A 57,671-nucleotide genomic window follows, 5' to 3' on the forward strand; every position below is an offset into this window, starting at 1 on the left:
TTCACCGCTTAGAGCAGGAACTCGATGTGGCCGCGCTCCACCTGGGCGTTGGAGAGCGACGTCCCGGCAGAACCCACAGGTGAGCAAGGTCTGTTTGGATGACTTCCTCTTGATCAGGAACACCGCGGGCGTAAAGGCGTGACAACCGGCCGCAACTCCTCTTCCCTCGTCGACTTCGCCACCTCGTTCCCTCGTTCATAGACCGGTGGTTGCGCGACTGCCACTTTCGTTCCCCCCTTCGCAGTAACACTTCAGAGGACTTTGCTCCCTTCCGGCGACTAATGGATAGTGCGCCCTCGGCAATAGGCAGGGGGTTCACTGAACACATGTGCTCGTGCCCGCTTCATGAGCCCGGGCACGGCGAGTAAGGAGTGTGAGGATGGCTGGCGCAAGGCGTTCGAAGGTCGTGATTGTTTTGTTCCTGGTTGGAGTGTTGTGTGGCATGGGGTGGGGACCCGCCCATGCTGAGGAAAGCGGTGCGAATCCAGACGCGAAAACGGAAGAGCCGCATTGGGTGATCTCTATTCGAGGAGGCGTGGCTCAGACGACTCAGGAGCATGTCTCCAATGCGGTCGCATCGTTGGGCGGCGCGGGCAGCCTCCAATTCCTCTATCAATTTTCTCCGTATTTTCGTTTTGGTCTGACCGTTGATGGCCAGCAGCAAGCAGTCGATGTGAAGAATGGCGCGGGCACGTTCGGTGATCTGTTGACCGTCGCCGTCATGCCGACGATCGAAATGTGTCCGTTTCAAACCACCACCGCGATTCCCTACCTCTCAGTCGGCCTTGGCATGAATTTCAACATGTTCTCTACGGCCACGCGGGTGCTTCCGCTGGATTACGGCAATACGTTTGCGGCGCGAATCGCAGGCGGACTCGACATTCCGTTGACGCCTCACTGGAGCCTCAATACGGAACTGGCGTGGCGGCTCAATAAGGGAGACTGGACGCAAATGGGTATGACCGGCCGGTTCGATGCCACGTCTGTCCTTGGCTTGGTCGGTATTCGATATATGTTCTGACGCTCGCTCCGGCGATCGTTCCGCAGGAATGCCGGATGTGCTTATCCCGCCTTGTTCTGCTGTCCTTCATCCGATTCTCTTTCGGCGACCTCCGCTGTCGGTGAGTCCACCGTACCGACAGCGGAAGCCACCCCGCTTGACGCGCGCGCCTGCTGCGGGTAGGTTCGCCCCATGTCGATTCGTATTACTCAGGCACAACCGTCCGATGCGCCGCTCATTGCCGGACTGGTCGGAGACTTGTTGCGGGAGATCATGGCGGCCATTGAGACGAGGGCGTTTGAGTTTTCTTTGACCGATACGGAGATTCGGGCTCGTGGCTGGGTGACTGATGGGAGCTATACCGTGCTCCTGGCCCATGAGGACGAGACAGCAGCGGGATTTCTGGCCTTATCCGAGTGTCGAGCGCTTTATGCAGAGGGGGAATTCGGGATCATCCCGGAATTGTATGTGCGTCCGGCATTCCGTTCCCGCAAGTTGGGCACCATGCTCGTGGCAGAGGCGAAGCAGGTTGCCCGGTCGAAAGGATGGACCAGGCTGGAGGTGACGACACCTCCACTCCCGCAGTTCGACCGGACCCTGGCGTTTTATGAACGACAGGGATTCAGCATTTCCGGCGGACGGAAAATGAAACTGTCTCTGTGATCCGGCCCGTTGTTCAAGAAGAGCGAACCGGCTGTGGCATTGCGGCAGCGGCCGCGTTGGCAGGTGTGTCCTATGCGCGCGCGAAGGCCGTCGCCGCTTCGTTGGGCATCTCTGCTCAAGATCCGAAGCTGTGGTCCGAAACGGCATCGGTGCGGCGGCTGCTGACACAATTCGGTCTGCGTCCCTCGCGGGCGACCAAACCGTTTCGCTCCTGGACCGGTTTGCCGGATTGCGCGTTGCTGGCCATCAAGTGGCATCTGGAGCAGGGACGACCGTTCTGGCACTGGGTCCTGTTCGTGCGAGAGAACGACCGGTCGTACGTGGTAGATTCCAACCCGACATTGAAGGATTCCCTTCGGACCGACTTCGGGCGTATGAGGCCGGTGTGGTTTCTGACTGTGACGATGAAGAGGTAACAGGTGAAGATCGCGATTATCGGTGGCGGGCCGGCCGGGCTCATGGCCGCTGAGGCGGCATTGGCCGGCGGGGCGCAGGTCGCGCTGTACGATTCGATGGCGTCCGTGGGGCGCAAGTTTCTGTTGGCCGGAAAAGGCGGGCTGAACCTGACTCACTCCGATCCGCCCGATCTTTTCCTCAGCCGGTATGGCGAGCGCCGCGCGCAGGTCGCGCCCTGGTTGGCCGAGTTCGGGGCCGACGCGATTCGCACGTGGGCGCGCGGGCTTGGTGTCGAGACGTATGTCGGCTCCTCCGGTCGTGTGTTTCCGACGGATATGAAGGCTGCACCGCTGCTGCGCGCCTGGTTACGGCGGTTGCGTCAGGCGGGAATGATGATTCATGTGCGGCATCGTTGGCATGGCTGGGATGAAAAGAAGGCCCTCTGTTTCGAAACGCCGCAAGGTACGACCTCCGTACGGGCGGATGCGGTCATCCTGGCGTTGGGTGGAGGCAGCTGGCCCAAACTCGGCTCGAATGGCGCATGGGTGCCGTTGCTCGCGGGGCGTTCCATTTCGATCGCTCCGTTGCGACCGGCGAATTGCGGGTTTGATGTGGGGTGGACCGAACACTTCCGGACCAAGTTCGCGGGGCATCCGGTGAAAACGGTGGGCGTGGTGGCGAAATCACCGACCGGCGCCGTGATGCGCCGCATGGGGGAGTTCGTGATCACTGAGACCGGTGTTGAAGGTGGTGTGATTTATGCCGTGGCCTCTTGCCTCCGCGATGAAATTGAAGCCACCGGCCGTGGCACGCTGCGGTTGGATCTGGCGCCGGACCGTGAACTGCCGCGTTTGATCAAGGATCTCTCTCAGCCGCGCGGAAAAAAGACGATAGCCACGCATTTGCAGCGGCGCGCCCATATCGACGGGGTGAAGGCCGGGCTGCTTCGTGAGATTGTTCCCAAGGAAGATTTTGCAGACCCGACCCGTCTGGCGGCCGCGATCAAAGCCTTGCCGCTTACACTGACGGCGCCTCGCCCCTTGGAGGAGGCGATCAGCACGGCAGGCGGTGTGACCTGTGAGGCGCTCGACAAGCGGTTGATGCTTAAAGCGTTGCCTGGAGTGTTCTGCGCAGGAGAAATGGTGGATTGGGAGGCGCCGACGGGCGGGTATCTGCTCACGGCCTGTTTCGCCAGCGGGCGCACAGCCGGTGTTGGTGCGGTCGCCTGGCTCACGGAGCGTGCAGGGCGTGCTAAGGCATAACACGACCAACGACGGGGTTGTGGCCCTGATCGTCCCTGGCATCGGCAATTCGGGACCCGGCCATTGGCAAACCTTGTGGGAGGAGCGGCACCCTGGCTGGCAGCGAGTGCAGCAGCGTGACTGGGATCGTCCGGTCTGTGCGGAATGGCTGCGCGGGCTTGATGCCGCCATGGCTCGTCTTTCTGCTCCGCCTGTGCTGATCGCGCATAGCATGGGTTGTCTGTTGGTCGCGCACTGGGCGAAACGTTCCTCGCTTCGTGTTCGTGCTGCGTTTCTGGTCGCAGTCCCGGATCCTGCCGGCCCCATGTTTCCGCCTGCTGCGCAGGGTTTTCAGCCGGTCCCTTCGGAGAAACTTCGGTTTCCCAGTCTGGTGGTGGCGAGCAGCAACGATCCGTTCGGTTCCGTCGCCTATGCGCGGCGTTGTGCTGCTGATTGGGGCAGTGACTTTGTGGAGGTTGGTGCCGTCGGCCACATCAACGCGGACAGCGGTCTCAGTGACTGGCCGGCCGGGCTTGCGTTATTCGATGGCTTCTTGAAGTCGTTGTGACCCCTCGCCGTCTGCGTTCGTATCTCGTGAAACGTGAAGCGTATCTCGTCAGGACGAGATACGAGCGACGGGATACGGTCTGCGTTCGATGCGCTTCACCGCGCATGTCGCTAGAGCAGGATCTGTCGATATTCCGGCGAGGCGAGTGTTCCTGCTTTCAGATCCCAGTCGATGAGGAAAATGGCAGACCGTTCCGAGGACATCGAGAGGAGTCGCCGCCCGTCCTGAGCCACCACACTGTCCGCCTTCCTGAAATCGAGGGTGCGATCGGCTCCGGTGCGGTTGCACACGAAGAGGGGCAGTCCGGTGTCTTTTGTGCAACGTTCCCACTCGCCGTTCGGGCCGTGCAGTCCAGGAGCCCAGGCCGCCGACGAGACCAGGATCTGCGCGCCTTTCGCTTTCAAGCTATTGGCAATGCCTGGGGAGAAGGCGTCGGCGCAGATGAGCATCCCGACGTTCCCGAGTGGCTCCATCGGAAAGACCGTCGTTTCCGTGCCGGGAGTCGACCAGGCTTCGGACCCGACGCGCAGCGCATTGATCTTGCGATGTGATCCTGCCAGGCGTCCGTCGGGGGCGATGGCGAAGACGGTGTTGTAGAGTCGGCCGGATTGCGGGTCCCGCTCAGGATGTGAGAGGAAGATGGCGACGCGCTTCCTGGCGGCAAATAGGCGGACCTTCTCCATCCAGGGATCCGGCTGCGGGGCGATCCAGTCCGTGCCGAGTGTATCGGCGAAGGTGTAGCCGCCGACCGCGAGTTCCGGCGTGATGATCCAGGCGGCTCCGAGGCACGCGGCTTTCGTGATCGCGTGCGCGATCAGGTGACGATTTTTCGCCAGAGCGCCGGGTATCGGAGCCAGATGCAGGAACGCGATTCGTAATCGGATGTCGGCCATCGGTCACCTGTACGGCATACGCGTGCCTGATTGTTCTGATCAGGCCGGACTGTAGCATAGCAAGCCGTTGATATCGACTAAGCATGGCCGGCTCGATGGACAGGGCATTCTCATCATACGTAGAGGCTCGTCACGATCGGCTCATCTCCGCGGCTTGTGCCTGCCGCTTCTGTTGCGTACAGTGAACCAGAGGCCAATTGCGCGATGGACCAATCCACAACAATTCCTTCCGCCAGGAAAAGAGGACGCACCGCGCTTGTCCTTTTGTTGCTGGTGATGCTGTGTATCGGTGGGTTGCTGGCGTTACCCTGGATGCTCAATCGTCCGTCAATCGGGGCGGCGTTGCTGCAGCAGTTTGAACGGCGCACGGGCCACGCATTGTCGGTCAAGGCCTGGCATGTTCGAATCCTTCCGTCCATTCGGGTTGAATTGCTGCAGACGCAGCTCCACGCACCCGGTTCCACCAGGCCGTTATTGAGTGCCGATCGCCTGGAGATTACGCTCCAATGGCTGCCGCTATTGGAGGGACGAGTCGTCGCCCATGATCTGGTCATCGATCGGCCTCGCCTCACGGTCAGCCGGGCGACCGACGGCACCTGGTCTCTGGGCGGAACCGCTCCTGCGGCATCACCCGGCGAGTCGGATTCGCTCACTCCGATGGTACAGATGGTCAGGAATCTCCTCGTAATCGATGGCGCGATCACGGTCGTCGACGAGTCGAACTCCGCTCCTCGCGTTCCCGTTCACATTGTGGTGAGCCAGGGAACTCTGTCGAATGAGATGATGGGGCGTCACGCGAAGGTGCAGTTATCCGGCGAGATTCCGCAAGCGGCGGACAGAGCGGCCTTTACCTTCGGTGGATTCCTGATCGGAAATCATGAAAGCGGCGGGATGCAGGCGGAGGGAGATCTCCGATTGCACCACATCCATGTACGACAGGCCCTATCGGTATGGGGAGGTCAGGACTCGATTTTCGATGGTCTGACGGGCGCGGCGCAACTCGATGCCCACGTGCGAGTGACCGCCGGAACCGATGGCTATGAGATGGCCGCGGACAACTGGAAAGCCCAGCTCGCGGACCTGTCGATACAGGGGACCGCGACAGTATCCGGCCGGGGAGCCGATCGGCCTCGCTATTCGGCAACCCTGTCCGCCGCGCCGGTCATGGTCACTCGGTTGATGAGTCATCTCCCCTCTGCCTGGATTCCTGCACAGATTCGAGACCGGCTTGTGGAGTACGGTGTGGATGGGCTGGTGACATTGCAGACCCTGTCTGTTTCCGGCGAAGTCGGATCCGGTGCGCGACCGGATCTCAGTGGAAGCATCGGTCTACGAAACGGCCGTATGACGCTCCATTCCCGGTATCCTTCCATTGAAGACTTGTCAGCCGGTCTTGTATTCGATAGCTCACAGGTCCGCGTCACGGCTCTTCGTGCGACTGTGGGCCCGTTGCGCCTGACGGGGGACGATTTGCTCATCAGGCAGTGGCACGGCGATCCGCAGGTCGACCTTAAGATTTCCGGAGCCGGTTCCCTGGCAGGATTGGTGGAGGTCGCACGGCAAATCGAAGACGTGCCGATTCTGCACGCCCTATTGTCCCGGGTGCAGGGGGCGACAGGCGATGTTGAAGGAGTCGCCCACGTGGTCGGGAATCCGGATGAGAAGACAGGCCTTTCGCTGGTCGACGTCGATCTCAGACTCCGCCACGCCGGTTTTCGCAGCGCCCTGCTTCCGCTCGATGTCCGGGAGGTTCAGGCGCACATCCATGTGTCGCCGACGGTGGTGCGCATCGAACGCCTGGAAGGCCAAGTGGGGCCTGCCGCGTTCGATGCCGGAGGGGAGCTGACCTGGACAGGAAGCGAATTTTCTTCCGATGTGACAATAAGCATGGTTGCAGACGCCGCTAACGCCTGGTCGTGGATCGCGAATGCTGTCGAAGTCGGCCCCAGGCCGGATGTGGAGGGGGTCGTCCGCATGCAGGCTACCGTAACCGGCAGGGTCGATGAACCGCGTTTCGCGGGTCAGATTCAACTCAAGTCCGTCGGAATGCGCATTCCCACCATCCTCACCAAGCCGCTGCACGCACCCGCCTCCATCGATTTTGATACCCGCCTGTCCGGCGGCAGCCTCTTGGCGATCCGGCACGTCGGACTCGTATTGCCGCCGGTGCAAATCATCGGCGACGGAACCCTCAGCCTCTCGGAGGGCATGGCCTTTGCTGGGAATGTCTCGTCCGGTGCGATCGCGCTGAATAAATTGCCGGCCGGCATTACGCTTGGGCCGATGAAGGCCGGGACGATCAGCACGAAACTCCATATGGAAGGACAGATACGGGACCGGGCGTCCTGGCGGACGTCGGGAGAAATTCGGTTCGATCGCGGCACGATCGTTCTGGACGCGTTGCGTGATCCGATTCACGAAGCCTTTGTGACGCTCCGGTTCGATCAAGACAAGATTCTGATCCCGCGTTTGGCGTTTCATGTGGGTGAGAGCGACCTCCGGATCTCCGGTTCCATTGCGCAATGGGCGGAATCGCCGAAGGCCCGTCTGGTGATTGAATCATCTCAAGTCGACATCGCCGCGTTCCTTCCCTCACCTCAGCCATCATCCGAATCACGTAGGGGCCGATTTGACGGGAAGTCCTGGTGGTCTGAGGGCAGGGTTGACGCGTTCTTCTTCGCCGATCATCTCTATTACAAAAAATTTCTAGTCACGGACTTGTCCGGCCGGGTCGTGTGGGACCATGGTCTGTTGACGGTCGAGCGGATCAGCGGCGATACCAACGAGGGGCATGTCGGCGGTCAGATCAAGGTCCGGTCGACAGGACGGAGGGTTGAGCAGGCCAGGAGCACGTTTCATGCGAGCGGCATTCCGATCGAGCGCGTCTTATCTCTCGTCCGGGAGGAACCTGCACTGTCGGGGTGGCTCACGACGTCGGGCAAACTGCAGGCGGAATTCGAGCGCACGGGCTTCACTCTGGATGCCTTGACCAGCCGTCAGCCGATTCAGATTCTGATCGAGGACGGACGACTGTATCAGGTGCCCGTGATTTCCGCATTGCTCTCGGTCATGAACCTGCCGGCGGTACTGCAGGGGCAAGTGAATCTCGCTAAGGACGGGTTGCCGCTTGATCGGCTCAAGATGGTGCTGTCCATCAGCAACGGCGTCGTCCAGGCCAAAGAATTCCTGCTCGACAGTCCCGTCCTCAAGATCAGCGGGACAGGGCGGTACGACATCCAGGCGGACCGGTTCGATATGGTGCTGGCTACCAGCCCGCTCGGGTCCTATTCCGCGGTGCTCAAACGCATTCCATTGTTCGGCCACCTCCTGGCCGGGGATCGACAGGGATTCGATACGGCAATCTTTGAACTGAAGGGCTCGGCGAACAATCCGGACTTGCGGTATCTGCCCACGGAATCACTAATGACGGGGCTAAAGGGGACGGCTCAATTGGCCTTTGACATTCTCGTCAATGCGGTGACCCTGCCGCAAAAGGCCTACTCGATGATCGAAGAGGGAATCACTGGAGACGAAGACGAGGAGTTTTGAGCCGACGACAGGATACCGGAGTCTCACCGGGAGAGGTCGGGGCGAATCTCGAGATCGTTCTTGACCCGCTTCACACCTTTGACCTGTCGAGCCAATTCTGCCGCTCTCGCCTTTCGCTCAGCCTTGGGTACTGTCCCCGTCAGGGTGACGGTTCCACCTTCCGTGGCTACGACGATACCATCGAGATCGCCTGAGCGATCCTCCGCCAGCTGGGTTTCCACCTGCTGAGTGATCACACTATCTTTCGGGGCATCCGGTGGTATTGTACCTATGGGCAATAGGCATCCGGCAGTCAGACACAAGAGCAGCAACAGATAGCGCAGCGTGTGAAATCGAGGCATAGGGCTCCCGGTATTCAGGTGATGAGTGCGGACCGTGCGTCGATCTTGGCATAGCGAAACGCTCTTTTTCCACGTCGGAGTTTGTGATTGCGAGCGCATAGCGCAACGGGCATCATGCGCTGCGCTGAGCGAAATTATGCAGGGGGGAATGGCAGTGGCATCGATCGATCTCTGTATCGTAGGCGCCGGAGCGGCCGGGTTGGCGGCCGGTATTTTTGCCGCCGAGCAGAACCCGCATCTGAGAATCGAATTGCTGGACGGGGCAAAGACTATCGGCGCCAAGATCCTGGTTTCCGGCGGCGGCCGCTGCAATGTCACCCATGATGTGGTGACGCCGGATGATTTTTTCGGCACCCGCCATCTGGTTCGCAATGTGCTCGCCGCCTTTCCGGTGGAGGAAACGGTCCGGTGGTTTGCTTCGCTCGGTGTGGACCTCAAGTGCGAGGAGACCGGTAAACTGTTTCCGGTGACCGACAAGGCGCGGACCGTGTTGGAGGCGCTCCTCGCTCGCAGCCGGGCGCTCGGGATAGTCCTTCGTTCCGGTCATCGAGTCACCGATATTGTCCGCCTTGACGGCACAGAAGTCGCAGGCAAGCCGGAGCCTGCCCGGTTCGTGATTCGACACCGAGAAGGCGAGACCGTTGCGAGGCGCGTCATCCTGGCCACCGGCGGGCGGTCGCTGCCACGTACGGGGAGCGATGGATCGGGCTACGGACTCGCGCGACGCCTGGGCCACCAGGTGACGCCGACTGTCCCGGGACTGGTGGCCCTGGTCCTCGACGACCGCTGTTTTCACAAGGGACTGTCCGGGCTTTCACAGGAAGTCGAGATTCAGACTTTGGTACAGGGGAGACCCGTCGATCGCCGGATCGGCAGCTTACTCTGGACGCATTTCGGGATCAGCGGCCCGGTGGTGATGGATGCCAGTCGCTTCTGGTGTTTGGCCCGGGAACAGGGGGAGGCGGTCGAACTCTACGGAAACTTCTTGCCCGGGCGCACGACGGAACAGGCGCGTGAATGGTTTCTGGCACAGGCTGCTCAGTATCCTCGGCGGTCGTTGCTAAAGCTGTTGATGGAGGTCTTGCCAGAGCGATGCGCCGAGGCCCTCTGTCGTCATGCGGAGGGCGCCCCGCAACAGGCCTGTGCCCAGGTGTCACGCAACATTCGTGATCGTCTCCTGTCGGCTCTCACCCGGTTTCGGTTTCCTGTCCTGCGCGATCGAGGGTGGAACTTTGCCGAGGTGACGGCCGGGGGGATTCCGCTCGAAGAGGTCAACTTCCGCACGATGGAGTCAAAGGTGGTCCCCGGCCTGTATTTGGTCGGGGAGGTGCTCGATTGCGACGGGCGGATCGGCGGGTTCAATTTTCAGTGGGCCTGGGCGACCGGACGGCTGGCCGGTCGAGCGGCAGCCGTGAATCCTAGCCCGCATTATTCGTGAGCACTTCTGCTGCAATCGCCGATTCACTGCTGCGACGAGCCTTCGACCGGCGGGCTCGCCCCTCGGCCCCTCAACGTACTGCATGAGTACGCCTTGGGTCCTCCCGGCTACGCGCGCCGGTCTCGCAACGTGACTCGGCGATTTCGCGACGAACCGTCATGAATAATGCGGGCTAGTGCCGGAAGCAGCGAACAGGGCGAGCGGGCCGCGGGCAAATAGGAACGCCGCTAGGTATTGCCTCGGCCGTCACTTGAATTCGTAGCCTACGCCAAAAATGAGGGATTCGTCGATTTTCTCCCGTCCTGGGGCGGGTTGCGTATTCAATCGAAGGTCGTATTCCACGTTGAAGAACAGATTCTTGTAGACGGTGATCCGGACTCCCTGGTCCGCATTGATGCGGAAGGCATTGCCGGCATTGACGTCGTAGAAGCCTTCATGGCGATGGAAGACTTTGACGCGGTCCGGCCATACGGCATGTTCCCAGCGGAGACTCCATCGGCCTGATGGGGTTTGCGTGTTCGGACTGTTGGTGAGGTGCTCGCTCACATGAGCAAGGCCGAGGGAGAGCGAGAGGGTGGTTCGGGCACTCTCGTAAAACTGATATCCCAAACCGCTACCGATCGTGGATCGGAGTTGGAGGTTCTGCAGGGTGTCCTTTTCAAGCATGCCGAAGGATTCGATGAAAATCTGCTTGCTGAGGAAGTAGTTGTGCTTCACGCTGGCCAGTGAATTTCTAGCCGTCACGAGCTCGCCGGCCTGCCCGTAGTTGTATTTCCCTTCGAGTAACAGTCGCTGGCGGTACGCTTGAATCGTCAAGCGGGCGGCACTGTTGAAGGCTTTCGTGCTGCTGTTGCCTGAGGTGCTGTTGCCGCCGACTGTGACGGTTCCCGTGAGTCGAAGCGGTTCGAGATTAATGGCGGTAATATCGGCCAAGGGCACGGGACTCTCGGGACCCAGTTCTCTAGCCTCACGCAGGGCTTGTGCGCCGTACAGAAAATCGCGAAGTGCATCATGTGATTTGCCCGGCACCAGAATCTTCAGTGGGCCGTCGGACTTCAGGCTCTCGACTTTGCCCCAATCGATTTTCACCTCACCCCCGTAGTCGGTCTGCAGGGTGAGGACGCGCTCTTCCATTTTGAGAATCGTGCCGGTCAGTCGATCTCCATTCTGCAGGTGTACTTCGTCGGCCCAGGACGGCAGGGCGAGACACAGGCTGATGAAGAATGCTGTCCACTGCCACAGCAGGGAGCGACTGATGACATTGCGGTGCATGGATGTGAATCAGGGACGGACGGGTACGTCACTCGTGGCGAGAGTCGGGCGGCCCGCGTTCTGTCGATGGTCCAACCCTACTGGAGTGCCATCGGAGTTGCAAGAGAGCGGGAACAAAAAACCGCGCACGGGTGATCTGCCGACTGAGGCCTATTTGGCGATGGTGATGCTCGGCACGCCGGTTCGCGGCACGTCGGTGACGGTCATCTGAAACAGTTGGGAGAGCAATTTGAACGCTTCACGGTTCCAGCGCGCCTGGGGTCCCGCGGCATTGATCGCATAATAGCGGCCATGGGATTTCACGGCCAGGTCTGGTTCGTCCGGCGTGTGATCGAGGATGAGCAGGTCCATCGTGTGCACAGGATTTTCGGCCACGGGGGGCGTCCGCGCATCCTTTTCCACGGCATACTCGCGGTCTTCGTCCGCGGCGTGCCCCAAAAAATTCAACATCGCGTTAAAGCTGCGCAGCCTGAAATCGCCCTGCAACGGCCACTCTCCTCCGAAATGGCCTGCCCGAATGTCGAAGGAGACATCGTTGACCGGGCGCTGGTCTGCCGTTTCGTGTAACCGGACCCGTTCTGCGGCTGGAAGCGTGGCGGGATCATAATTCGTAATGAGAATGCGTCCGGAGACCGGCTTGCGCAGGGTGTAGGTGCGCGTCTCGCTCTGGTACGTGATGAGGTATTGCTGTTCCAGCGCAGCAAAGCCTTCGGCGGTTACGGACTCAGCCGGGATGGTCCAGGTGCGTTCGAACGTCAAGGCTTCCGCATAGAGGTGATTGGCATCTTGAATGGCCGACAAGTGCAGGACGACTTTTCGGAACATGTCATAGCCGTCTTTGTCGGAGGGACTGTTGCGGTAAGCGACTTCTTCGCCCTTGTGTTTCAGACGGAGTTCTTTGGCCATAAGCCGCAGGAGGAGGTCGATGTCGACTCCTTGCCGGAGCAGCAGGGTGAGTTTGCTTTCCTGGAACGGCGCCAGGATGCGCTTAGTGAATTCTTCTCCCTCGATCGGCGTAATGCTGATGGTGGGATTTTCGGCGATTGATCCTCCGAATAAGGGAACCAATGTCCGGCCGTGTTCTCCGGTGAGGGCCGGTGTGGCGCCCGCGCTGATACGGAAATCGAAGGTAGCCGCCACGTTGGCGACGCCGGTGAAGTGAATCGGCTCATGATGGTGCGCCCGCGCGATATTGATGAGGAGCTGTTTGGAGATCGCGTCGGTGATGGCCTCGTCATAGGCGAGGACGGCGCGGTTGAGTGTCGGCGGCGACAGGCAGCCTGCGAGGCTGAGAGCGGCCAGCAGGCCGACCAGGCTGCGGAGCCACCCGACGTGAATCGTGCCGCGCACTGGATCAGATCGGCGTTGGTCGTTCATCAGCAGGGGTTCTACCATATCTCTTCACTGGAGCCTAGCGGGCTGCGGAAAAACTCGATTGCTACGCGATGCGAGAACGCCGCTGGCGGACTGTTTCCGCATCCTGCTATGGCCTGAGCCCCTGCGCTTAGTGGCTGGTGAACGGGAGAAAGGAGATGGCAATCGAAATTGCGATGAGCACGATGATGATCCATTCGAGCACTTCCATCCGTCGAGTCGTGGCGCGGTCGGTCATTTTTCCGTAAATGCTTTCGAGTGTCTGGAGTTTTCTGATGATGCTGGCGTCCCAGGCTTCCAGGTGAAAGCGTTGGGAGGCCAATCGATAGACGCGGGCCAGGTATTGATCGCCGAGCAGCTTCAGCGTGTTGGCCACGCGTTCGAAGAGCACGGCGCTGTCGACCTGCAATTGCCCGATGTGCGTCAATGCGACTTCGTGCGAACCGGGCAGCCATGATGTCAGGCCGGTCTTTCGCGTCAGCGCGTCATACCCCTGGTCGAGCGCCGTATCGAGTTGCTCATCCAGGGCGCGCATTTCAAGCAGTTCGACGTTCACAAACTCCAGCACCGCCCGCACGTCATCCATGTCCTGTCCGAAGACGAGGGCGGCATTCCAGTCGATCAGGGCGGTGTCATCGCGACTGAATGAAATCCGGCAGGACGTCGCTTCATGGATTTCCTGGTCGGAGAGTCGCGTGCGCTCGCTACGAAGCACGTGGGCGAATAACGGATCGTAGGGAGCGCCGAAGGTTTGGATGGCCGAGGGTGTGCAGTGCTCAATGGAAAAAATCAAATAGTCCTCGACCTCCTTCGACGTGGACGGCCGCTCGATGGCCGGAAAGATGTCGCGCACCAGTTGATCCAGGCGGTGGCGCGATTCCGCCAGCAGCGTCTCGTTCTCGTACAGCGACTCACTTAAGCTCAGCAGGCCGTCAAAGGGACCGTCGATCGGAATGCGGTAGATGACGGTGACCGCGCCGAAGTCGTACAGCATCACCTCCACGGCTTCGCTCGACCGGTAGTCGCTGAAAGCCAGAGCGACGGTCTCCTGTGTCAGTCGAAGCGGCGCCGGACGGTATTCAAAATAGTGCGGAGCTCGCGCTTTGTGACGGATGCGCCCGCGTTCTTTGATGGCGGTGACGTGCCGTTCCGCCTCATCGAGATTGATCGCCAATCCAATGTCATAGGCGAACAGGGCATAACAGGTCCCCTGTTCGATCGAGAGCGGAGGAGCATCGAGGGGTGCCATGGGGGTTCTCCCGGAGGATTCCTATGATGATGGGCGATGTGTACGCAGACTGCAAGCGGGCTGCGAGGCCGGCCACGCGGCGGCTGTCAGGGGCCAGGCCGGAGGTATCAGTCGGACCATCGTATCGGCACAGGATTACAACCAGGTAAGGAGATGATTAAGTTCTTATGAACCATGCGCAGGCCGGTTGTGTCGATTAGCCGTAACCAGGTATGGGTGGAAACACATGGCCACGATCAAAGCAGTCATGTTCGATTTCGACGGGGTGTTGTTCGACACCGAGCCGCTGCATTTCGAGATGTTCCGCCAGGTGCTGCGAATGGAAGGGGTGTCGCTTGCTCCGGACCGATACCATGCGCGCTATGTCGGGTTGACGGATCAGGCCTGCTTCCGCGCGGTCTTGACCGACTCCGGTTGGACCGCGGTACCGGCCGAGACTCTCGACCGACTCGTGCAACGCAAAACCGGTCTCATGCAGGAGGCGCTACGCAAGACGTTGCCTGTTCTGTCCGGCGTCAGGGAATTTGTCGCAGCCGTGACGGAGACCTGCCGTACGGCCATTGCATCCGGCGCGTTGCGCCAGGAAATTGCCTTGTGTTTGGAACTGGCCGGGATGACGTCGATGTTCGAGCATGTCTCGGCGGCGCAGGATGTTGGTCAGGGCAAACCCGATCCCGCCCTATATCTGCATGCGCTCGACGCGCTGAATCGGCGGTCGCCGCTAAGAGCCCACGAATGCGTGGCGTTCGAGGATACGCCGCACGGGATCGAAGCGGCCCGCAAGGCCGGGATGCGCTGCGTCGGAGTGGCGACGACCTTGCCAGAGAGTCGTCTGGTGCAGGCCGATCTTGTCGTCCCGTCGCTTCACGCATTGCCCTTAAGCCAGGTACTCGCTCATCTCTCTCCCTGAATCTCCCCCGGACTATTCATGAATGCCTGCTGCGTCGTCCGATCCTCTCGCCCGGCGGAGCTGTTCTCGTTCGCCCTCCTCGACGGACTGCACGTACGCCTGCGTCGGCCTCGCGTGGGAGCAGCCCCGGCGGGCTTCGGTCTCGCACGCCTCGCGACGGCATTCATGAGTAGTCCGGGCTAACGAATCGCCTCACCGCTGCTGTAATGTTACATAACATTTCTATGGGGATGAGGCGCTCGTAACAGACCGGCGGTAGGCTCGATCCGTATCAGCCGTAGATTTCTCCGGGTGATCATCGGGAGGTTGAGCATGAGCCGAACGACGACCATCTCCTCGAATTCCCCTCTGCGCCCGGCCGAGCCCCGTGGTGTGCTCGAAAAGGAGGCGGCGCAATTCCTTACCGGTCTCCCCGTTTTGCCGTTCTCCCACGATGACATCACGGCTGGTTCCGAGAGTGAGTTGCAGGCGGCGGTCTGCGGCATCTCCGAAGATGTCGATCTGGCGCGCACGATTCAGAGTTCCAATTATCTGCACAATATTCGAGAACGGACGGCGGCCGGCGAGAGTCCGAGAATCGTCATCAGGCAGCTGCAGGAGTTCCTCGCTTCGCCGGATGCGACCGTCTGGGAAAATTCGTGGGTGCGTTTTCCCCGGCGGCTCCTGAATCGAACCGCCGATCAACTCTTCGAGGGCGATCTCGCAGCCGACAAGCGTCATGCCAAGGGGCCGCTTCGGGCCGATGCTCATCGGTATCTGCTGACGGAGCAGGGCGAGGAGTGGGTCCGCCTTCCGATCAGTTACCTGCTGAAGCTCACGCTGGCCCAGGTGATCGAAGAAATCGAGCGGGATGCGCCGCTGCTCGCGATTGAGGGCCGACGGTTGCTGAATCACTTCCTGAACGACAACAGCTCACCCGAAACCTTCTCCTTCTACGTGTCTCCGATGGATCGGGCTCAGGGGATGGGAACCGGCATCGCGCGGGAAACGGCGGTCCGGTTTCTGTTCACGCATCTGCTGGCGTTGTATGCCAATCGGCAATTCGGTTTGCAGGAGAGCGGACAACAGGTGTTGGTCTATGCGTCACCCCATCCGCCGTTGCGGCAGCGCCGCCTCAACGGACTGGTGTCCGATGCCTTCTACCGCGAATTGTTCATGAACCCGTGCTTGTCGGGATGGGAGCGAGGCGAAGAGAAGTCTCAGTACATGGGGCTCTGTCATGAGGTGCTGTCGCGCAGTCAACTGAACGCCGTCGTCCGGTTGAAGGATGCGGGCATCATCACGCGCAACCTCGTCGTGTTGCCGTCCACCTCGAATATCAGCCTGGCCAACAACGGCACGCACCTTAGTTTGGGGAGTCGCATTCTGACGCAGGCGCTGCAATCCGGCGGGAACGCGTTTTCGGCTGTGCATGAAAAGGTCGTGGGCGACTTGGTGATCAAGATCGTGGAGCATTTTCTGCCGCTGTTTGCCGGCACCTATAGCGCGGCGCCCTACCGCATGAACTTTCGTGATTTCCATCCGGAAACGGCCTTGGGTTTCCTGCCGCACGAATTGGACTTTACCCATTTGCGTATGTTGTGGCGCCGTTGGAAAAAGAAGGCCGGTCTCTCGGTGTTCGGGCGCTCCATCACGCCGGTCGGTCCGTTGTGGGTGGATCGTGCCCTGAGCGCGCTCTTTCATTTGCGCGGCGATTTTCTTCCCGATTTTAGGTTGATCGACTACCTCGTGTCCCTGTTGTCGACCGATCAGAGTCCGGCCCTCAACGGGATCCAGGGAAATGATCTCCGGCTCAAACGCGATCTGGGGCAACTCGGGGTCTTCGACGAACGTATGTCGCTCTATCTGTTCTATAAGCTGCGCGAGGAGTCGGTGATGGGATTCTCCGGATTCGAGGGGCGGCAGCACAGTCTGTTCTCGAATCACCTGGACGATTTCGCCGATGCGGCAAGCCTGCAGGCACTGGTGACGGCGCTGGCCTTTCGCTACATTGCCGCCGGTTCGGTGACGCACGACGATATTCCAGACGATCCATTCACCGAAAGTGAGCGGCGACAGTGCATCTTCGCGTCGGCCATCGGCGTCGGGACGGTGAATGTGCGCGAAGGCGGACCGAACCGGTTCCTGGCGCGCATCTTGAGCAGGACCCAGAAAACCAGAGTCAGCCGCCGGTATGCAGGGAACCTGCGGGTCCGCGTCGATGATTACCGCCTGGCGCTTCTGGCGACGCTTGAAGAAGATGGTGCCGAATTGATCGAGGCATTTCAGTTTTCTGGGCATCTGGGTCGCCTGCGTCAACGACTGCTCGAACCGGAGAGCCACAGTACCGCCGGAAAGTTGACCAGGGGCATTGTGGATTCTATCGGTGCGGAAAATCCGATGCAGTTGTCCGGTGAGGAGTTCGCGCAGGCAGCGGAGGCCTATTACCGCCGTCAGTTACGCACCCAGTATGTTCGAGAGGGACTCGGCTGTGTTCGGGAGGATTTGCAGGCGATCGACGGGGGCGAGTCCGGGTGCGACAGGCGGTATCGCGGGATTGCGACGGCGGTGATCGGCCCCCGGTCAGCTGCGGATGTCCTCGCGGAAACCGAACAGGAATTGTTGTCCGAGACGGCGGACATCCCAGCCCTGCGCCGCTGTCTGGCCCTTTGTCTCCTTACGATTACCCGGGCCGGGGCGGCATCCCTCAGCCGGGGTGGCCGGTCGCTGGCCTCATGATTGCGCCGCATCAATACATCGAGCGTGAGACCCGCCTGATCAAGACCGAGCGGTTCTGCGGCGATCGGTGGCTCAATTGGGCGTATCGCGCCCTCTGGGAGGATGCGGGCTGGTTGATGAAGGCCTTAACCTCCCAACGTACGACACAGGTGTTGGGGTTCTTTAACTACGACCGGCCGTTTACCGCCACCCAGGCGGCGGTATCCAGGTGTGCCCGGGCCATGGAGATCGATCTCTCGGAATGCCTCGAGTCTCGCGATCGCCTGAATACTCTGCGACGTCTCTTCCAGCGGCGGTTGCGCTACTGGCAGGTACGCCCGATGGATGAGGATCCGCGGGCCATCGTGTCTCCGGCCGATGCCCGATTGTTGCTCGGGTCGTTTGCCGACGACTCTTCGCTCTTTCTCAAGGGGAAATTTTTCGACTATGACGAACTGCTCGGCATCGACCGGTCCCGATGGCTGCGTCTGTTTCGGCAGGGGGACTGGGCGATCTTCCGGCTGACCCCGGATAAGTATCATTACAACCACAGTCCGGTGTCAGGGCGGGTGCTGGACTGCTATGACATTTCAGGCCGCTACCATTCCTGCAATCCCGGCCCGGTGGTGGTGGCGGCCACACCGTACTCGAAGAACAAACGGGTGGTGACGATCATCGATACGGAGGTGCCGGGCGGGTCGCGCGTGGGGGTGGTGGCCATGATCGAAATCGTGGCGTTGATGATCGGCCACATCGATCAATGCTACTCCGCGGTCGCCTATGACGATCCCAGGCCCATCCAGGTCGGGATGATGATCGAAAAAGGACGTCCGAAAAGTCTCTATCGTCCGGGAAGCTCAACCGATGTGTTGCTGTTTGAGCCGGGCCGGGTGGCGTTCTGTGAAGACCTTGTCCGGAATCGGTTTCGTCCCGGGGTGGAGAGCCGGTTTTCTCAAGGATTTGGTCGGGCGCTCGTCGAGACGGATGTACGGGTGCGCTCCACGATCGGTTGGAAGCGCGAAGGATCATCTGATGGCCGTTCATGATGTGGCTGCCGCCCTGCTGATCCTGCTGTATGCGGCACTGTTCCGTTGGGCCTTTCGTGTGTTGCCGCGTGAAGGGTGGCAGGTGCTTGCGACGGTGCCGCAGGCGCGACGTCCGGACGGCCGGTGGATGGGCCTCAATCTGACCTATTATGGAGCGTTCACGGCCAGTGCGGTCGTGCTGGCCGTGGCGCTGGCCATCGTGCTCCTGGGGAGTGTGGCGGTGCCGTTCGACGCCATTCTGGGGCTGTCCGTGACGCTGTTGGGCGCCTGTGTGCCGGCGGCCAAAATTCTGGCCCGGCTTATCGAGGGAAAGACCAATACCTTCACGATCGGCGGCGCGTCCATGTTCGGCTTGTTTCTTGCGCCGTGGATTGTGGCGGCGATGAATGCCGGATTCCTGCCGAGGGAGGACGCCGTATTGCCGGTGACCGCCGTGTTGGCGACGGTCGCGATTGCATATGCGTTCGGGGAAGGGACGGGACGTCTGGCTTGCCTAAGCTTCGGCTGTTGTTATGGCGCTCCGCTGAACCGGAGTCATCCGTGGATTGCCGGATTGTTTGTGCATCACCACACGGCGTTTGCGGGCGAGACCAGGAAGGCTGCGTATGAAAGCGGCCTGGAATCGGTGCCGCTGGTTCCCATTCAAGCGATGACGGCGGTGGTTTCGGTCGCGGCAGGTATGGCCGGTCTCTGGTTATTCTTTCGTGGCCGGATGGCGGCGGCATTTTTGTTCACCGTCGTGGTCACGCAGATGTGGCGGGTCGGATCGGAATGTTTACGCGCCGATTATCTGGGCGGCAGGAGGGTGTCGTGGTACCAGGTCCTGTCGCTCGCCGGTATAGCCTATGCTGCCTTCCTGGCTTTCTGGCTGACGGACGTGCCGTCCGTGCCGCCGGACGCGCTGCGCGGGATCCGACTTCTGTGGCACCCCGGCGTGATTCTATGCCTGCAAGGTCTGTGGCTCGGCTTGTTTTTTTTCACCGGCCGAAGTCGGGTCACGACGGCAACACTGTCGATGCATGTCGTGAAGGATCGGATTTGATTGCTTGGCGACCGTCAGGATATCGTCTGGTTGCCGTCCTCGTCCTCGCCTGTCTGTTGTTGATTGCTCCCGTGCGGGCGGAGCACGAATCCCTGCCGCCCGACTATCCGAATTCCCTGGAGCGTGAGCTGGCCGCCCTGCAAGCGAAGATTGCCACAGAGGGTGTCAGGCTCGAGCGGCTGATCGCAGGGGCTGACCTGTACCTGGACATTGCCGATGACCTGTTCGGGGACGACGTGCAGAAGCGTCTCGCCTATGAGGCGGCAGCGGAGATGGCGAGGCGCGCCTTACAGCTGGAGGAACGGAACGCTCAGGCCCATTTTCTGTATGCTGCGGCTCGCGGAAGCGCGGAGCGATTGAAGGGCATCGCCAATGCCGGGCTGGTGTTGGGGGAAATCAAGGAACATGTCCGTCGGGCGATCGAACTCGATCCGGGCCATGCGCAGGCGCTGCAAATGATGGGAGGCCTCTATGCGGAGTTGCCCTGGCTGTTGGGCGGTAGCGAGAAAGAGGCCGAATCGTATCTGCGGCGCGCGATTGCGGCGGACGGACGTTATACCAATGCCCATCTCATCCTGGCTCGACTCCTCATCAAACAGGGCCGATCCGGCGAAGCGCGCGCCCATCTCGACGCCGTGCTTCAGGTCGAACATCCACATTATCCCTACGCCTGGAAACGCAGATTCCGGCCGGAAGCAGAACGATTGCTGAAGGCGCTTCTCTCTTCCTGATCGATCCCTCGGCAGTCGAAGACCGAACGGCCGGTTGGCGCCGGCTTCCTAGATGAGTGCCTGTGCCGAATGTTTGGCCATAAACCGCCGCGCGGGTCACGCAAAATGGCGAAAAACCCAAAACAGGGATCCTGCCAGTACGATGGACGCAGGGAGAGTCAGGACCCATGCCAATGCCAGATGCCGGACGGTCTGCCACTGTAATCCCGACCGATTAGCGGCCATGGTTCCCGCCACGCCGGAGGACAACACCTGCGTCGTGCTGACCGGCAGCCCGAAGAGATCTGCCGCGCCGATGGTCGTCATCGCGACCAATTCCGCGCTGGCGCCCTGGCCGTACGACAGATGCGTTTTCCCGATCTTCTCTCCGACCGTAACCACAATGCGTTTCCAGCCGATCATCGTGCCCAGCCCCAGCGCGATGGCCACGGCGGCTTTGACCCACACGGGGATGTACTTGGTGGCGCTATCCAACATGGATTTATAGTGGAGCAAGATGTCTCGGTCCGCTCGCGCAAAGGCAGGCTCACGGGTTTTGTCCATCCAACGCAGGGATTCGCCCAACAGGTACATGTCGTTTCGCACGTTGGAGGTCTGTTCCGTCGGGATCTGGGCAACGGTGGCATAGGAGGCAATCTGTGTGCGGACTATGCCGCTCAATGCGCGAAGAGCCGGCAAGGTGTCCGGGCGAACCTCGTGGGTGCGAAGGTATTCTGCGACGATTTGCCGCGGGTCGGCCGGAGTGGTGGTCGCCTTGCTGTAGCGCTGGAACACGGCTTCCGATTTACTCGACGCTTCCACGAAGGCAGGTGTGTATGAAATGTCCACGGTGCGATTGAGCGCATAGACCGTCGGCACGGTTCCGATGAGGATCAGCATGATGAGACCCATGCCCTTTTGTCCGTCGTTGGACCCGTGGGCAAAGCTCACACCCGTGCAGGTGAGAATGAGCAGACCCCGGATCCACAGGGGCGGCGGCGTTTTGCCGCGCGGCGGTTTGTATAACTTCTCGACGGGGACGGCCTTCATGGCGATCAGGAGAAGGAACGCGGCGGCGGAGAATCCGATGAGCGGCGAAAGCAGAAGGGATTTGCCCACGTTGAGGGCCTGTGTCCAATCGACGCCGCTGGTATTCGTCCCGCCGGCTGCCATCAGCTGGTTGGTGATTCCGACGCCGATCACGGAGCCGATCAGTGCATGCGAACTGGAAGAAGGCAGACCCAAATGCCAGGTCCCCAGGTTCCAGAGAATGGCGGCGATCAGCAGCGCAAACACCATGGCGAAACCGGCCCCGGCGCTCACTTGGAGAATCAGCTCGACCGGCAGCAGGGCGACGATTCCGAATGCGACTGCCCCGGATGCAAGCATGACGCCGATAAAGTTCCACATGCCGGACCAGGCCACGGCGAGATGCGGCGGCATGGAATGCGTATAGATGACGGTCGCGACAGCGTTCGCCGTGTCATGAAACCCGTTGACGAATTCGAAGCCGAGCGCGATCAGCAGGGCAAACCCGAGCAGGATAAACGGCCAGACTGAGGAGGCGCGAACATCGGAGAGATCCGAGGTCAATTCACCGGCGACGTAGATTCCGCCGATCGTGAGCAGGATCAGGATGAGGAAGAGGCCGATTTGCGAAGTTCCTCCTTCGAGAGTGGTCTCGAAGGAATCGACAGCGGCGGTTTCGATGGGGGGCGGTGTCATTCAGGGTTCCTTTCTGCGGAGAGCCGCTGCCGAACCGTTAACGGCCTGAGAGTCTGGCAGGATGTCGTTACACCTCGCTGTGAGCCGGATTAAGATCAGGTTAACTGTGGAAGACGGACGCTCGCCTCCGGGCAGGGGTTTGTTTTATCATCCGACGGAAGAAAGCCGGAGGGACGATGGACGCGACGCACATGAGGCTGGGAGTTTTGATCGGTGCGATCATGCTGGTTGGCTGGGTTGCCGGTTGCGGAAGCTCGGCAAAACTCATGTCCGGGCTCAGTATCGAGGAGTTGAAGCCGGTGCCGGGCATCCTGCCCAGCGCGAGGTTGATCAGGGGCACGATCAGCAGTTTCTCCGGCGATCGTGTGGAGGTTGAGACCGGGGAACGGGCTCCGCGCTACCTGTCACTCGAAGCCGGCGGGGACGAGGCGCGTGGACTGCAGCCGGGTGGGGCCGTGGAGATCATGGTCAACGATCGCGACGAGATTGTCGCCTATCAGCGACCTGCCGATCAGCCGCCCACGAAAGTCTTCCGCGGCTCGCTGGGGAGATCGTTCAACCCTCAGAAGGAACGAGTGACGATTCGCCTCGATACGGGGCGGGATGTGGGGTTCTATGCGCGCAGGGTCGCCATGGAGAAACTGGCGGCTCTTGAGGTCGGCGAGACGGCCGATTTTGCCGTGGATCGAGCGTATCTCCTCGTCGATGTGTTTTCGTTGGGCAAGCCCCGTGAATTGGCCCCTGAGTCTTCGTCACGCGCGCCGCACCATCGCCTGCAAGGCGCATTCGTGACGATCGGTGACGGACGGATGCGCCTCAGGATGAAGATCGATGACATTCAGTCCTTTCCCGTTCGGCCGTTGCTGCAGCCCGCGATTGAACAGCTCGCTCCCAACGAACTGGTATCGGTCTATCTCGATGCGCAGGGGCAGGTGATCGATATGGTCAGAGCGACCCGGCGTTGAACGACGTCAGCGGCGCGGGGGAAGCTTCACGATCCGGGTGAGCAGCCAGTCATTCAGGCGATCCGGCAGGAGCAGCGCCAGGTAGGCACGGATGGCGGCGTCCGAGCCGACGAGATAGCGTGTTTTCGGCCACCTCGAACGCAAGGCATGCGCCACGGTTTCGGCCACGACGCTCGCCGGTTGTGCCTGTTCACCGGCCGCAGTGGCCGCGTCCTTGATGCGAGTGAAGCCTTCCCGGTACATGCCCTTGAGGTCCTGCCCCCAGGCTGCCTCCCAGGCATCGACTTCTTTTCTGGTCTTTTTCCAAATGGGCGTGGCGATGGCGCCGGGCGCGATGAGTGCGACGCGGATGCCCCAGGGTTGGAGTTCCAGGCGCAATGCATCGGTGATCGCTTCCAGCGCATGTTTCGACGCGGCGTAGGGGGCCATGAACGGCATGGAGGCCCGTCCGGCGATGGAACCCATATTGATGATGCGTCCTCGCCCGGTGCGGATCAATGGGAGGAACGTTTGCGTGACCGCGATGAGGCCGAACACGTTGACTTCGAATTGCCGCCGCCAGTCGGCGAGGGGCAGGAGTTCGATCGGCCCCGCGACGCCGATTCCGGCATTGTTCACCAGACCGGCGAGGCCGCGTTCTCCAACCATGGCTGCCACGGTATGACTGGCTGCCGAGATCGAGGCCGCATCGGTGACATCGAGGCGAATCGGCATGAGTCGCGGTCCGGCTTGTTGCTGGAGCCGTTCTCCGTCAGCGGAATGACGAACGCCTGCGAAGACACGGTACCCCAGCTTGTCGAGCGCCAACGCACACGCGGCCCCGATGCCGGTCGAGGCGCCGGTGATGACGACGGAGTCGGATTGCGGCGATTGTGAAAACCAATTCAGCATATCGAGGCCGGTTCTTTCCGGCCGGTCGCGTACCCTATCATAATTTACGGCGCGACCCTACTCCCGGTTTCATCCGGCGGGGATGACCAATAAGCAGGGCCGCAGGGCGGAGGTCGCCTGAGTGGCGGTCGGGGTTTCGTCCAAGGAGGACATATGCGAGGACTAATGTGGCGTGCCGCGACGTTGGTGATGCTCTTGCTGGGCACAGCCGGCTGTGCCGATTCACTGAGCGGCCTGTCGGGGTCGGGGGTGGCGAAGGGGACCGGGCAGACCGTTACTGTTCATCCCCGTGAAATCGATGAGGTGCTGGACAACCCTGGAATGGGCTTTGCCGATTTTCATTTCGGGTTCGGACATCCGCCGGCACCGGAAGAGTATCCCCATACGACCGTCGCCTATTTTCGTTGGCCCTGGGCGGAACTCGAACCGAAGGAAGGTCAGTACAACTTCGCCCTCGTGGATCGTGTGATCGAGCAGGCCAAAGCCAAGGGAGAGACACTCGCCATCCGCATCGTGTCCGAATACAAAACCGGCTCGCCCCAATGGTTGCTCGACAAGGGGGTCGGGAGTGTGAAGGAGTCCGACGGCATTTTCCCCGACTACAACCATCCCGTTTTTCTCGACTACCATGAGCGGCTGATCCGCGCATTCGGTGAACGCTACGGCCGCTCCGTCGATATCGATCATGTCGACATCGGGTCCATCGGATGTTGGGGCGAGTGGAATACGGTGTGTTGCGAAGGTGTGGAAGCCCAGTGTAAGGCATTCTTTCCGACCGAGGCGAATCAGATCGCCATCACGGACTGGTACCTGAAATATTTCGCAGGCACTCCGTTGGTGATGCTCCACGGCGGACAACTGAAGTATGCGGCCTCGCACGGCGCCGGTTGGCGCGGGGATTGTTTCGGCGATTACGGCTATTTCAGTCCTGACTGGAATCATATGGAACACGCCTACCCTCCGGTACTCGAAGAGGCGGTTATTGCGAATGCCTGGAAGCGTGGGCCGGTTCAGATGGAGGTCTGCGGGTACATTCACGAGTGGTACGATCGCGGGTTCGATCTCGACCGTATTCTGAATCAGGGCTTGGAGTGGCATCTCTCGGTGCTGAATGCGAAGTCGAAGCCGGTGCCTGCCGCCTGGCGACCGCGGTTCAATGAATTTTTGAAAAGGATCGGGTATCGCTTCGTCTTGCGCGAACTGACGCATTCAGCGGAGAGTCACCCCGGCGGGCCGCTCGTCCTTCAGTCGCGTTGGGAGAATAAGGGGGTGGCGCCGATCTACCACGCCTGGCCGCTGGCCTATCGGCTACGATCGAGCTCGGATCAGGTTGTGGCGCAGTGGACCAGTCCTGCCGATCTCAAGCAATGGCTGCCGGGACCTTCGCCCCGGGTCGAGGATACGGTGGTGGTGCCGGAGACCCTGTCCGCCGGTTCCTATGCGTTGGATGTGGCGATTCTCTCTGAAGATGCCCTCTCCGCCCATGTCGAGTTGGCAATCGAGGGGAAACGAGCAGACCGGTGGTATGCGCTGTCACGCGTGGAGATTCGTTGATTGCTCGGCCTGGTGTGAGTCTGTTCGTCCGGTATCGGTGTTATGAGAGGCGGATCGTTGTGGTGGGAGGCGTCGTTACGCGACCAGTGCCGGCGCGACAGTCCCAAGCTGAAGCGCCGTGATCACCTGGTTGCCGTTCCCGCGATACTCGATCCGATCGAAGCTGACTTTGTTGGCCATGGCGATCCCGCGGCCATGGGTGTCGAAGGCTCGCTCGGGGTCGAAGTTCAAATACTTCCGCCACTCGAATCCCTTGCCCTGATCGGTAATGTGCAGGGAGAGTTTGTCTGGATGGCGGACAAAGTGTGCCGTGGCCTCGCGGGACGAGTAGAGGGGATCGCTCAGCCGTCGCTCGATTTCATTGTCCAGCCGTTCCTCTTCGATGAGGCGTGATTTCTCTTTATAGCCGATATTCAAGTTGCCGTGTTCGATCGCGTTCAAGGTGAGTTCGAGGATGCCGGTGACCACCCGATTGGCATCGGGATAGGCATGCGCGAGCAGCATCGCCAGGTTTTTCGCCTCTTCAGGCGTTTTGAACCGGAACGTTCCCGAGTTCAGCAGGCGCATGGTCGTGGTGGTCCGGCGCAGGTCCTGTCGTACGTCCAGGTAGCTGATGTGATCGCGGACTGCCGCATCGACGATGGCTTGCAGGGTCGCTTTGTCGAACGGCTTTGCCAGGTAATAGTAGGCTCCTGCCTGGAGTCCTTCCAGGGTCTGCTGATGTGTGGAGGCCGCCGTCTGCATGATCACGGGAATCTGGCTCAAGACGGTATGATGCTTCATCCTGTGGAGGACTTCCATTCCGTCCATCTCGGGCATGATACGGTCCAGGAGGACGGCGTGGAATCGGTCCGGTTCTCGTTCCAGCATGTTCCAGGCTTGGACGCCGCTTTGTGCCGTGGTGCACGAATATTCCTTCTCGCGTAGGAATTCGAGCAGGATATTGAGGTTGAGTGGAGAATCATCCACGAGCAATAACTGTGTTTGCGGGAACAGCATGATCCGTGGCACCTCCGGTTGCCGGCTTGGCCGTCGAGGTCTAGGGCAGAAGTCGTGGGCCTCGCATCGGAATACAAGGCACTGATAGCCCTATCGGAAGTCGACGGAGAATACTTAAGTGAGGGCTGAAAGAGGGGGAAATCGAAGGACTCGCCGGGGGATGAGCCCCGGCAGAGTCCTTTCGGAAGGGGCTACTGCTTGACGATGTCCAGCAATTCCACTTCGAAAATCAGGGTGGCGCCGGGCTTGATGACCGGGGGTGATCCACGGTCCCCGTAGGCGATGCCCGACGGGCAGACCAGTTTGCTCTTGCCGCCGACCTTGATCAGCTGTACTGCTTCGGTCCAGCATTTGATGACCTGGTTCAGCGGGAAGGTGGCCGGTTCGCCGCGTTTGACCGAGCTGTCGAACACCGTTCCGTCGATCAGCGTCCCGTGGTAGTGGACTTTCACCGTATCGGTGGCCTTCGGGGTCGCGCCCTTGCCTTCCTTGATCGTCGTGACGATCGCACCCGATTCCGTTTTCTTCGCGCCCGACTCCGCCGCGGCCTTGGCCAGGAATCCTACTCCGGCTTTCTTTTCGACCTCGGCCAGCGCCGTGGCGCGTACCTGCTGCATCTGTTGAATCTTCGGACCGTACACTTGCAAATCGACCTTTTGGGGATGTTTCAAGACACCATCGACCAAACCGGCTTTCACGAATTCCAGTTCGGATTCGTTCAAAGTAAACGGGCCGAGCGATTGGCTGATGGCCGCACCGAGGGCGTAGAGCGTTTTCTGCTCGTCGTTGGCCGGCTCAGGGGCGGCCGCCCAGCTGAGCGAGGATATGAGGAGCACCACTGCGGAGACGGCACCGGTCACATGACGCATAGACGATCCTTTCTGATGGAAAGCATGACTCTGCTCACCATATGCCAGGGAGCCTGTGCGGCTCAAGATAATTCTTGGGCAGGCTGCTGAAAACGGCCTCCCGCGTCGTTCTCGGCTCGTCAAAATCCTCGACGTACCCCTGCGGGTACGCCTCCGGTTTTGACTCGCCTGCGGCCTAGCGGGACGTCGTTTTGAGCAGCCTGCGAAGATTACGCAGACTTGTCTGTAGCCTTGCCGAATGGACGGCCTGTCTGGCGTCCAGGATGGGTAAGTATGTCGTCTGTTTCAGCAGTCTTGCCGTGAGGTGCGGTCAGGAGAGCGTATCACGTCCGTGCGGGCTCTCCAGATCCAGTTGCGGTCCGATGGGGACGATGCGGGTCGGGTTGATGTCGTCATGGGTCACGTAGTAGTGCCGCTTGATATGGTCGAAATCCACGGTCTCCGCGATACCCTTCACCTGGTAGAGGTCCCGAAGGTAGCCATAGAGATGGGGGTAGTCGACGATGCGCCGGAGGTTGCATTTGAAATGCCCGTGGTAGACGGCATCGAACCGGAGCAGCGTGACAAACAACCGCCAATCGGACTCGACGAATTGGGCACCGAAGAGGTAGCGCCGGTCGCGGAGCCTCGTGTCGAGTTGATCCAGCGCAACGAAGACTGAGCGCGCGGCGCGTTCATACACCTGTTGGGAGGTCGCAAAACCGGCGCGGTAGACCCCGTCGTTCACGCGCTCGTATACAAAGTCGTTCATCTCGTCGATCTGCGGACGGAGAGCTGCCGGGTACAGGTCCAGCCGGCTGGTGGTGAAGCGATTGAACTCACCGTTGAAGATTCGCATGAGGTCATCGTCGGAATTGGTCACGATTCGTTTTGTGACCGTGTCCCACAACACCGGAACCGTCACGCGGCCGTGGTAATTGGGGTCGGTGGCACGATAGGCCTCGCTGAGGAAGTGAAACCCATTGGTCGTATCCAGGGAGTGACCGGGGCCGTTGTGAAAGGCCCATCCCTGGTCGTCCCGGATCGGGTCGACCACGGTCATGCCGATCACCTCGGTGAGCCCTTTGAGCGCGCGGACGATGATGGTGCGATGCGCCCAGGGGCAGGCGAGGGAGACGTAGAGATGATACCGCCCGGCTGCGGCCGGATATCCGGAGCGGCCGTCCTCGGTGACCCAGTGGCGAAACGCGTCGGACTGCCGTTTGAATTCGCCCGTGCCGGTCTGTTCATTCGGAAACTGGGGTTGTGCCCTCATTGCACGATTCTCCTTGGGAGTTCTACCTTAGTCAGAATCAAGGGGGCTCGTCAATTGTCGATAGGGTCGCGCGATGTCGTGGTGCCTCGAATGTAAGGTCATTGTCGTTCGGTGTGTGCTGGGTGGTGGGGCGCTGCGAGGTCCCATCCGACGGAAAAGAGTACGAGGAGACCGGCGGCGGTGGTCTGCTTCGTGCGGGCCGTGGTTTCCCGAGCCGGCAGGGGCTCGTTCGCGATGAGGCCGTCGCCTAGGACTCGAGCATCGAGATCGAGCGTGCCGCCGATACCGACATTGAAACTGTATTGGTCCTGTCGATGCGGCCGGTATCCCATCATCAGGCCGAACCCCACGGCGTCGATGATCCGCGACCCCGGCGCGACCGTGAGAAACGGCCCCCAACTCCAACGTTGCTCGTCCCACCGGTCGATCCAGAGGTGCATTTCCGGCATGAAGCGCACCAGATCGTTTCGTTCATTGTCGATGCGGACGATACGGTTGACGACTGTGACGGAATCCACCCGTCTCGGGCCAAGGTTATGTGTCCATCCGAGGCCGAGCCCGAAGCCGAGGCGCTGAAACATCCATGGACGTTCAGCGTCCGTGTCCGGCGGATTCTCCTTCTTGTCCGTGGCGGGAGCCAGGGTCGGCAGCGGTGTGCGGTCAGTCGAGGGACCGGTCGCGCCTGTCTGCGGAGCAAGAGCTGCCGCAGAGGAGGAGTCGGCTGAAGCGACAAGCGGAGCGGAGTGAGGGCGCGTCGAATCAGTGGATGGAGTGAGCTGGGGCGGTTGCCGCGGTCTTCGTCTTTCCTCCGCAGGCTCGATCGCTGGTGTCCAGGTACGACGCTGTTGATCCGCCGACGGTGAAGCCGCAGGTTTGGTCTCCACCTGGGTATCGACGGCGGCGATCAGTGGTGTCGGCGTCGGTGATGGCGTAGTTGGAGGATGTACCGTGTTCTGCGGTGTGAGCGACTTGGTCGGCGGCATGTCGGATACCTGCGGGGACAACGGTGTCACCGTGTCAGCGGGTGGTTGGGATTCAGTGGGCAGAGGTTGCGAGGCGATTGCCTTACTGGCTTCGGGATCTCTTGTGGGACCGGTCGCGATCGGCGGCGCCGGTACCGGACCTGTGTGCGGCCTGGAAGTGGCAACAGCGGGCGAAGTGGCCGCCGAAGTCCCCTCAGGTGCGGGAGAGAGGGATTCCGCAGCGGTCGAACCGGTGGAGGATTCCGTCGCTGGAGTGGATGGGGTGGGGATGACTGCGATATCCGGTTGCCTGTCGTCCTGCGCCGACATGTCTGTCGGCGGATTGAGCGACGGTACGGCTGGAAGCGGGGCCGCGCTTCGAGACGGCGCCGGAGGGTTACTCTGGACCGCGCTTGAGAGTGTCCCCAGATCCGGAGCCGCCATGCCGGGAGCTGTCTGTGGACTTTCTGCCGTCGCGGCGGACGATTGGGGCGTCGGCGGTATCTCGGCGGCTGGTATGGCCCGCACGGGTGTTCTGTTAAATGCGTGCCGGAGTGAACCATTGCTACTTTCGGTTGCCAGAGTGATCGGAGTTCTTCCGCTCGCATCTCTGAGCTCAGGATCGGCTCCATAGCGAAGGAGTATGTCGATCACGTTGGCTTGCCGGGTCAGCCGGTCCGCCCGGGATTCACCGGAGAGTTCCCAAAATCGCCTGACGGCCTGATGGAGCGGCGTGAATGCGAGGGCGTTCCGTGCCGAGGTCTGCGCCTCTGTGGCCAGGAGTGCCTCCACGCAGGGCACCTGCCCATAAAAACTCGCCTGATGTAACGCGGTATTGCCGGCTCGATCCGTTGTCTCAACCTCCGCATGCCGGTTGAGGAGTAGAGTGACCAGCGCCAGATTGCCCCTGCCTGCGGCTGTGATCAGTGGCGTCGCGCCCTGGGCGTCTCGTGCCTCGATATTCGCTCCCTGGTCAAGCAGCCGTTTGGCTTGGGCCGCGGTTCCTTCGGTGAGCGCCCTGTGGATCGAGTGGTCGGAATGGATGAGCGAGGCGTTCGGTTTGGGTTGCGGCTTATCGGGACGCGCGTGACTGACGGACGGGAGTCCGAAAATGAGAAGCAGGAAGGCGCAGGTAACGCCGGTGCTGTGGTGCAAGCGAAACACGGGTCCCCAACAAGGCAATTCAAGAGGTTCTCGGCCGGTGTATGGTTTAGCATACAGTCCGCATTGGCGTCACCTGAGTGTGCGACCGGGGTGGAACAATGTGATTAGCGAAGCCGCCGCTCGGTCTTGCATGGGCCGTTGGATGGGCAATGAATTGATGGTCGGGTCAGTCTTCAGGAAGAGGTGGGAGCGGCAGAGAAGGGATAACGCGGTGAGACCTTGCCAGGGGCGGACCCTCCGGTTGGAAGAGCACTGAGAGGATCACGTTTCAGCAGCTGTGGCGCCTATGGTCCGGGATTACCAACGTCTATGCCAGCGTCCATAGTAGGGCCGATAGTACCGTGGTCCCCAGGCGTAGGGCCGGCCATAGAACGGTGAGCCATAGAGCCATGGACGTCCGAGGTACAGGCCAAAACCCACAGACGGATATCCATAGAGCAATCCGGGCGCAACATAATTGTAGGTCGATACGGAAGAGGACTGCTCGGCCATCTGACGTTGAAGGTCGGCGGTCATGGCACTTTGCCGATCAGCCTGCTCTTTCAACTGGCCGACGGCGTTTTGCTGGACATGGACCTCTGCTTCCAGCTTCGAAATTTTGTCGCGCTGGATTTCGATAAACGCCTGCAGGCATCGCGTGTGCGCATCACCCGTGTAGCTTGAACATTCCCAGGGGCCGGAAGAGTCGGCGGCGTGGAGGGGAGGCGTGAAGAGGACGGTGCAGAAACCGACTGTGAGAAACGTGACCCAATGCCGAGGAGATTTCATTCGATCAGTCGTGAGACGTACCATGAGGTTCCTCCCTGGCTAGCTGGCTATAGCCTACCATCCCCGTGTCGGCGAAGACCAGGTCTGGGGCTAACCTTCTGAAACGAACCACGCGCTGATCGGTTGACAACCGGCTGCAGGGGAAGGATGCTCAGCGGCGGCAACCGGTTGTGGAAAGGAGAGGGGGAGAAATGGGACAGAAGCAGGTGATTGCGGTGGTCGGGGCGACGGGCGATTCTGGCCGATCCAAGCAGCGGCATGACGGTGCGGGCATTGACCAGGGATGTGAATTCGGACAAGGCCAGGGAGCTCGCGCGACTGGGCGCCGAGGTGGTCGCGGCCGACGTGCACGATGGCGAGAGTTTGAAGCGGGCGTTTGCGGGGGCTGCCGGGGTGTTTTGCGTGACCTTTTTCTGGTCGCATTTTTCTCCCGAAAAGGAATTTGCTGAAGCCGAGGCGATGGCCAAGGCCGCCAAGTCGGCAGGGGTCCCACATGTGATCTGGTCGACCCTCGAAGATACGCGTCGATGGGTTCCGCTCTCGGATAACCGGATGCCGACACTGATGGGCAAGTACAAGGTGCCGCATTTCGATGCCAAGGGCGAAGCGGATCAGGTGTTCAGGCAACTCGGTGTGCCGACGACCTTCTTACTGACGTCGTTCTACTGGGACAATCTCATCCACTTCGGCATGGGTCCGAAGAAGGGCCCGGACGGGACACTGGCGTTCACGCTTCCCATGGGCGAGGCGAGATTGCCCGGTATCGCGGCTGAGGATATCGGGAAGTGCGCCTTGGGGCTGTTGAAAAAACGGGATGCGTATCTGGGGAAGACCGTCGGAATCGCGGGGGAGCATCTCACCGGATCACAAATGGCCGTTGCGTTGACGAAGGCCCTGGGCCAGGAGGTGCGCTACAACGCGGTGCCGCCGGAGGTGTACCGGACATTCGGGTTCCCCGGAGCGGATGATCTGGGCAACATGTTTCAGTTCAAACGTGACTTCAATGCGCTGTTCTGTGGCGCACGCGAGCCGGCGATCGCCCGGGCGCTGAATCCCGGGCTGCAGACCTTTGCGCAGTGGTTGGAGGCGAACAAGGGGCGAATTCCCCTGTCGTAGACGGAGCCAGGTTCCTAACTGCTAAGCCGGCACTTTATGTGACGGCTTGTGCTTGGAAAGCTGACACGAGGGCGTGAAGGGATTGCAGCGCAGGCGGTGGATCTTGATCGTCCGAAGCTTCTCCGCTCCTGCCGTGATTCTCGGCTCGGGAGGGCGCTCGCCGTTCACGAGCAACGGAAACGAGGCCAGCGTCGTCAGGACGCAGATCGAAAGGACGGCCACCACCCATGCGAAGTAGAATGAATATCGCATGGCCTATTCGTACCATAGCGACATGAGATGTCAACGAAACCGTTGTTTTTTACCGTCTGTTCCTGTCGCTCAGGACGGAGGGGTCTGTTCCGGAAGTTTCCGTAGTCGGTTTCAGGAATTGCTCCGGTGTGGTCATTGGTAGACACTGTTGTGGTGGGCATCGGATTCCGCTGTCACTCACCAGTCTCACAAGGAGGACTCTCTATGAACAGGATGTCGATTTCCGCCGCGACTATCGCATTGGCTTTGTTCGGCCTCATGTCTGTCGGCTGGGCCGGTGAGATGAAGGCCAAGATGGAAGAGATGAAGGGCGACACAAAGGCGAAGGTTGAAGAAATGAAGGGGGAGGCCAAAGCCGCCGTCGAAGAAGCCAAGGGCAATAAGGTTCAGGCGGAAGTGGAGCGCGCCAAAGGCAAGGGGAACGCGGCGATGGAGAAGGCCAAGGGCAAGGTCAAGGAACTGAAAGCGAAGACGGAATAAGTTCGATCCTCCGATGCGGTGCGAGCGGCCTGCGCAAGGGGATGACGCATGCGCAGGCCGCCCCTAAGCCGACCGTGTGAGCGACTGCCGCGTTCCACCTGCCATTGCGCAGGCGCTTCCCTGCCGGTACAATCTCCCTCGCTCGTCACCCGCCGATGGGTGTGGTCTCACCGACGCGCGAATGACTCCATGCTCCTATCCTTCGTGATTCTCTATCTTGCCTGCTCGGTCGGGATCGGGCTCTACGCGGCGACCCGCGTGCATACCTCCAAAGACTTCGCCGTCGCCGGGCGCTGTCTGCCGCTGCCGGTGGTGACCGCCACGGTGTTTGCGACCTGGTTCGGCGCCGAGACTGTGCTCGGCATCTCCGCCACCTTTGTCAAAGACGGGTTGCGAGCGGTCGTGGCCGATCCCTTCGGATCGAGCCTCTGTTTGATTCTCGCCGGGTTGTTATTTGCCCGTCGACTGTATCGATTGAACCTTCTCACTATCGGAGACTTTTACCGGCTCCGGTACAATCGCACGGTCGAAGTCCTCTGCACCCTCTGCATCGTCGCGTCATACCTTGGTTGGGTGTCGGCCCAGATCAAGGCCCTCGGGCTGGTCTTCAACGTGGTCACGGACGGGGCGATGAGCCAGTCGGTGGGCATGGTGCTGGGAGCCATCATCGTCCTGACGTACACCACGTTCGGAGGCATGTTCTCGGTGGCGATTCTGGATTTTGTGCAGATCACCATCATCATGGGCGGCATGCTCTACATCGGCTCGGTCATCAGCGGATTAGCCGGCGGGGTGGAGCGGGTGGTGACGCATGCGGCCATGGCGGGGAAACTGGATTTTTTCCCGCCGGCGCGGATGGAGGCGTGGATTCCGTTTCTCGGCGCCTGGGTCACGATGATGTTCGGATCGATTCCGCAGCAGGATGTGTTTCAGCGCATCACATCGGCGCGGGACGAACGGACGGCGGTGCGAGGATCGGTGCTGGGGGGAACGCTCTATTTCTTCTTCGCGTTTGTGCCGATGTTCCTCGCCTATTCGGCCACATTGGTCGATCCGGCGCAGGTGGCGCAGTTGCTGGAACGGGATTCCCAACTCATCCTTCCCAATCTGATCGTGCAGCATACTCCGATCGTGGCGCAGATCATCTTTTTCGGCGCGCTGCTGTCCGCCATCATGAGTTGCTCGTCCGCCACGCTACTCGCGCCGTCGGTTGCGTTCAGTGAAAATATCGTGAAGGGCTGGGTGCCCACGATCAGCGATCAAGGGTTGTTGCGGGTGATGCGAATCGTCCTCGTCGGGTTTGCGGCCACGGTCCTGCTGTTTGCGCTCAATTCAGAGGCCAGTATTTTTAAGATGGTCGAGAGTGCGTACAAGGTCACGCTGGTGGCCGCCTTCGTACCGTTGCTGGCCGGATTGTACTGGGCAAGAGCCACGACGCAAGGGGCGGTGCTGGCTATCACTGTCGGGCTCGGATCCTGGTGTGGATCGGAGCTGACCGTCACGCTCGATCAGATCTGGCCGCCGCAGCTCGTGGGCCTGCTGGCCGCCGCCGTGGGGATGGTGGCCGGGTCCTTGCTGCCGCAATGGATCGAGCATCCGGCTGGATTGAGCGCGTCCGGGAACCGGCCGTCCCTTTCCTCGCCCGTCGAGTGAGCTAGGAGCCTGTCCGGCATTGACCGTTCGACTGCGGCAAACGATCCACGATCATTTGCGTCGTTCTCGGCCTGAAAAAATCCTCAACGTATTTCAGCGAATACGCTTCCGGTTTTTCCAGGCCTGCGGCCTCGCATCTGGTCGCGCCTTCTTCGCCTCGCTACGAAGGCCATGTCGGACAGGCTCCTAGGCGGGCGAGACTGAGTGAAGAATCTCGCGCACCATGCGGATCAAATCCTCGGGCGAGAAGGGCTTTTGCAAAAATGTCGTGTGGCCCTGAGCTTCATCTCCTGTGACAGGCGGGTTATCGCTGTACCCGGACATGTAGAGCACTTTCAGCTCCGCGAAGTGACTGCGGAGGCGCATGGCCAACTCTTTGCCGTTCATGCCGGGCATCACGAGATCCGTCAGCAGCAGGTCGATGTGCAGCGCGTTTCGTCGGATTAGATCCAGGGCCTGGAAGCCGTCCTCCGCTTCGTGCACCGTGTAGCCATGTGTGCGAAGAATATGCTGCGTCAGCAGGCGCACCGCCGGCTCGTCTTCCACCAGCAGGATGATTTCTGTCCCCGTCGTGTGGGCCGGTTCAGATTGAACCGGCGGGAGGGCTGTCAGTGGGGGGACGACTTCCGGCAGAAACACGGTCATGGTGGTGCCCTGGCCCACCGCGCTCTCGACCGTAATGGTCCCGCCGCTTTGGTGCACGATGCCATACACCGTGGAGAGGCCGAGACCGGTTCCGCGGCCCGGCGGTTTGGTCGTGAAAAAGGGCTCGAAAATCTTGGCCTTCGTGGCCGGGTCGATGCCGGTTCCCGTATCGTGCACCCGCAGACGCACATAGGTGCGGGCGGTGCGCGTGTCATGATCCGATCCCCAGACCGCTTCCCGGGAAACCTGGCGCGTATCGATGGTCAGCGTGCCTCCATGCGGCATGGCGTCGCGGGCATTCACGGCCAGGTTGAGCAGGACCTGTTCGAGTTGGACGGCGTCGGCTTTGACCCAGAGCGGAAGAGGGTCGAGTTGCAGGACGATCGAGATGTGCTCCCCGATCAGGCTCTTCAGCAGCGCCATGAGGTCACGAATCACCCGGTGAAGGTCCAGCGAGACCGGGTGGAGCATTTGTTTCCTGCTGAAGGCCAGTAACTGGCCGGTCAGTGCCGCACAGCGTTCCCCCGCGCGTTGAATTTCCTGAACAAAGTAGCGGGCCGAAGAGTTCTGGCTCAGTTCCTGGAGCAGCACCGCGCTATAGCCGAGGATGACGGTCATCACATTGTTGAAGTCGTGCGCCACGCCTCCCGCCAATCGCCCGACGGCCTCCATTTTTTGAGCCTGTCGCAACTGGTCTTCCAGTTCGCGGGCTTCCGTAATGTCTTCAGTGATCCCGCTCAGACTATCGACTTCCCCCGTCGCGGTATGGTGGATGACCATCCGGTCGTGAATCCATCGGACCTGCCCGTCCGGACGTACGATCCGATACAGCAGGTGCAGGTCGCGTCCGGTGGGATTCGCAATCTCCGCATCGTAGACCTCGCTGACGACCTGTTGGTGGTCCGGGTGGATAAAGTCCCGCCAGAGCTTCGGATTTTCATAGAATCGCGCGGCAGGCAATCCCCAGATCCGCTCGAAGGCCGGATTGACGTACAGGACCTGCGGCGGATTCGCCTGCGCAAACCACACGCCCTGGTTGAGATTGTCGGTGAGATAGTTGAATCGCTTTTCGCTCGAAAGTCGCGCGCCTTCCGTCCGCCGGTGTTCCCGGACCTCATTCTGCAGCCGCGCGTTGGCTTGGGCCAGGTCGGCCGTGCGTTCGGTGATGCGCTGTTCCAGATCGGTCTGCGCGGTGCGTAGTTGCTCTTCGATGACGCGCCGGTCGTGGATCTCTTTGGTGATGTCCTGATTCAGCCGTTCCACCGCTTCGGTGCGGGTCGTCAGCGACCGTGCCAGGGCCACCTTCTCCAGTTGCAGGCGCATCGAGGAGAGCAGCACGCGGTTGAAGTTCCAGGCCGAATGGATGGTGGCCAGGAGAAACAGGACGCCCATGCCTCCCATGATCAGATGGAACTCGTGTCCGCTGAGAAAGAGGTGTCCGAGGATTGGAAGTGTCAACGGAACCGCGTACCACAGAAACAGGGGAAACGAGACAGAGAGCACGGACACCGCGCCGGCCGTCATGCCGCCGAGCACGAACAGTTGGACCAATTCATAGGGGAGGGGAATGTCCAGCGTCAGAAAATACACGCTGCTGCCCCATCCGAATCCCGCCATGCTGGTGGTCACCAGCATCCAGCGGTGCCAGTCTGCGCTGCTCCAGCAGACCGGCAGCGCTCGCCGATAATTGACGATCAGGAGTGCCCGCGCGGCGGCGACCATCCACAGACCGACGACCCAGAGGAGCAGGGGCGTATGCGGAACGACGGACCATTCCACCGCCGCGAGAACGGCGGCATTGATGGCGCTCGCCAACACGCCGGTAGGCATATTGCGGTACAAGACCTGAACTTGTAGGGTGTGCAGATCCGGGGCCGGATCGGTGTGGGATGGGCGATCCATACGAAGGCCTCGCTCTGAAGCAGGTTCACCGCGCACAGAGCACCGATGGCAGCATCACGATGTGCGCGTGTCTCGTAAGTAAGCCTACTCTACCATGATCGTTGGAAGGCCGGGCATCAAAAATTCACACGGAGATTGATGGAGCCCACATGCAAGGTCGTGCGATACGTTCCGTTGACGGTGGGATTCACGTTCCCGGCGACGGTTCTGCCTTCGTACAGAATGGCCTGGTAGGCCAGATCGATTCCGAGGCCTTTGGGGCTGAGGGCTTTGTCGGATCCTCCGCAGGGGATGACCCCGAGAAACTTGCCGTGTTCCCGGCACATGAACCCGAAGCCGGTGGAGACGGCATGGTTGTCGCCGTCGGGAATGGCAGGGTTGAAGGTCTGATCGGGAATCGCCTTCTGGGAATGCCAGTAGCCGGCGCGTAGGGCGACGTCCCAATCGGGCAGCGGTGCGGGGTTGAGCCACTTGTATTCGGTGCCGACCATGACGGTGTAGCCGCTGGTCCAGTTGGTGGGGGTGGCGATGGTGAGACCGTTCGACAGGGTCGTATCCAGATTGCGGACTGATTTCCAGCCGGTGTAATCCACGTCCAATTCCAGCTTCCATTCCCGCTCGTTATCCCGGACGGGCCAGAGCGCGATGCCGCCGGTGAGAACCTGCGGAACCACAAAGGTCGTGCGGGCGTCTGCCACACGCGTGCCGCCGGCGAGCAATTGCCCGTCGAGATGCAGCGTCGCCTGACTGCGGTAGATGAGGCCGATGTTGACGAGCGGACGCCCGTCCCCATTACGCAGCGGCGTGTAGAGCAGGCTGGCATTGAAGCCCGCGGCTGTGTCGCGCCCATTTAATTCCATGCCGGTGCCGGCCGGGATGCCGAGCCCGCCGGGCCAGCGAAATTGTCGCTCAACCTGCCCTTCTCCGAAGGCTCCGGAAAAGGTGTAGATATCCGCTCCCAACCCGATTGCCAGATCCGGCAGCGGCCGGAAGGCGATGGAGGGGCGAATGTCGATCAATTCGAACGCGGCTTTCGTGGTCGCCGTGGAAAAGGGACTGTTGTCCGGCCAGCGCGTCAAGGTGCCGAACGGGCTGAAGACGGCCAAGCCGATAGTGGTGCTGTCGGAGGAGCCGATGCCGAGGTCCTTGAGATTGGCCGTCATGTAGACGTTCGACGGAGGCGGAACCGCCACACTCCCGCGAAGATCGCCGTTGGCCTGGGTGCCCGCGCCATTCTGAAACGAGAAGCCGCCGGCGATAAGAGTGGTGCCGGCTGAGAACTGAACCCCGCGGAGTTGTGTCATGCCGGCCGGATTATAGTACCCGGCGGAAGCATCGTCGGCTTGCGCCGTGAATGCCGACGCCTGGCCGGTTGCCGAGGCACTGTGATCGTAGATGCGAAAACTTCCCGCCCGGGCTGCCGGTGGGAGGAACGCGGTCATGGCAATCAGCGCGCAACAGGCGATGAGCAGCCGGGGGAAGGCGTCATCGTGTCGCTTCCACCGGCGCTGCCGTCGGGTTCTCTCGTGGTGCGACGGCCGTGTCGCGGGCACGCAGGGTTCCTGTGAATCACCGGCATCAAGAAAGCGTAGAGTACTCACGGTCATATTCCTCGTGTGGATGAGTCTGTCAGTAACGCAATCAGCCTGTCCGGGCGCGTGGCGTTTGCGAGTAACGTTGTACGGGTGTGACGCGCAGAGCCGACGCGTATTTCGGACGTCCCGATGGGTGCAAGGGCGTAGAAATTCGGCAATGTGGCGCTCATCTAAGAGAAGGCACGGTGCTTTGTCAAGCTTGGGTGCCCCGGAGGATCTTCCTAAAGCGGTGTGCACGCATGTGATTTCGTTCGCTGGATCGCGTATGCTCGGCAGATGGGGACGTGGTGGTGATATTCGTCAGACGCTGGATCGTGCGGGGGCTTCTGGTATTGGCCGGCGTCGCGGTCCTTGCCGCAGGAAGTGCGGTGGCCTACGGGCTCTACCTCTCGGCCAGTCTGGCGTTGCCGGCCGGCGACGAGCATCCCCCCCGCCTGATCTACGGCGCCCCGTTTCTGTTGAAGCCCGATCTGGATATTGCCTCCGCTCATCTGATCGAGCGCCTCAACCGGCTCGGTTATCGCTCGGTCGAGACGGCCGTGCGCACCCCCGGCGAGTATCGTGTCACTCCTGCAGAGATCGATATTTACTTGCACGAGTTTGCCGATTTTCACCTGCGACCGGTTCCGGCCCGTTTGGCGCTCGACCAGGGGCGAGTGACGAAGGTCCTGTCGATTCCGGGGGGCGACGAATTATTCCCCGCCTATCTGGAACCACAATTGATCAGCGGGTTGCGCGGCGCCTCGCGGCAGGTGCGGGAATGGGTGTCGTACGACGATCTGCCGGCGCGGTTTCTCGATGTGTTGCTGGCGATCGAAGACCGGCGATTCTTCAGCCATCCCGGCATCGATCCCATTGCCGTGGGCCGCGCGGTCTGGACGAATGTGACCCGGGGCACGGTCATCCAGGGCGGCAGTACGATCACGCAGCAGTTGGCGAAGAACCTGTTTTATTCTCCGCAACGCACGTTCGGGCGGAAGCTCAAGGAGTCGATTGCCGCGTTGGTCCTGGAGGCGAAATACCGCAAACAGGCGATCCTCGAAAGTTATGCGAACGAGATTTATCTCGGGCAGGTCGGGTCTGTGTCGATTTATGGAGTCGGGGAGGCCGCGCACCGGTATTTCGGCAAACGCGTGGATGCATTGAGCTTGGAGGAGACCGCGCTGCTGGTCGGGATGATCAAGGGGCCGAATACCTATTCACCCCTGAGGAATCCGGCGCTGGCCAAGCAGCGTCGCGATGTGGTACTGGGCCGGTTGCACGAACAGGGGCTCGTGAGCGACGACGCGTGGAAGCAGGCGGTGATGACGCCCGTCCGGGTCATGCCGCCGCAGGACACCTTGGCCGATGCGCCGTTTTTTGTCGACCATCTGTTGAGACAGGTGGAAGAGACGACCGGGGCGCCCTTGCCGGACGGTGTCAGGGCCTACACGACGCTCGACCCTGTGTTGCAACGGCTGGCCACTCAGACGCTGGAGAGTGAACTGGGTAAACTGGAAGCGGCCTATCCGGCGCTGACCGGCCACAGCAGTCCGGTGCAAGCCGCGCTGGTGGCGCTCGATCCCGCAACGGGCGGCATTCTTGCGATGGTGGGCAGTCGTGATTATCGCACCAGTCAGTTCAACCGGGCCGTGCAGTCGAAACGCCAGCCCGGCTCGTTGTTTAAGCCGTTGGTGTATCTCGCGGCATTGGAAGCCCGCCGTGAATTGACTGGTGGGCAACCGATTACTGCAGCCACCTCGATCGTCGATGAACCGGTGACGTTTGAGTCGGCAGCCGGGGTGTGGGCACCGCAGAATTACGACCATCGGTTCCACGGCACGGTGTCCGTGCGGACGGCGATCGAACAATCGCTGAATATTCCCGCCGTGAAGATCGCACAGGCCGTGGGGACGAAGCGAATTCTCCAGATGGCAGAGAAGCTGGGGATTCGCAGCCCGCTGGCCGATAATCTGTCCATTGCCTTGGGGACTTCCGGCGTCTCGCTGTTGGAGATCACCTCGGCCTACGGAGCCCTGGCACAAGGGGGGCTCTATGTGGCTCCCTCGGCGTTGCAGGCCGTGATGACTCCGGAAGGGGATCCCGCCTGGCATCGTACGCCAGTGCGGCATCAAGCGGTGTCCCCGCAAGCGGCCTATGTCATGACCTCGTTGCTCAGGGGTGTCGTCGAGCGCGGCACGGCGGCCAAGGCGAAGGCGATGGGCCTGCGCGGGACTGTGGCGGGAAAAACCGGGACGACGGATGGGTATCGCGACGCCTGGTTCGTCGGGTACACGCCGGATGTGGTGGTCGGTGTGTGGGTGGGATTCGACGACGAGGAGGCGCTGCATCTGACCGGAGCACAGGCGGCGCTACCGATGTGGGTGGAGTTCGTGCGCCGGATCTCGCCGGCTGCGACGCGCGAGTTTGCGTTGCCGCCTGCCGTGGTCACGCGCGACATCGATCCCCAGTCGGCTCAGTTGGCGACTTCGAAGTGTCCGCAGCGGTCGGCGGAGTTGTTTATCGAAGGTACGGAGCCTTCGATCTACTGCGAAGTACACGGCAGCGGCTTCTGGGAACGGGTCAAGCGCAGTTTTGGTTTTTCCTAGGTACGATGCACAAGCTGGTGTAGGCTCGGCTCATGTTGGGATGGTCCTCCAGTTCAAGTTCATCGGACATTGCCTGGGAGAAGGAGCGCGTGATGATGAAGAAGTCCGGCTTTGTGGAAAACGACAATATCACCCTGTTGGCCAAAGGTGTCTTGCTCAGAGGCGAGATTCGCGTTGAAGGCACAGTCCGCATCGACGGGCGGTTGGAAGGCGATCTTCACACCACGGGGACCGTCGTGATCGGCGAAGACGGCATCGTGCAGGGAACCATCACAGCCGGGATCATCATCAGCAGTGGAAAGATCAAGGCGACGGTGCGGGCGACGGAACGGCTCCAATTACTCAAGACCGGTCTGCTCGTCGGCGAAGTCCACGCGCCCGCCTTCTCCATGGAAGACGGGGCGAAGTTTCAAGGGATGTCGGATATGGGCGTTGCCTCCTGGGGTGACGAAGCCCAGAAACTCCCCGGCAATGTTCGGGATATTTCCTCGCAGCGTCCCAAGGCCGTCGCCATGCTCGGTGAAAACGCCTGACGGCTCGCGTTCCCGCCCTCACGCTGCGCACCCCGTGCGCCCTATGGCATCGTAGGGTCTCCTCTCAGCCTGGCGGCAGTCCTCTGTTCAGGCACAGCGCGTCAGACCGACGCGTGACATCCTGGACAGGTTCTGCTATCAACGGCTGCAATCGCAGGTACTCTTCACGACTATGAATCGACAACAGATTTTTGCGCTCTGCTTTTTCGGCGTGCTGCTGGCGCTGCTGTATCAGATGGGGCTGATGTTTCGCCCCTTCGTGTTTCCGGTCCTCTGGGCGGTGATTCTTGCGCATCTGTGTTTCCCCCTGCACATCCGGCTCACCGCCTGGTTGGGAGGACGGGAGTTGCATTCGGCTGTGCTCCTGACATTGGCTGCGCTGGCCCTGGTCGTGGTGCCGCTGGTGGTGCTGAGTGTAATGCTGGTGAAGGAGGCCGGATCCGCTGACCGCGCGGTGCGGGAATGGATTGCCTCAGGAGGCGTTCAGCAGTTGCCCGATCGGTTGTCCGGGCTACCGGGAGGCCCTGTGGTGAGGGAGTGGCTGGAGCGGTTCACCGGCAGGGAAAGTGATCTCGAACAATTCGTGCTCTCAAGCGCGAAGACCTTCAGTAGATTCATCGTGGGCGAGTTGAGCGACCTTGTGCGGGACGTCTTTATGTTGGTCGCCGACTTTCTCGTCATGATGTTTACGCTGTTTTTCTTCTTCAAAGATGGCCGCCACTGGCTGGCGTCGCTGTATGCGTTGATCCCCCTGGAAGCCTCGCACAAGGACAAGATCCTGGCTCGCCTGGATCAGACCATTCGCGCCGTGGTGAAAGGGATTGTGCTGACGGCCATTGCGCAGGGGCTACTCGCCGGAGCGGCCTATGCGGTACTGGGCGTGCCGTTTCCCATGGTGTTGATGGCCCTGACGATTCTCCTGGCTCCGCTCCCGTTCGGCGGAACGGCGCTCATCTGGGGGCCTGTGGCCTTGTATCTCCTCTGGGCCGGTACGGTGGGGAAGGGACTGGTCATGCTGGCCTGGGGAATCGGGGTCGTGTCTACGATCGATCAGATCCTCAAGCCGCTGTTCATCGGGCAGGGCGCGGAGATTCCCGTGTTGCTCCTGACCTTCAGTGTGCTCGGAGGTCTGGCGGTCTACGGGATCCTCGGATTGTTCCTGGGACCGATTCTCGTCGGACTGTTCTTGACCGCCCTGCAGATCTACCGGGACGACTACCAGCAGCACCTTCCGGCCCCGCCGGCCGCATCGTAATCAGCCGCTCAACCGCCGGTCTGTCAGTCGAGGGGAATGGTAATCGTCATGCCCCCCATCACGTCATTCAACGCAAAGTCACGTTTGGGGCTCAGCGGGTGGCTGTTGTGACACTTCACGCAGGCGGCTGAGATGGCCCGATCGGAATAGATGGCCTGAAAGTATTGTTTGCGGCCGCTGGTCACGATGCCCGTAAAGGGCCGGTCGGGGGTCTGCGAAAAACTCTCCAGCGCCCGGCGTTCCAAGTCGGTGGCGGGGGCATTCCGCTGGTAGATGGGCCAGAGGCTGATGAGACGATAGCGAATGCCTCGTCCGGACTCGGCCACGAGTTTGCCCGAATGTTGAAGGAACTGGGCAGGCAGCGGCAGGGCATTTTCGTGTTCCCAATGTTCCGCGGCAGACACGATGCCTTTGGCCTGCATCCGGTTGACGACCTGGTTCGTGTAGATGGTTCGATCGGCATCCAGAACCGCGTGCACGAAGTCCGCGACCTTTTCCGGATGAATGCCAGGCGGCGGCGCGACATCTTTGGCCTGCAACGAATAGCTCGAGACGCAGGCCAGCGCCAGTGCGAGCCACAGCGGCCGTGCCCGAATGACTGTCAGGGTGAGACGCATGGCTCCTCCTTTCGAACCCCGGCCTTGTCCGCCGGCAGGGTGATGACGCAGGTCGTGCCCTGGCCTTCCGGACTCTCCAGCCGAATCTCGCCGCCGAATTTCTTGATCAGCCGTTGCGCGACGGTGAGGCCGAGTCCCGATCCTTCTCCCTGTCCCTTGGTGGTGTAGAACGGGTCGAAGACTTTGCCGAGATGGTGTTTGGAAATGCCGGGACCGTTGTCCCGTATCGTGATCGTAATCAGGTCGTCCTGTTCTTCGGTGGTCAGCCACAGGTCGCCCCGCCCGCTCATGGCCTGAATGGCATTGGTGAGGACGTTGATAAATGCCAGGCGAAGCTGGTCGGGCAGCGCCGTCACCGGCGACACCGCCACATAGTGTTTCTGGACGTTCAGGCCGAGGCAGTCGTGCGAGGTCTGTACAATGGCCAGGGCCTGTTCCAACTGGGCGGTCACATCCACCGGCACACGTTGGCTTTTCGATTCACGGGCGGCCACTCCGGTGAAGTCCCGAATGATGGCCGCCATCTTTCGGCCGTGCCCGACGATGTCTTGCGCATAACCCTTGGCGCGAGCCAGGTCCGCTTCCTCCTGGATCGCCTCCCCGAGGCCCAGAATTCCAAACAGCGGGTTGTTGAGTTCGTGGCCGATGCCGGCGGTCAGCACATCGAGGCTGCCTGATTTTTCAGCTTGGATCAGCTGGTCCTGCAGCCGGCTTTCGTCGGTGGTATCGCGCAGCACGAGGCCGAAGCGCTTGCCTGCCCCGCTGCGACTTTCCAGCGGAAACCATTCATAGTGGTACAGGTGCGCGTCGATCCGTAATTCCCGTCTGGCTGAGGGGGACGCCTGGCTGAGGGTTTGATTGAGCGGGTCGCGCGCCTCTTTCAGGACGGGCTCCTGGTCCTGGCGGAAGGGCGCGGTCGACTTATTCTCTTCAACGAGTCGTAGGTCTCGCCGCAAGGCCTGAAGGTGATCGTCGTCCAGAGGGAGAAGATCAAAGAGCAGACGGCCCGACCAGCTTTGTTCCTGTGGCTGAATGGCATCCCGGGACGCGCGGTTCATGTATTGGACGAAGCCTTGCTGGTCGATCATGATGATCGGGGTCGGGACGGCGTCGAGCACCTGATCCGTCGATTTTTGGAGGTACTGCACCTCCTGTGTTTTTTCTTCCACCTGGGTGCTCAATCCGGCAAAGGCGGCTTCGAGTTGCGTGTTCATGCGGTTGAATTCGACCGCCAGCTCTTCCAGTTCATCTCCCGTGTGAATCTGGATCGGCTCCTGCAATTCTCCTCGCCCGATGAGGCGCGCGGCCTCCTGCAGTCGTCTGACGGGCGTCACAATCCGGCTGGCCGCGAAATACCCTAATGTGGCGAGCAAGCCGAGCGCGATCCCGGCGAGAATCATCATCCACATCATGAGGTGCCGGATCGGGGCGAACAGCTCATCGGAGGATTGCCAGACAAAGGTATGCCAGGCGCCGTTTTCCAGTGCCCCGTTTGTGGCCCGACTGGTTTCGGGGAGGGGAGCGAATCCGATGATGGCGGTGCCCTGGCCGCCGTGCCCGTCACTGTCGGCCGTGACCCAGCCCGGTTGACGGACCGTCACCTGGGGAATCAGCGATGCGCCTGAGAGCTGAACGCCGGTCGGCAGGATCGGGCAGCTGAGGACCATGCCTCGGCTATCGATGAGCATCACATGGCCGGTCTTGCCGAACCGGATGGGGTGGGTCGAGGGAGAGAAGAACTCCTTGGCATCGATGACCCGGTGGAGCACGCCCACCACTTCATACCGAAGGCTGTCCATGACCGGCAGGGAAATGCTGAAGACATAGGCATTGGCCTGTTCGTCGAAGTGAAGATCTTCGATGTAGAGCTGGCCGACTCCTCTGTTGAACGAGCCTTTCCACCAGGGACTGTCGGCATGGGAGAAGCCGGGTTTGGTCGTCAGGGCGGCAAAGAGGTTTCCCTGCACATCCGTGATGAACAGCTTCTTGGTGGCGGCGCGCACGACCTGCGGCAGGAGTTGGTCCGGTTCGCTCTGCGAGCCGGCGTAAAAACCTTGCAAGAGAAGGGCGGTGGAATTTCCCGTGATCGCTTTGATCGCAGCCGGGTCTCTTGCCGCCCAGCGGGCCCGTTGTTGCACGAGAGTCGGCAACGTAGCGTTCTGATCGGAGGCGTGGAGCGCGTCGCGACGGTGTTCCAGCGCACGCACGATATCCGGGTGGACCGCGATGCGGGAGGTCCTGGCCACCTCCTCCGCCACGAGGAGGTCTAATTTGCGGGCCGCCTCCGTGGCCAGCGCCTGAAAGCTTTCCCCGCTGACGACCTGGATTTCTTTCGATCCTTGGAGGAAGGCCAGGCTGAGGCCGAGCAGGAGGGGAACCACGCCGACCATCAGCATGGAGACGATGAGCTTACGTTTCAGGCCCCACCCGAGGGCCTTCGAGAAGGAGCGCGATGTACTTGTCATAGAGGCGCGCATGATATGGTCGGCTGCACCTGTGGAAATTCGATGCGGAAGGTCGTGCCCACGCCCACGTCGCTTTCGACGCAAATGTGACCGTCCATTTTCGAGATCACCGACATCACATTGTACAACCCCAACCCCGTGCCTTTCCCGGGAGGTTTGGTGGTGTAGAGTGGTTCAAAGATTTTCGAGAAGGCTTCCTTGGGGATGCCGCACCCCGTATCGCTGACCGAAGCGCTGACCAGTCCGTCCGGCCCGACAGCGGTTTGGAGCGTCAATGTGCCGTGATCCTTGATGGCTTGGACCGCGTTCGTGATCAAATTGACGAAGACATGAAGGAGTTCGTCGGGATTGCCCATCACGCTCGCTTCTTCCGCATACCGTTTGACGACGGTCACGTCCTGGAGCGTCACCGCATAACGGGCGATTCTCAGCGCTTCGTCCAGCTTGGTGTTGAGGTTGACCATGACCTCTTCCCTGGAGCCGTTGCGTCTTGCGTATCGGGTCAGGTCGCGACAGATGGCGCTGGTGCGTTTGACGGCCTCGGTGATGTCGCGGGCCTGTTCATGGACGACCGCGAGGTCCTGCTCCTCTTCCAGATTTTCGGCCAGTCCGAGAATCAACTGCAGCGGATTGTTGATGTCGTGCGCGATACCGGCCGCAAAAGAGCCCAGTCCGGCCAGTTTGTCGGCCTGGAACAATTCAGCTTCCAATTTCGACTGGTGTTGAACGAGTTTCCAGAGCAGTCTGGTGGCGGCTCCGCCGAGGACCTCGGAGCCGGGACGCTTCATGGTGTGGATGAGCGGTTCCATGGATGGGTCGCCGGTCACATCCATGATCAGATTGACGCCATGATTCTGGATGAGATCCTGCACCCGTTCCGCGACCAGCACATTCAGATCTCGCGCCCGCTTGAGTCCGGGAGCCGTCGGATCCTTGTCCGCAATGCCGATGATCTCCACGTCCGGGATTTGATGAAGGAGATCCAGGATCGCGGTTCCGCCTTTTCCGGCGCCGATGATGGCAATTCTCGTCGCACAAAGTTTCATAGTCGCTTCCCGTGATGTGTCAAGAGGTCCGGTCCGAGGCGAGCCTCACCCACTCGCACCTTGCCGTCGGGGAGGCCTGATATGCCTCCCCGACGTGGAGGGTGTGCCGCCGTCTGTCGGCATGGGCGTCACTAGAGCTGGGCAAGCTCCCGCTGTTCCATGGCTCTGGCCACGGCCGTGCGTAGCTTTTCTCCTTCGACCGGTTTCACGAGGTAGTCGACGACGCCGCTTCGTAAGAACGAGGTTGCCATATCGGTGTCGGGGAAGCCGGTCAGGACAATGATCGGCACACGCGGCCATTCCTGCTGGAAGTAGGCAATGGCCTCAACCCCGTTGATCTTCGGCATGCGGATGTCGCAGATGAGGACGTCCAGCAGCAGCCGGTTTTCTCCGGTGTTGATGGCCTCGATGGCTTTTTCCCCGTTCTCCGCCTCGATGACCTCATACCCGGCCTTCTGCAAGGTCATTCGGACGACTTTGCGAATGTCCGGTTCATCATCGACGACGAGCACTCGACCGTTGCAGGCGGACTCACTCATGAAGAAACCCGATTTAAATTCTCCCATGATCCCCTCCTTGATGGTTGTGTCGTTTGTTGTTTGCATCTGCCGTACTTGCTGCTGAGTAACAGCAACACACATGCCAATGAAGGAAGCCTGAAGAAGATCGTGATTTCAGTATGTTAGGAAAAGTAAGTGAGGAGGGGTTCCGGCCTGGTGGTTGAGAACCACCAGGCCGGGTGAAATGCACCACCGGCTTGTCGATCAGATTTGGAACTGGAACGATTCAGCAGGCCGTGGCTGTGGAGCGGACCGGTCGAGACCGGTTCCGATAAAGAGGCGCTATTTAGCCGGGGTGTTGCCGAAGAAATGTAAGTCTTTCTCGCCCCGGAGATGTGCAGGGGTGACGACATATTCTCCGCCCAGGGCCGGGCTCCAGATTTTTTCAGCCGTCACTTTGTCCCCGCCGGTGAAGATAAACCCCATTCCTCCGGCGACCGCGCCGAGCACGGCGACGGCCATTTTGATGCCGCCATAGGGCAGTGTCAGGAAGTAACTTCCCAATCCTTGAATGGCTTCCGACCCGGAACCTGCGGCTGCGGCTGTTCGCACGGACAGGGTCGACTGGCATCCGAGGACAAGCAGTACGGCGCACAGAGTGATCCGTGTCAGGCGGCGGGGGCGACGTGAATGTGGCTGGGCCATGAGTCTTCTCCTTTCATCCTGGATGAGTGCGAGGTCCGGATATGTTTGCGCAATAGCGCAGTGTAGCGGGCTGTCCATCAAATATCCATGCGTTCGACACCCAGGTTGTCCTGCTCAGCAATGAAATCGTCGGTGGTTCAGATTGCCTTCGGCTTCCCGTATGCGTTATTCTCCAGAAAGATGATTACCGCAGAGGCTGTGACCGCATTCATTCGTCAGGTGTTTCCTGATGCTGCCGTGACCGTGATCGACAAGACCGGCACGCAGGACCATTTGATTGTACGGGTGACTTCAGGCGGGTTTCTCGGCAAGAATCTTCTGGACCGACATCGGATGGTATACCAGGCCTTGGCCGCTCCGATGAAAGACGGACGTATCCATGCCTTGGAGATTACCGCCAAGACACCGGAAGAAGTGAACACATAGTAATAGTAGAGGAGGGACAGATGGCTGACCCGATCGAAGAAGAGATTCAGCAAGAAATCAAGGCGAACAAGATTTTGATTTACGGCAAGGGCACCAAAGCCATGCCGATGTGCGGGTTTACGAGGGAGACCATGCACTTTTTCGAAAAATACGGGTATCCCTACGAGCTTATCGACGTGTTGTCCCAGCCCGCCAAACGCGAGGCGTTGACGAAGCTGACGAACTGGCCGACTTTGCCGAAGGTGTTCATCGACGGACAGTTTTACGGCGACACGGATATTCTGGACCCCATGGAAGCCAAGGGCGAAGTGGTGCCGTTGCTGAAGAAGGCGTTCGGAGCTGAATAAGCGCGCTGAGCCGTCGTCCACTCCTCTCTCCAATCCGTAGCCGGCTTTCAGGGGCAGTCGGTTCGATCCCCGTCCGGCATACCAGATCTTCACTCCCTCGAAGTTCGTCGTATGTGCTTGCCCAGATTCCCCCTTGCCGATAGAATCCCTCCTGCGTCCCATGAGTGAGGATCTCCACCCCAAAAGTCCCTTGTGTGTCGATCTTGATGGCACGCTCATCAGGACCGATCTGCTGTGGGAATCGCTGCTGGCGCTGCTGAAGCAGAGTCCGCTCTCGGTCTTTCAGCTTCCCTTCTGGTTGCTGAAAGGCAAAGCCTCTTTCAAGCATGAAATTGCCCGCCGTGTGACGCTCGATGCCAGCGCGCTCCCCTACGACCAGGCTCTGGTCGAGTTTCTCTCCAACGAACGCCGGGCTGGGCGTGAGCTGGTGCTGGCCACAGCCAGTCATGAGAGTTTTGCCCGTGCCGTAGCGGCTCATCTCGGGTTGTTCGATGAGCGGGTGTTCGGGAGCGATGCTTCGACCAATCTCAAAGGCGCACGCAAGGTTGCCCTCCTGGTTGAGCGATACGGGGCTCGCCGCTTTGCCTATGCGGGAAATTCGACCGCCGATTTGCCCGTGTGGGCCGAGGCTAACGAAGCGATCATCGTGAATGCCTCTGCCGGATTGGTGAGCCGCGCGCAAACGCTGACCCCGGTGAGTCGTGTGTTCAGCGAGCCGGTGAAATGGCTGAAGCAGGTGGCCAAGGCCTTGCGCGTACATCAGTGGGCGAAGAATGTGCTGGTGTTTATCCCGGTGGTCGCCTCGCATCAAATCACCAACCGAGCCCTGATGCTGCAGGCCACCCTGGCATTCCTGTCATTCAGTTTCTCAGCGTCTGCCGTCTATATCGTCAATGACTGTCTCGACCTCGCGTCCGACCGCCGGCATCCCCGGAAAAAATACCGTCCCTTTGCTTCCGGCAGCCTCTCGATTCCGTTCGGGCTCCTCTTGGCTGCCGGGTGTCTTGTGGGGGGTATTTTGCTGGCGCTGGCACTGCCCTCGCCATTTCTGCTCGTGCTGGCCGGCTACCTGGTTCTGACGACGGGGTATTCGTTCTATCTGAAACAGTTCGTGCTGCTGGATGTGATTGTGTTGGCCCAACTCTACACCGTGCGGGTATACGGAGGCGGGGCTGCGACGGGGGTGGCTCCCTCCCATTGGCTGCTGACGTTCTCGTTGTTTCTCTTCCTGAGCCTTGCTTTGGTGAAGCGGTTTACCGAACTGCGGCTCACCGGTGAGGCCGAAGGCAAGGAACTGCACGGGCGAGGGTATTGGGTGACGGATCTGGAACATGTGTCGAGTATCGGCACGGCGAGCGGATTGCTGGCGGTGTTGGTGTTGGCACTCTACATCAGTAGTAAAGAAGTGCTGCTGCTGTACACGCATGCGGACGTATTATGGCTGGTCTGTCCGGTGATGCTCTACTGGATCAGTCGGGTCTGGATGCTGGCCTACCGGAATCGAATGGACGACGATCCGGTGGTGTTCGCGGTCAAGGATTCAAAAAGTTATCTCATGGCGGCGATCATCGGAGCCATTCTCTTCTTTGCCAGGTAAACCGTCGAGTCAGATGCCCCATCCGCCGCTGAGGTGCAGGTTGGCGCCGTTAACGTAGCGCGCCTCCTCGCTGAGCAGGTATCGCACGGCCGCGACTGTATCCCCCACGCTCCCGATGTATCCGGCGGGAATTCGTTTGACCACACCGGCCAGTTCATCGGGCGGCGCGCTGCCCGAATCGATGAATCCGGGGGAGATGGCGTTGACGGTAATGCCGTAGGGGGCGAGCAGTTTTGCCAGTGTCCTGGTGAGAATTAACACGCCGGCTTTGGCGATATAGTGCCCCGTCACCTCCGGCTGGGCTACCATCTGGTCCGCGTTGGCCATGCTGAAGTTGATGATGCGTCCCTGCTTCCGTGCCTTCATCCCGGGTGCGACCGCCTGCCCAAGATAAAAAATCGGGTGTAAGTTTCCCTCGAACATTTCACGCCAGCCCGCCGGCGTCTCGTCGAAGAGATTGACGCGGTGATAGGGGCCGGCGCCGTTGATCAGTGCGTCGATTCTTCCCCACCGGCTTTCGACCTGTGAGACCACGTCGCCGGCGGCCTTCGGGTCTGAGACGTCGCACTGCACGGCCAGGGCTTGCCCGCCGCGTGCCCTGATGGCCGCGCTGGTTTCATCCGCGGCTGCGTTGCTGGTGCGGTAGCAGATCGCCACGGACCATTGTTGCGCGGCGAGATCGAGCGCGATGGCGCGGCCGATTCCCTTGGCGCCGCCGGTGATGAGGGCAACTTTATTCGTCATAGGGACTCCGTGAGCAGGCTGTTGAGAAAGTCCGCCAGCGGCGTTCTCGCATCGCGCCGAGGCTCACCGTACGGCACGAGTACGATTCGCCTCTTCGCTTGCTGCGGCCTTGCTGGACGGCCTTTCTGAACAGCCTGCGGGGTATTCCGGTTCTGTCTGTGCATGAGGGGCACAACTCCATTTTCGGGGTCGTTATTTAGTTTGTCGACAAACTATTAGGCCTCACGCGTGCGCAGGCGTTTCGCGAGCAACTCCAGCGTGCCGGCCGTTCGTTGCGAATACACTCGTTCCTGTTTGGGGCGTTTTTTGTCCGCTGCACAATCATCGATCAAGGCGTGAAGGTCGTCGAGGGTGTCCACGTCGCTCCAGGCCGGTAGGAGGGCGGTCTTCAATCCCGCGGCCGCAGCTTTCTGCTGCGTGAGTCCCATGACCTGGTCCGTCGACCAGGGAATATCCGAGAACAGGTCTGGGTGTGGGGCCGTCATGCCGATCAGATAGTAGCCGCCGTCTTTTGCCGGACCGAGGATCAGATCGTGCCGGGTGAGTGACTGCACGGCATCGCGATAATGTGTCAGGGGCAGAGAGGGTACGTCGGTTCCCACCAGGAAAACGTGCCGGTACCCACGGGCAAAGAGCGTGCTGAACGCCTGCGCCATCCTGTCCCCCAGGTTGTCGCCTTGTTGATCGAGGAGCGTGACGCCGTGGCGCGCTTCCATGATTCTGAAAAAGACATGGGTGCTTGAGGGCGCACAGGCCAGAAAGCGATCGACAGGAAGCTTGAACTTATGCACCGCCGCCTTGGTGCGTTCGAGGGTGTCGAGGACGAAGCTGCCGTGAAGTGTGGCGGCTTCGTCTTCGGTCAGGCCCGGGCAGAGGCGTGTTTTGACCTGTCCCGGGATCGGGGCTTTGGCGAAGATCACCAGGGCGGCCGATGCGGGCTGTTTGCGGTCCGACGGGAGAGCACTCATGGGTTTATCTCACAATGCTATAAAAATGTTGGAGTCGATAGGGGCTGACTCCGATCCAGTACAGGAAGCGGAGGGTCCACATCAACAGAATTGTTCGGACGGGGCCGTTCCGTTCCCATCGACGGAAGGCGGTGACGACCTGACTACGCAATGGAGCAAGGCGTCCTGCTCGTTTGAGGCGACGGGAGAACTCGATGTCTTCCATCAGCGGAATCTCCGCAAACCGTCCGGTCCGCTCGAAGACATCCCGTCTGACGAAGAGGGCCTGGTCGCCTGTGGCAATGCCGCTCCAGCGGGAGCGCAGATTCATCATGTGTCCGACGAGTCGGGCTATCGGACGAGGGGAGTCGAAGCGGACGTCGAAGCGTCCGCCGACGCAAGCCTCGTCGGACAGCGCGGTGGAGATGGCCTGCCGGGCGTCGGTGGGGAGGTACGTATCGGCGTGAAGGAACAGGAGCACCTCGCAGCGGCTGCCGGCTACACCGGCGTTGAGCTGGCGCGCGCGCCCCGCGGCCGCCTTCAGAAGACGGATAGTCGGCGAGGCTGGTGCGGGGCCTGAGCAAGGCCTGTTCTGAAGGCGGCCGGCACACGACTCCACAACGGCGCAGGTCTGATCCGAACTGCCGCCGTCCACGACGATGAGCTCGTCGAATCCGAGCGTGGCCGTGTGTGAGAGGGTCTGCCCGATACCGCAGGCTTCGTTGAGAACCGGGATGATGACGGCAATGGTCATCGGTGCGGGAGGAAGAGCGATGAATTCACCGGCCCGATCTCAAGATGGGCAGGGCACGGAGTCTTCAGGTTGCCTGTTTCGGCTCGTTGAACATGAAATACATGACCACGACGACGGTGGACCAGAACACCACCTGCTTATGCCAGAACAGCACTTCGCCATAGTGAAAAAATGCCAGGCTGATCAGAACCGATCCCGCCATCAAGGAGTACCGGATCGTCGGATTTTCGACCACGGCATTGGCCCAGACCGCGATGCCGCTGAAGTAGATCAGCAGGGGCACGACGTTGATCTCGAATCCACCGCTGATAGAGAGGAACACGTCCAAAAAGCCGATGAACATCAAGGCCGTGCCGACCATCATCCCGACGACATGCGTCTGGCGGTCTACATTGCTTTCGTCGTCCGGGCGGTGCAACGGGGGCCTGGACGGACGGGTCGAAGGATCTGGAAGGTCGCTGGGTGGTGCCATGTCTAGGCCTTAAAATGCTTGCTGAGGGTGAGGGCTTGTCGTTGATATGACGAGCCGAGTGCCGTTCCATATACCTGTGTCGGCACCGTGAGCATTCGATCATACACTACTTTGAAGAAGGTTTGCCCGTCATGAATGAGGAACGGCACATCGTGTGGGCGGACTTCCAGGACGACCTGAGTGCCCCGCATCTTGCCGTCTCCGTACCCGAAGCCCGGGTCGAAGAAGCCGGCATAGTGGGTGCGCAGTTCGCCGCAGGCCGCTTCGTAGGCGACCATTTCGGCGGCATACCCAGGCGGGACCCGAATGCGTTCTTTCGACGCCAGGATATAAAACTCCTCCGGTTCCAGGAGGAGGCTGTCTTGCCGGTGCCGTTTCAGCGGTTCCCAGAAGTCCAGGGCCGCATAATGTCCGATTTTGGCCAGATCGATGACATGGCTGTTCTTCTTGGCCCGGTAGCCGATGACCGCATCTTCCCGCGCACTTCCGGTGAGGTCGATCCGCAGGAAGAGGCCGCGCTCCGTACGGAACTCCTTCTGCGGCAGCGGCTTCGGGGGTGAGGCATTACGAAAGAGCAGCGGATCGGTCCCATGCAGCTTCTGCAGGGCGCTGTCGGAGACCGTGGCATCGCCGCGCACGAAACGAATCTGATTCAGGGAGTCACCCGTGCGCACCTTGATGGCGAAGGAGCGTGGCACCACTTCCAGATAGAGCGGGCCCCGGTAGCCGGCCCGGATTTCATCGAAGCCGGCATTCAGGTCGGTGACGACGCGGGTGAAGACATCCAGCCGTCCGGTGGTGCTTTTGGGATTGGCGCGTGCCCGGAGCGTGGCCGGCAGGTCCAGTTGTTCGAGGAGCGGAACCAGATACACATGTCCCTTCTCGAGGATGGCACCCTGCGTGAGGTCCATCTCATACATCACGAGGTCGGACTGATAAAAGTCGAGCGCATTGAGGCGGCTGCTGATAGCCGACAATTCCGGCAGGAAGCTGCTGATCAGCCGGTACGCTTTCTTTCCGAGCCGCAAGTCCAGACTGGCCGGCTGGATTTGCCGGTCTTCGATCGGATGGTCCGATGTGATGGACTCACGGGCAATCAGCTGCGTGATGTGCTGATACGGCAGAATCCCTTTTGAAGAAGCGGCACGGGTCACAGGTGTTCCCCCCCTCCGTCGCAGCCGTTTCCTGTGGAGGCCCAGGAGGGATGGGCGCCGACCATCGGCAGTTCACGTCCTGGAGTGGAGCTGGGCTGGGGGTAGTGGAAGGTCCTGTTTTCGTAATTTCTCAACACGGCGCTGTCTTCGTCCAGGTTGACCAGGTAGTCCGCGGGCAACAGTGGAATTTTGCCTCCGCCGCCGGGAGCATCGATTACAAAGTGGGGGACGCCCATGCCGCTGGTGTGGCCCTGCAGGGACTTGATGATCTTGAGGCCGGTTTCCACCGACGTCCGGAAATGATTCGTCCCCTTCGTCAGGTCGGCTTGATACAGGTAATAGGGCTTCACGCGTGCCAGTAGCAATTGATGCATCAGACGTTTCATGATCTCGGGGTCGTCGTTGACCCCCTTCAGTAACACAGTCTGAGCACCGAGGGGAACCCCGGCATCGGCCAGCATCCCGCAGGCGCGTTTCACCTCCGGGGTCAGTTCGTCCGGGTGGTTGAAGTGCAGGTTCATATAGAATGGATGATATTTCTTGATGATCTCGCAGAGCTTCGGTGTGATGCGCTCCGGCAGGCTGCCCGGTACGCGTGTGCCGATCCGGATTAGTTCCAAGTGGGGAATGGTCCGGAGGGATTTGAGAATCCGTTCCAGCAGGTGATCGGGCAGCAGGAGCGGGTCGCCTCCTGACAAAATCACATCCCGCACTTCCTGATGGTCGCGCAGATAGGCGATCGCCCGGTCCAGCTCCCCTTTCTTGAGGAAGCCCGGTTTGCCCACCAGCCGTTTGCGCGTGCAAAACCGGCAATAAATCGGACACTGATTTGTGACCATCAAGAGGACGCGGTCGGGGTACCGGTGAACCAGGTGGGGCACGGGGCTCATCAGATCTTCTTCGAGCGGATCGTCTTCCGCATCCGCATCGGCCATCTCCGCGCGATCGGGCACGACTTGTTTCCAGATCGCATCGCCCTTTTCCTTGATGGTGGCCAGCACGGTCGGCGTAATCCGCATGGGGTAGTCCCCCACGATGTCCTCGATTTCCTTCGGATCGACACCGAGCCGATCCGCCAAATCCTTCGGCTTGACCACGCTCTGAGCCAGGATGCGTCTCCAGTCCTCCACGTCTCTATCCTTTCTAACAGGCTGTTGAAAAAGTCCGCCAGCGGCGTTCTCGCACCGCACAGCGGCTCACCGTACGGCACGAGTACGATTCGCCGTTTCGCTCGCTGCGGCCTTGCTGGGCGGCCTTTTGGAACGGCCTGTAGGTGATGCGTATGGAAATACGTGATCGCAGCCGGCTCTGAAAAGCACATGGGCGACGACTGTTTGTCAAAAAATTGCTAAGTGGCCGAGCCGTGCAGGCCGGCGCCTGCCCGAGGGATCGGGGTCGGTCCGTGATCGGCGCTCGCGCTGGAGATCCGGGCGAGATCCTCACGGGCGTGCCTTGTCGTACTGTGTGTGCAGGTGAGCAAGAATGTCGTGGGTTTCCGTCAGAACGGTGTCTCCGTCTTTCAGGACCGGGACATAGTATTGGCCCGACACCTCGAAGACTTGTGTGCGCATCGGACGAAAGTCCGGAACCACCACGTCTTCGTAAGAGAGTTTCAGTTCGTCCAGACGGTCCCGAACGACCGCACAATCCGGGCACCATTGGACATGATAGAGCGTCAGGGCCATGAGTACCTATGGGGAAAAAGGTTGAGTAGATATCTGCAAATGAACCGGTTCTGCTGCAGCGATCATCAGGTCACCTTATGACGCGAGGTTTGGCGCGATGGCACAGGGCGCCATGATCGCGTCGACCATACCGTGGATGATTTTCTTGTTGGCAGGGCAGAGGGTCGCGAGAATCCCGCCGAGTTCGGCCTTATCGCCGACGACGAAATAATAGGGTGACAGGCGGACTCTCCCGGACATCGGGACCACCGTGTCGCTCCGCTCGTCGAAATAGGACAACTCGAACAGGCGGCCCTTGTGGAATTCCTGAAGGACATAGGGCGTCGTCGGGAATGCCTGGAGCGCCTGCTCCAATGCCGTGGCCCACTCGACCTGCGGCAGGTCGTGCCCGATGGACACGCCACGGCTGCCCCAGGCCAGCTCAGAGAATCCTGATGGTTTGAGCACTAACTGGCGTTCCTTTTGGGTGGTCTGGGCTAAGCGCCTGAAGTCCGACACCGCGCGACCGCTGATCGTGAGGTGCGGGATGACCGCGGAAGGAGGCACCGGTTGTGGGTCGAGGATCCAGGTTCTCGGCAGCAATCGTCGCAAGTTGATGGCGGTTTCGGGACGTAATGCCTGTTCCCAAAACGGAGCCAGTTCCGGATGGTGA

The 57,671-nt window shown here is 60.7% G+C and carries 52 protein-coding genes (2 of these 52 cut by a window edge); 24 read left to right on the plus strand and 28 right to left on the minus strand.

Annotated elements, in window-relative coordinates; all coding sequences use genetic code 11:
* The 6 genes from NSND_RS17065 to NSND_RS17090 all read left to right on the plus strand — a co-directional run.
* Positions 1-83, plus strand: the end of a protein-coding gene (locus NSND_RS17065; RefSeq protein WP_080880138.1) for a Na+/H+ antiporter. It extends 1,534 nt beyond the left edge of the window; only the last 83 of its 1,617 coding nucleotides appear in the window; the start codon falls outside the window, past its left edge; the stop codon is at positions 81-83.
* Between the two features lie 296 nt (positions 84-379).
* Entirely contained in the window at positions 380-1,021 is a 642-nt protein-coding gene (locus NSND_RS17070) for a hypothetical protein (protein ID WP_080880139.1), read from the plus strand.
* A 171-nt stretch (positions 1,022-1,192) separates the two neighbouring features.
* On the plus strand, positions 1,193-1,663 hold the full coding sequence (locus tag NSND_RS17075; RefSeq protein ID WP_080880140.1) for a GNAT family N-acetyltransferase: 471 nt from the start codon (positions 1,193-1,195) through the stop codon (positions 1,661-1,663).
* A complete protein-coding gene (locus tag NSND_RS17080) occupies positions 1,660-2,079 on the plus strand; it encodes a hypothetical protein (RefSeq protein WP_080880141.1) in 420 nt (139 codons plus the stop codon). The genes NSND_RS17075 and NSND_RS17080 overlap by 4 nt, the downstream gene beginning before the upstream one ends.
* A gap of 42 nt (positions 2,080-2,121) precedes the next feature.
* Complete coding sequence (locus NSND_RS17085; protein WP_369974251.1) at positions 2,122-3,321, plus strand: TIGR03862 family flavoprotein; 1,200 nt, start codon at positions 2,122-2,124, stop codon at positions 3,319-3,321.
* On the plus strand, positions 3,308-3,868 hold the full coding sequence (locus NSND_RS17090; RefSeq protein WP_080880917.1) for an RBBP9/YdeN family alpha/beta hydrolase: 561 nt from the start codon (positions 3,308-3,310) through the stop codon (positions 3,866-3,868). Before NSND_RS17085 ends, NSND_RS17090 begins: the two co-directional genes overlap by 14 nt.
* A 110-nt stretch (positions 3,869-3,978) precedes the next feature.
* On the opposite strand, the gene NSND_RS17095 is transcribed toward NSND_RS17090, so the two are convergent.
* Positions 3,979-4,761: a carbon-nitrogen hydrolase family protein gene (locus NSND_RS17095; RefSeq protein WP_080880143.1), complete on the minus strand. Its 783-nt coding sequence runs from the start codon at positions 4,759-4,761 to the stop codon at positions 3,979-3,981.
* 204 nt (positions 4,762-4,965) lie between these two features.
* On the opposite strand from NSND_RS17095, the gene NSND_RS17100 reads away from it, so the two are divergent.
* The gene (locus NSND_RS17100; protein WP_080880144.1) at positions 4,966-8,310 is read left to right on the plus strand and encodes a DUF748 domain-containing protein; all 3,345 of its coding nucleotides are present in this window, start codon (positions 4,966-4,968) and stop codon (positions 8,308-8,310) included.
* A gap of 23 nt (positions 8,311-8,333) precedes the next feature.
* Here NSND_RS17100 and NSND_RS17105 read toward each other — a convergent pair whose 3' ends face one another.
* Positions 8,334-8,651, minus strand: coding sequence for a BON domain-containing protein (locus tag NSND_RS17105; protein ID WP_159450850.1), 318 nt, complete (start codon positions 8,649-8,651; stop codon positions 8,334-8,336).
* Between the two features lie 148 nt (positions 8,652-8,799).
* Here NSND_RS17105 and NSND_RS17110 point away from each other — a divergent pair, with 148 nt between their 5' ends.
* Positions 8,800-10,089, plus strand: coding sequence for a BaiN/RdsA family NAD(P)/FAD-dependent oxidoreductase (locus NSND_RS17110; protein ID WP_080880918.1), 1,290 nt, complete (start codon positions 8,800-8,802; stop codon positions 10,087-10,089).
* A 246-nt stretch (positions 10,090-10,335) separates the two neighbouring features.
* Here NSND_RS17110 and NSND_RS17115 read toward each other — a convergent pair whose 3' ends face one another.
* From NSND_RS17115 to NSND_RS17125, 3 genes are all read right to left on the minus strand, one after another.
* Positions 10,336-11,361, minus strand: a complete 1,026-nt coding sequence (locus tag NSND_RS17115; protein WP_080880146.1) for a DUF481 domain-containing protein — start codon at positions 11,359-11,361, stop codon at positions 10,336-10,338.
* Positions 11,362-11,511: 150 nt separating this feature from the next.
* A complete protein-coding gene (locus NSND_RS17120) occupies positions 11,512-12,756 on the minus strand; it encodes a hypothetical protein (protein ID WP_080880147.1) in 1,245 nt (414 codons plus the stop codon).
* A gap of 109 nt (positions 12,757-12,865) precedes the next feature.
* Positions 12,866-13,984: a hypothetical protein gene (locus NSND_RS17125; RefSeq protein ID WP_080880148.1), complete on the minus strand. Its 1,119-nt coding sequence runs from the start codon at positions 13,982-13,984 to the stop codon at positions 12,866-12,868.
* A 226-nt stretch (positions 13,985-14,210) separates the two neighbouring features.
* Here NSND_RS17125 and NSND_RS17130 point away from each other — a divergent pair, with 226 nt between their 5' ends.
* The 5 genes from NSND_RS17130 (at position 14,211) to NSND_RS17150 (ending at position 20,410) form a co-directional block, all read left to right on the plus strand.
* Entirely contained in the window at positions 14,211-14,894 is a 684-nt protein-coding gene (locus NSND_RS17130) for an HAD family hydrolase (protein ID WP_080880149.1), read from the plus strand.
* A 312-nt stretch (positions 14,895-15,206) separates the two neighbouring features.
* Entirely contained in the window at positions 15,207-17,612 is a 2,406-nt protein-coding gene (locus NSND_RS17135) for a hypothetical protein (protein ID WP_080880150.1), read from the plus strand.
* On the plus strand, positions 17,609-18,637 hold the full coding sequence (locus NSND_RS17140) for a phosphatidylserine decarboxylase (RefSeq protein ID WP_080880151.1): 1,029 nt from the start codon (positions 17,609-17,611) through the stop codon (positions 18,635-18,637). The genes NSND_RS17135 and NSND_RS17140 overlap by 4 nt, the downstream gene beginning before the upstream one ends.
* Entirely contained in the window at positions 18,624-19,679 is a 1,056-nt protein-coding gene (locus NSND_RS17145) for a prolipoprotein diacylglyceryl transferase family protein (RefSeq protein ID WP_159450851.1), read from the plus strand. The genes NSND_RS17140 and NSND_RS17145 overlap by 14 nt, the downstream gene beginning before the upstream one ends.
* Positions 19,676-20,410 (plus strand): TRAP transporter TatT component family protein, encoded by a 735-nt coding sequence (locus NSND_RS17150; RefSeq protein WP_159450852.1) that lies wholly within the window; start codon positions 19,676-19,678, stop codon positions 20,408-20,410. Before NSND_RS17145 ends, NSND_RS17150 begins: the two co-directional genes overlap by 4 nt.
* Before the next feature lie 96 nt (positions 20,411-20,506).
* On the opposite strand, the gene NSND_RS17155 is transcribed toward NSND_RS17150, so the two are convergent.
* Complete coding sequence (locus tag NSND_RS17155; RefSeq protein ID WP_080880153.1) at positions 20,507-22,114, minus strand: inorganic phosphate transporter; 1,608 nt, start codon at positions 22,112-22,114, stop codon at positions 20,507-20,509.
* Positions 22,115-22,305: 191 nt separating this feature from the next.
* Here NSND_RS17155 and NSND_RS17160 point away from each other — a divergent pair, with 191 nt between their 5' ends.
* Positions 22,306-23,079: a hypothetical protein gene (locus tag NSND_RS17160; protein ID WP_143833604.1), complete on the plus strand. Its 774-nt coding sequence runs from the start codon at positions 22,306-22,308 to the stop codon at positions 23,077-23,079.
* A gap of 6 nt (positions 23,080-23,085) precedes the next feature.
* On the opposite strand, the gene NSND_RS17165 is transcribed toward NSND_RS17160, so the two are convergent.
* Positions 23,086-23,970, minus strand: coding sequence for an SDR family oxidoreductase (locus tag NSND_RS17165; protein WP_080880155.1), 885 nt, complete (start codon positions 23,968-23,970; stop codon positions 23,086-23,088).
* Between the two features lie 153 nt (positions 23,971-24,123).
* Here NSND_RS17165 and NSND_RS17170 point away from each other — a divergent pair, with 153 nt between their 5' ends.
* Positions 24,124-25,524: a DUF4832 domain-containing protein gene (locus tag NSND_RS17170; protein ID WP_080880156.1), complete on the plus strand. Its 1,401-nt coding sequence runs from the start codon at positions 24,124-24,126 to the stop codon at positions 25,522-25,524.
* A 75-nt stretch (positions 25,525-25,599) separates the two neighbouring features.
* Here NSND_RS17170 and NSND_RS17175 read toward each other — a convergent pair whose 3' ends face one another.
* From NSND_RS17175 to NSND_RS17195, 5 genes are all read right to left on the minus strand, one after another.
* Positions 25,600-26,523 (minus strand): ATP-binding response regulator, encoded by a 924-nt coding sequence (locus NSND_RS17175; RefSeq protein WP_080880157.1) that lies wholly within the window; start codon positions 26,521-26,523, stop codon positions 25,600-25,602.
* A 191-nt stretch (positions 26,524-26,714) separates the two neighbouring features.
* Positions 26,715-27,392 carry an FKBP-type peptidyl-prolyl cis-trans isomerase gene (locus tag NSND_RS17180; RefSeq protein WP_080880158.1) on the minus strand — a complete coding sequence of 226 codons (678 nt, stop codon included), beginning with the start codon at positions 27,390-27,392 and terminating at the stop codon, positions 26,715-26,717.
* 310 nt (positions 27,393-27,702) lie between these two features.
* Positions 27,703-28,647 carry a glutathione S-transferase family protein gene (locus tag NSND_RS17185; RefSeq protein ID WP_080880159.1) on the minus strand — a complete coding sequence of 315 codons (945 nt, stop codon included), beginning with the start codon at positions 28,645-28,647 and terminating at the stop codon, positions 27,703-27,705.
* A gap of 98 nt (positions 28,648-28,745) precedes the next feature.
* Positions 28,746-30,773: an ankyrin repeat domain-containing protein gene (locus NSND_RS17190; RefSeq protein WP_143833605.1), complete on the minus strand. Its 2,028-nt coding sequence runs from the start codon at positions 30,771-30,773 to the stop codon at positions 28,746-28,748.
* 297 nt (positions 30,774-31,070) lie between these two features.
* Complete coding sequence (locus NSND_RS17195) at positions 31,071-31,565, minus strand: hypothetical protein (protein ID WP_080880161.1); 495 nt, start codon at positions 31,563-31,565, stop codon at positions 31,071-31,073.
* Between the two features lie 186 nt (positions 31,566-31,751).
* Here NSND_RS17195 and NSND_RS17200 point away from each other — a divergent pair, with 186 nt between their 5' ends.
* Positions 31,752-32,657 carry an NmrA/HSCARG family protein gene (locus NSND_RS17200; protein WP_200810551.1) on the plus strand — a complete coding sequence of 302 codons (906 nt, stop codon included), beginning with the start codon at positions 31,752-31,754 and terminating at the stop codon, positions 32,655-32,657.
* A gap of 21 nt (positions 32,658-32,678) precedes the next feature.
* Here NSND_RS17200 and NSND_RS17205 read toward each other — a convergent pair whose 3' ends face one another.
* On the minus strand, positions 32,679-32,909 hold the full coding sequence (locus NSND_RS17205; RefSeq protein WP_080880162.1) for a hypothetical protein: 231 nt from the start codon (positions 32,907-32,909) through the stop codon (positions 32,679-32,681).
* Between the two features lie 204 nt (positions 32,910-33,113).
* Here NSND_RS17205 and NSND_RS17210 point away from each other — a divergent pair, with 204 nt between their 5' ends.
* Positions 33,114-33,389, plus strand: a complete 276-nt coding sequence (locus NSND_RS17210) for a hypothetical protein (protein WP_080880163.1) — start codon at positions 33,114-33,116, stop codon at positions 33,387-33,389.
* A gap of 189 nt (positions 33,390-33,578) precedes the next feature.
* On the plus strand, positions 33,579-35,042 hold the full coding sequence (locus NSND_RS17215) for a high affinity choline transporter 1 (protein WP_080880164.1): 1,464 nt from the start codon (positions 33,579-33,581) through the stop codon (positions 35,040-35,042).
* Positions 35,043-35,228: 186 nt separating this feature from the next.
* Here NSND_RS17215 and NSND_RS17220 read toward each other — a convergent pair whose 3' ends face one another.
* Positions 35,229-37,589 (minus strand): hybrid sensor histidine kinase/response regulator, encoded by a 2,361-nt coding sequence (locus NSND_RS17220; protein WP_080880165.1) that lies wholly within the window; start codon positions 37,587-37,589, stop codon positions 35,229-35,231.
* A gap of 116 nt (positions 37,590-37,705) precedes the next feature.
* Positions 37,706-39,142 (minus strand): OmpP1/FadL family transporter, encoded by a 1,437-nt coding sequence (locus NSND_RS17225; protein WP_235000289.1) that lies wholly within the window; start codon positions 39,140-39,142, stop codon positions 37,706-37,708.
* 326 nt (positions 39,143-39,468) lie between these two features.
* Here NSND_RS17225 and NSND_RS17230 point away from each other — a divergent pair, with 326 nt between their 5' ends.
* The 3 genes from NSND_RS17230 (at position 39,469) to NSND_RS17240 (ending at position 43,560) form a co-directional block, all read left to right on the plus strand.
* The gene (locus NSND_RS17230; protein ID WP_080880166.1) at positions 39,469-41,772 is read left to right on the plus strand and encodes a PBP1A family penicillin-binding protein; all 2,304 of its coding nucleotides are present in this window, start codon (positions 39,469-39,471) and stop codon (positions 41,770-41,772) included.
* Between the two features lie 92 nt (positions 41,773-41,864).
* A complete protein-coding gene (locus tag NSND_RS17235; protein WP_159450853.1) occupies positions 41,865-42,305 on the plus strand; it encodes a bactofilin family protein in 441 nt (146 codons plus the stop codon).
* Positions 42,306-42,477: 172 nt separating this feature from the next.
* Positions 42,478-43,560, plus strand: coding sequence for an AI-2E family transporter (locus NSND_RS17240; RefSeq protein WP_080880168.1), 1,083 nt, complete (start codon positions 42,478-42,480; stop codon positions 43,558-43,560).
* Positions 43,561-43,583: 23 nt separating this feature from the next.
* On the opposite strand, the gene NSND_RS17245 is transcribed toward NSND_RS17240, so the two are convergent.
* The 5 genes from NSND_RS17245 to NSND_RS17265 form a co-directional block, all read right to left on the minus strand.
* Positions 43,584-44,177 (minus strand): Tll0287-like domain-containing protein, encoded by a 594-nt coding sequence (locus tag NSND_RS17245; RefSeq protein WP_080880169.1) that lies wholly within the window; start codon positions 44,175-44,177, stop codon positions 43,584-43,586.
* Positions 44,162-46,642: a PAS domain-containing sensor histidine kinase gene (locus NSND_RS17250; protein ID WP_159450854.1), complete on the minus strand. Its 2,481-nt coding sequence runs from the start codon at positions 46,640-46,642 to the stop codon at positions 44,162-44,164. Before NSND_RS17250 ends, NSND_RS17245 begins: the two co-directional genes overlap by 16 nt.
* Positions 46,639-47,688 carry an ATP-binding protein gene (locus tag NSND_RS17255; RefSeq protein ID WP_080880171.1) on the minus strand — a complete coding sequence of 350 codons (1,050 nt, stop codon included), beginning with the start codon at positions 47,686-47,688 and terminating at the stop codon, positions 46,639-46,641. Before NSND_RS17255 ends, NSND_RS17250 begins: the two co-directional genes overlap by 4 nt.
* Before the next feature lie 131 nt (positions 47,689-47,819).
* The gene (locus NSND_RS17260) at positions 47,820-48,254 is read right to left on the minus strand and encodes a response regulator (protein ID WP_013250088.1); all 435 of its coding nucleotides are present in this window, start codon (positions 48,252-48,254) and stop codon (positions 47,820-47,822) included.
* A gap of 276 nt (positions 48,255-48,530) precedes the next feature.
* Positions 48,531-48,893 (minus strand): hypothetical protein, encoded by a 363-nt coding sequence (locus NSND_RS17265; protein WP_080880172.1) that lies wholly within the window; start codon positions 48,891-48,893, stop codon positions 48,531-48,533.
* Between the two features lie 132 nt (positions 48,894-49,025).
* Here NSND_RS17265 and NSND_RS17270 point away from each other — a divergent pair, with 132 nt between their 5' ends.
* The 3 genes from NSND_RS17270 (at position 49,026) to NSND_RS17280 (ending at position 51,263) form a co-directional block, all read left to right on the plus strand.
* On the plus strand, positions 49,026-49,319 hold the full coding sequence (locus NSND_RS17270; protein WP_235000290.1) for a BolA/IbaG family iron-sulfur metabolism protein: 294 nt from the start codon (positions 49,026-49,028) through the stop codon (positions 49,317-49,319).
* Positions 49,320-49,339: 20 nt separating this feature from the next.
* Positions 49,340-49,666 (plus strand): glutaredoxin family protein, encoded by a 327-nt coding sequence (locus tag NSND_RS17275; protein WP_080880174.1) that lies wholly within the window; start codon positions 49,340-49,342, stop codon positions 49,664-49,666.
* A gap of 160 nt (positions 49,667-49,826) precedes the next feature.
* The gene (locus NSND_RS17280; RefSeq protein ID WP_235000291.1) at positions 49,827-51,263 is read left to right on the plus strand and encodes a UbiA family prenyltransferase; all 1,437 of its coding nucleotides are present in this window, start codon (positions 49,827-49,829) and stop codon (positions 51,261-51,263) included.
* A gap of 9 nt (positions 51,264-51,272) precedes the next feature.
* Here the strand turns inward: NSND_RS17280 and NSND_RS17285 are convergent, their stop codons facing one another.
* The 8 genes from NSND_RS17285 to NSND_RS17320 form a co-directional block, all read right to left on the minus strand.
* A complete protein-coding gene (locus NSND_RS17285; RefSeq protein WP_080880176.1) occupies positions 51,273-52,007 on the minus strand; it encodes an SDR family NAD(P)-dependent oxidoreductase in 735 nt (244 codons plus the stop codon).
* Positions 52,008-52,222: 215 nt separating this feature from the next.
* Complete coding sequence (locus NSND_RS17290) at positions 52,223-52,975, minus strand: TIGR04282 family arsenosugar biosynthesis glycosyltransferase (protein ID WP_080880177.1); 753 nt, start codon at positions 52,973-52,975, stop codon at positions 52,223-52,225.
* A gap of 4 nt (positions 52,976-52,979) precedes the next feature.
* Positions 52,980-53,708, minus strand: coding sequence for a TIGR04283 family arsenosugar biosynthesis glycosyltransferase (locus NSND_RS17295; RefSeq protein WP_080880178.1), 729 nt, complete (start codon positions 53,706-53,708; stop codon positions 52,980-52,982).
* Between the two features lie 64 nt (positions 53,709-53,772).
* Positions 53,773-54,180 (minus strand): hypothetical protein, encoded by a 408-nt coding sequence (locus NSND_RS17300; RefSeq protein ID WP_143833606.1) that lies wholly within the window; start codon positions 54,178-54,180, stop codon positions 53,773-53,775.
* Between the two features lie 2 nt (positions 54,181-54,182).
* Entirely contained in the window at positions 54,183-55,334 is a 1,152-nt protein-coding gene (locus NSND_RS17305) for a 2'-deoxycytidine 5'-triphosphate deaminase (protein WP_080880180.1), read from the minus strand.
* Positions 55,331-56,464, minus strand: coding sequence for a KamA family radical SAM protein (locus NSND_RS17310; RefSeq protein WP_080880181.1), 1,134 nt, complete (start codon positions 56,462-56,464; stop codon positions 55,331-55,333). Before NSND_RS17310 ends, NSND_RS17305 begins: the two co-directional genes overlap by 4 nt.
* A 309-nt stretch (positions 56,465-56,773) precedes the next feature.
* Positions 56,774-57,019 carry a glutathione S-transferase N-terminal domain-containing protein gene (locus tag NSND_RS17315; protein ID WP_080880182.1) on the minus strand — a complete coding sequence of 82 codons (246 nt, stop codon included), beginning with the start codon at positions 57,017-57,019 and terminating at the stop codon, positions 56,774-56,776.
* Between the two features lie 75 nt (positions 57,020-57,094).
* Positions 57,095-57,671: the final stretch of a cupin domain-containing protein gene (locus tag NSND_RS17320; protein WP_235000292.1), read on the minus strand. It continues 938 nt past the right edge of the window; the window shows 577 of its 1,515 coding nt (coding positions 939-1,515); its start codon lies beyond the right edge, outside the window — the gene reads right to left on this strand; the stop codon is at positions 57,095-57,097.

The sequence above is a fragment of the Nitrospira sp. ND1 genome (genome assembly GCF_900170025.1).
Lineage (GTDB): Bacteria > Nitrospirota > Nitrospiria > Nitrospirales > Nitrospiraceae > Nitrospira_A.

Coding starts and splice junctions, on each gene's coding strand:
- NSND_RS17070 (WP_080880139.1), top strand. CDS start 380: ATGGCTGGCGCAAGGCGTTCGAAGGTCGTGATTGTTTTGTTCCTGGTT.
- NSND_RS17075 (WP_080880140.1), top strand. CDS start 1,193: ATGTCGATTCGTATTACTCAGGCACAACCGTCCGATGCGCCGCTCATT.
- NSND_RS17085 (WP_369974251.1), top strand. CDS start 2,122: ATGGCCGCTGAGGCGGCATTGGCCGGCGGGGCGCAGGTCGCGCTGTAC.
- NSND_RS17095 (WP_080880143.1), bottom strand. CDS start 4,761: ATGGCCGACATCCGATTACGAATCGCGTTCCTGCATCTGGCTCCGATA.
- NSND_RS17100 (WP_080880144.1), top strand. CDS start 4,966: ATGGACCAATCCACAACAATTCCTTCCGCCAGGAAAAGAGGACGCACC.
- NSND_RS17105 (WP_159450850.1), bottom strand. CDS start 8,651: ATGCCTCGATTTCACACGCTGCGCTATCTGTTGCTGCTCTTGTGTCTG.
- NSND_RS17110 (WP_080880918.1), top strand. CDS start 8,800: ATGGCAGTGGCATCGATCGATCTCTGTATCGTAGGCGCCGGAGCGGCC.
- NSND_RS17115 (WP_080880146.1), bottom strand. CDS start 11,361: ATGCACCGCAATGTCATCAGTCGCTCCCTGCTGTGGCAGTGGACAGCA.
- NSND_RS17120 (WP_080880147.1), bottom strand. CDS start 12,756: ATGGTAGAACCCCTGCTGATGAACGACCAACGCCGATCTGATCCAGTG.
- NSND_RS17125 (WP_080880148.1), bottom strand. CDS start 13,984: ATGGCACCCCTCGATGCTCCTCCGCTCTCGATCGAACAGGGGACCTGT.
- NSND_RS17130 (WP_080880149.1), top strand. CDS start 14,211: ATGGCCACGATCAAAGCAGTCATGTTCGATTTCGACGGGGTGTTGTTC.
- NSND_RS17135 (WP_080880150.1), top strand. CDS start 15,207: ATGAGCCGAACGACGACCATCTCCTCGAATTCCCCTCTGCGCCCGGCC.
- NSND_RS17140 (WP_080880151.1), top strand. CDS start 17,609: ATGATTGCGCCGCATCAATACATCGAGCGTGAGACCCGCCTGATCAAG.
- NSND_RS17145 (WP_159450851.1), top strand. CDS start 18,624: ATGGCCGTTCATGATGTGGCTGCCGCCCTGCTGATCCTGCTGTATGCG.
- NSND_RS17155 (WP_080880153.1), bottom strand. CDS start 22,114: ATGACACCGCCCCCCATCGAAACCGCCGCTGTCGATTCCTTCGAGACC.
- NSND_RS17160 (WP_143833604.1), top strand. CDS start 22,306: ATGAGGCTGGGAGTTTTGATCGGTGCGATCATGCTGGTTGGCTGGGTT.
- NSND_RS17165 (WP_080880155.1), bottom strand. CDS start 23,970: ATGCTGAATTGGTTTTCACAATCGCCGCAATCCGACTCCGTCGTCATC.
- NSND_RS17170 (WP_080880156.1), top strand. CDS start 24,124: ATGCGAGGACTAATGTGGCGTGCCGCGACGTTGGTGATGCTCTTGCTG.
- NSND_RS17175 (WP_080880157.1), bottom strand. CDS start 26,523: ATGCTGTTCCCGCAAACACAGTTATTGCTCGTGGATGATTCTCCACTC.
- NSND_RS17180 (WP_080880158.1), bottom strand. CDS start 27,392: ATGCGTCATGTGACCGGTGCCGTCTCCGCAGTGGTGCTCCTCATATCC.
- NSND_RS17185 (WP_080880159.1), bottom strand. CDS start 28,647: ATGAGGGCACAACCCCAGTTTCCGAATGAACAGACCGGCACGGGCGAA.
- NSND_RS17195 (WP_080880161.1), bottom strand. CDS start 31,565: ATGGTACGTCTCACGACTGATCGAATGAAATCTCCTCGGCATTGGGTC.
- NSND_RS17205 (WP_080880162.1), bottom strand. CDS start 32,909: ATGCGATATTCATTCTACTTCGCATGGGTGGTGGCCGTCCTTTCGATC.
- NSND_RS17210 (WP_080880163.1), top strand. CDS start 33,114: ATGAACAGGATGTCGATTTCCGCCGCGACTATCGCATTGGCTTTGTTC.
- NSND_RS17215 (WP_080880164.1), top strand. CDS start 33,579: ATGCTCCTATCCTTCGTGATTCTCTATCTTGCCTGCTCGGTCGGGATC.
- NSND_RS17220 (WP_080880165.1), bottom strand. CDS start 37,589: ATGGATCGCCCATCCCACACCGATCCGGCCCCGGATCTGCACACCCTA.
- NSND_RS17235 (WP_159450853.1), top strand. CDS start 41,865: ATGATGAAGAAGTCCGGCTTTGTGGAAAACGACAATATCACCCTGTTG.
- NSND_RS17240 (WP_080880168.1), top strand. CDS start 42,478: ATGAATCGACAACAGATTTTTGCGCTCTGCTTTTTCGGCGTGCTGCTG.
- NSND_RS17245 (WP_080880169.1), bottom strand. CDS start 44,177: ATGCGTCTCACCCTGACAGTCATTCGGGCACGGCCGCTGTGGCTCGCA.
- NSND_RS17250 (WP_159450854.1), bottom strand. CDS start 46,642: ATGACAAGTACATCGCGCTCCTTCTCGAAGGCCCTCGGGTGGGGCCTG.
- NSND_RS17255 (WP_080880171.1), bottom strand. CDS start 47,688: ATGAAACTTTGTGCGACGAGAATTGCCATCATCGGCGCCGGAAAAGGC.
- NSND_RS17260 (WP_013250088.1), bottom strand. CDS start 48,254: ATGGGAGAATTTAAATCGGGTTTCTTCATGAGTGAGTCCGCCTGCAAC.
- NSND_RS17265 (WP_080880172.1), bottom strand. CDS start 48,893: ATGGCCCAGCCACATTCACGTCGCCCCCGCCGCCTGACACGGATCACT.
- NSND_RS17275 (WP_080880174.1), top strand. CDS start 49,340: ATGGCTGACCCGATCGAAGAAGAGATTCAGCAAGAAATCAAGGCGAAC.
- NSND_RS17280 (WP_235000291.1), top strand. CDS start 49,827: ATGAGTGAGGATCTCCACCCCAAAAGTCCCTTGTGTGTCGATCTTGAT.
- NSND_RS17285 (WP_080880176.1), bottom strand. CDS start 52,007: ATGACGAATAAAGTTGCCCTCATCACCGGCGGCGCCAAGGGAATCGGC.
- NSND_RS17290 (WP_080880177.1), bottom strand. CDS start 52,975: ATGAGTGCTCTCCCGTCGGACCGCAAACAGCCCGCATCGGCCGCCCTG.
- NSND_RS17295 (WP_080880178.1), bottom strand. CDS start 53,708: ATGACCATTGCCGTCATCATCCCGGTTCTCAACGAAGCCTGCGGTATC.
- NSND_RS17300 (WP_143833606.1), bottom strand. CDS start 54,180: ATGGCACCACCCAGCGACCTTCCAGATCCTTCGACCCGTCCGTCCAGG.
- NSND_RS17315 (WP_080880182.1), bottom strand. CDS start 57,019: ATGGCCCTGACGCTCTATCATGTCCAATGGTGCCCGGATTGTGCGGTC.